This is a genomic window from Halomonas ramblicola (assembly GCF_030409215.1).
Taxonomy (GTDB): domain Bacteria; phylum Pseudomonadota; class Gammaproteobacteria; order Pseudomonadales; family Halomonadaceae; genus Halomonas; species Halomonas ramblicola.
Window position 1 is genome coordinate 110566 of record NZ_JAUFPL010000017.1, and the last position, 50369, is coordinate 160934.

General features: G+C 69.6%; 52 protein-coding genes. 16 read left to right on the forward strand and 36 right to left on the reverse strand.

Annotation, left to right across the window (positions count from 1 at the left end; all coding sequences use genetic code 11):
- The 7 genes from QWY80_RS04855 to QWY80_RS04885 all read left to right on the forward strand — a co-directional run.
- A partial coding sequence (locus tag QWY80_RS04855) for an NUDIX hydrolase (RefSeq protein ID WP_290229576.1) occupies positions 1 to 456 on the forward strand: 456 nt, incomplete at its 5' end.
- 106 nt (positions 457 to 562) lie between these two features.
- Positions 563 to 1231 carry a Bax inhibitor-1/YccA family protein gene (locus QWY80_RS04860; protein WP_290229577.1) on the forward strand — a complete coding sequence of 223 codons (669 nt, stop codon included), beginning with the start codon at positions 563 to 565 and terminating at the stop codon, positions 1229 to 1231.
- Positions 1232 to 1303: 72 nt separating this feature from the next.
- Positions 1304 to 1696 (forward strand): sulfurtransferase complex subunit TusD, encoded by a 393-nt coding sequence (gene tusD / locus QWY80_RS04865; RefSeq protein WP_290229578.1) that lies wholly within the window; start codon positions 1304 to 1306, stop codon positions 1694 to 1696.
- 19 nt (positions 1697 to 1715) lie between these two features.
- Complete coding sequence (tusC, locus tag QWY80_RS04870; protein WP_290229579.1) at positions 1716 to 2093, forward strand: sulfurtransferase complex subunit TusC; 378 nt, start codon at positions 1716 to 1718, stop codon at positions 2091 to 2093.
- 32 nt (positions 2094 to 2125) lie between these two features.
- A complete protein-coding gene (gene tusB / locus QWY80_RS04875; protein ID WP_290229580.1) occupies positions 2126 to 2416 on the forward strand; it encodes a sulfurtransferase complex subunit TusB in 291 nt (96 codons plus the stop codon).
- The gene (locus QWY80_RS04880) at positions 2416 to 2769 is read left to right on the forward strand and encodes a TusE/DsrC/DsvC family sulfur relay protein (RefSeq protein WP_290229581.1); all 354 of its coding nucleotides are present in this window, start codon (positions 2416 to 2418) and stop codon (positions 2767 to 2769) included. The genes tusB and QWY80_RS04880 overlap by 1 nt, the downstream gene beginning before the upstream one ends.
- A 7-nt stretch (positions 2770 to 2776) precedes the next feature.
- The gene (locus QWY80_RS04885) at positions 2777 to 3358 is read left to right on the forward strand and encodes an acyl carrier protein phosphodiesterase (RefSeq protein WP_290229582.1); all 582 of its coding nucleotides are present in this window, start codon (positions 2777 to 2779) and stop codon (positions 3356 to 3358) included.
- On the opposite strand, the gene QWY80_RS04890 is transcribed toward QWY80_RS04885, so the two are convergent.
- The 11 genes from QWY80_RS04890 to QWY80_RS04940 all read right to left on the reverse strand — a co-directional run bounded on the left by QWY80_RS04890 (position 3345) and on the right by QWY80_RS04940 (position 14192).
- Positions 3345 to 4553 carry a molybdopterin molybdotransferase MoeA gene (locus tag QWY80_RS04890; RefSeq protein ID WP_290229583.1) on the reverse strand — a complete coding sequence of 403 codons (1209 nt, stop codon included), beginning with the start codon at positions 4551 to 4553 and terminating at the stop codon, positions 3345 to 3347. The genes QWY80_RS04885 and QWY80_RS04890 overlap by 14 nt on opposite strands.
- 247 nt (positions 4554 to 4800) lie before the next feature.
- Positions 4801 to 5331, reverse strand: a complete 531-nt coding sequence (gene moaB, locus QWY80_RS04895; RefSeq protein ID WP_290229584.1) for a molybdenum cofactor biosynthesis protein B — start codon at positions 5329 to 5331, stop codon at positions 4801 to 4803.
- The gene (locus tag QWY80_RS04900) at positions 5328 to 5663 is read right to left on the reverse strand and encodes a DUF1244 domain-containing protein (protein ID WP_290229585.1); all 336 of its coding nucleotides are present in this window, start codon (positions 5661 to 5663) and stop codon (positions 5328 to 5330) included. The genes moaB and QWY80_RS04900 overlap by 4 nt, the downstream gene beginning before the upstream one ends.
- Before the next feature lie 265 nt (positions 5664 to 5928).
- A complete protein-coding gene (locus tag QWY80_RS04905) occupies positions 5929 to 6972 on the reverse strand; it encodes a formate dehydrogenase subunit gamma (RefSeq protein ID WP_435389285.1) in 1044 nt (347 codons plus the stop codon).
- Between the two features lie 18 nt (positions 6973 to 6990).
- On the reverse strand, positions 6991 to 7605 hold the full coding sequence (gene fdh3B / locus QWY80_RS04910; RefSeq protein WP_290229587.1) for a formate dehydrogenase FDH3 subunit beta: 615 nt from the start codon (positions 7603 to 7605) through the stop codon (positions 6991 to 6993).
- 66 nt (positions 7606 to 7671) lie between these two features.
- Positions 7672 to 10527 carry a formate dehydrogenase subunit alpha gene (locus QWY80_RS04915; RefSeq protein ID WP_290229588.1) on the reverse strand — a complete coding sequence of 952 codons (2856 nt, stop codon included), beginning with the start codon at positions 10525 to 10527 and terminating at the stop codon, positions 7672 to 7674.
- Between the two features lie 24 nt (positions 10528 to 10551).
- The gene (locus QWY80_RS04920) at positions 10552 to 10761 is read right to left on the reverse strand and encodes a twin-arginine translocation signal domain-containing protein (protein ID WP_290229589.1); all 210 of its coding nucleotides are present in this window, start codon (positions 10759 to 10761) and stop codon (positions 10552 to 10554) included.
- A 33-nt stretch (positions 10762 to 10794) separates the two neighbouring features.
- Positions 10795 to 11457 (reverse strand): TorD/DmsD family molecular chaperone, encoded by a 663-nt coding sequence (locus QWY80_RS04925; RefSeq protein WP_290229590.1) that lies wholly within the window; start codon positions 11455 to 11457, stop codon positions 10795 to 10797.
- A gap of 4 nt (positions 11458 to 11461) precedes the next feature.
- On the reverse strand, positions 11462 to 13168 hold the full coding sequence (locus tag QWY80_RS04930) for a 4Fe-4S dicluster domain-containing protein (RefSeq protein ID WP_290229591.1): 1707 nt from the start codon (positions 13166 to 13168) through the stop codon (positions 11462 to 11464).
- An 80-nt stretch (positions 13169 to 13248) separates the two neighbouring features.
- Positions 13249 to 13767, reverse strand: coding sequence for a DUF3306 domain-containing protein (locus QWY80_RS04935; protein ID WP_290229592.1), 519 nt, complete (start codon positions 13765 to 13767; stop codon positions 13249 to 13251).
- Complete coding sequence (locus QWY80_RS04940) at positions 13764 to 14192, reverse strand: DUF3305 domain-containing protein (protein WP_290229593.1); 429 nt, start codon at positions 14190 to 14192, stop codon at positions 13764 to 13766. The genes QWY80_RS04935 and QWY80_RS04940 overlap by 4 nt, the downstream gene beginning before the upstream one ends.
- Before the next feature lie 93 nt (positions 14193 to 14285).
- On the opposite strand from QWY80_RS04940, the gene QWY80_RS04945 reads away from it, so the two are divergent.
- The gene (locus QWY80_RS04945; protein ID WP_290229594.1) at positions 14286 to 15128 is read left to right on the forward strand and encodes a formate dehydrogenase accessory sulfurtransferase FdhD; all 843 of its coding nucleotides are present in this window, start codon (positions 14286 to 14288) and stop codon (positions 15126 to 15128) included.
- A 3-nt stretch (positions 15129 to 15131) separates the two neighbouring features.
- Here the strand turns inward: QWY80_RS04945 and QWY80_RS04950 are convergent, their stop codons facing one another.
- Both QWY80_RS04950 and QWY80_RS04955 read right to left on the reverse strand, forming a co-directional pair.
- The gene (locus tag QWY80_RS04950; protein WP_290229595.1) at positions 15132 to 15764 is read right to left on the reverse strand and encodes a helix-turn-helix domain-containing protein; all 633 of its coding nucleotides are present in this window, start codon (positions 15762 to 15764) and stop codon (positions 15132 to 15134) included.
- Positions 15765 to 15892: 128 nt separating this feature from the next.
- A complete protein-coding gene (locus QWY80_RS04955; protein ID WP_290229596.1) occupies positions 15893 to 16843 on the reverse strand; it encodes a histone deacetylase family protein in 951 nt (316 codons plus the stop codon).
- A 115-nt stretch (positions 16844 to 16958) separates the two neighbouring features.
- On the opposite strand from QWY80_RS04955, the gene QWY80_RS04960 reads away from it, so the two are divergent.
- A complete protein-coding gene (locus QWY80_RS04960; protein ID WP_290229597.1) occupies positions 16959 to 19703 on the forward strand; it encodes a bifunctional acetate--CoA ligase family protein/GNAT family N-acetyltransferase in 2745 nt (914 codons plus the stop codon).
- A 24-nt stretch (positions 19704 to 19727) separates the two neighbouring features.
- On the opposite strand, the gene pdxH is transcribed toward QWY80_RS04960, so the two are convergent.
- The 4 genes from pdxH to QWY80_RS04980 form a co-directional block, all read right to left on the reverse strand.
- Positions 19728 to 20369, reverse strand: coding sequence for a pyridoxamine 5'-phosphate oxidase (gene pdxH, locus QWY80_RS04965; RefSeq protein ID WP_290229598.1), 642 nt, complete (start codon positions 20367 to 20369; stop codon positions 19728 to 19730).
- Between the two features lie 97 nt (positions 20370 to 20466).
- Entirely contained in the window at positions 20467 to 20868 is a 402-nt protein-coding gene (locus QWY80_RS04970; RefSeq protein WP_290229599.1) for a DUF2069 domain-containing protein, read from the reverse strand.
- Positions 20865 to 21485, reverse strand: coding sequence for an NAD(P)H:quinone oxidoreductase (gene wrbA, locus QWY80_RS04975; RefSeq protein WP_290229600.1), 621 nt, complete (start codon positions 21483 to 21485; stop codon positions 20865 to 20867). Before wrbA ends, QWY80_RS04970 begins: the two co-directional genes overlap by 4 nt.
- 65 nt (positions 21486 to 21550) lie before the next feature.
- Positions 21551 to 21994 (reverse strand): gamma-glutamylcyclotransferase family protein, encoded by a 444-nt coding sequence (locus QWY80_RS04980; RefSeq protein WP_290229601.1) that lies wholly within the window; start codon positions 21992 to 21994, stop codon positions 21551 to 21553.
- Between the two features lie 121 nt (positions 21995 to 22115).
- Between QWY80_RS04980 and smrA the strand changes: the two genes are divergently transcribed.
- Positions 22116 to 22712 carry a DNA endonuclease SmrA gene (smrA, locus tag QWY80_RS04985; protein ID WP_290229602.1) on the forward strand — a complete coding sequence of 199 codons (597 nt, stop codon included), beginning with the start codon at positions 22116 to 22118 and terminating at the stop codon, positions 22710 to 22712.
- 90 nt (positions 22713 to 22802) lie between these two features.
- On the opposite strand, the gene QWY80_RS04990 is transcribed toward smrA, so the two are convergent.
- From QWY80_RS04990 to metH, 4 genes are all read right to left on the reverse strand, one after another.
- A complete protein-coding gene (locus QWY80_RS04990) occupies positions 22803 to 23336 on the reverse strand; it encodes a DUF934 domain-containing protein (RefSeq protein WP_290229603.1) in 534 nt (177 codons plus the stop codon).
- Positions 23329 to 24981, reverse strand: coding sequence for a nitrite/sulfite reductase (locus QWY80_RS04995; protein ID WP_290229604.1), 1653 nt, complete (start codon positions 24979 to 24981; stop codon positions 23329 to 23331). The genes QWY80_RS04990 and QWY80_RS04995 overlap by 8 nt, the downstream gene beginning before the upstream one ends.
- Before the next feature lie 124 nt (positions 24982 to 25105).
- Positions 25106 to 26434, reverse strand: a complete 1329-nt coding sequence (locus QWY80_RS05000; protein WP_290229605.1) for an MATE family efflux transporter — start codon at positions 26432 to 26434, stop codon at positions 25106 to 25108.
- Between the two features lie 50 nt (positions 26435 to 26484).
- The gene (gene metH, locus QWY80_RS05005) at positions 26485 to 30198 is read right to left on the reverse strand and encodes a methionine synthase (RefSeq protein ID WP_290229606.1); all 3714 of its coding nucleotides are present in this window, start codon (positions 30196 to 30198) and stop codon (positions 26485 to 26487) included.
- A 280-nt stretch (positions 30199 to 30478) separates the two neighbouring features.
- Here metH and nfuA point away from each other — a divergent pair, with 280 nt between their 5' ends.
- The gene (gene nfuA, locus QWY80_RS05010; protein WP_290229607.1) at positions 30479 to 31069 is read left to right on the forward strand and encodes a Fe-S biogenesis protein NfuA; all 591 of its coding nucleotides are present in this window, start codon (positions 30479 to 30481) and stop codon (positions 31067 to 31069) included.
- 18 nt (positions 31070 to 31087) lie between these two features.
- Here nfuA and QWY80_RS05015 read toward each other — a convergent pair whose 3' ends face one another.
- A complete protein-coding gene (locus QWY80_RS05015) occupies positions 31088 to 32134 on the reverse strand; it encodes a DNA-binding protein (RefSeq protein WP_290229608.1) in 1047 nt (348 codons plus the stop codon).
- Positions 32135 to 32376: 242 nt separating this feature from the next.
- On the opposite strand from QWY80_RS05015, the gene QWY80_RS05020 reads away from it, so the two are divergent.
- Positions 32377 to 33573 (forward strand): tyrosine-type recombinase/integrase, encoded by a 1197-nt coding sequence (locus tag QWY80_RS05020; RefSeq protein ID WP_290229609.1) that lies wholly within the window; start codon positions 32377 to 32379, stop codon positions 33571 to 33573.
- A 28-nt stretch (positions 33574 to 33601) separates the two neighbouring features.
- Positions 33602 to 34033, forward strand: coding sequence for a SufE family protein (locus QWY80_RS05025; RefSeq protein ID WP_290229610.1), 432 nt, complete (start codon positions 33602 to 33604; stop codon positions 34031 to 34033).
- Here QWY80_RS05025 and QWY80_RS05030 read toward each other — a convergent pair.
- The 12 genes from QWY80_RS05030 to gorA form a co-directional block, all read right to left on the reverse strand.
- Entirely contained in the window at positions 33997 to 34392 is a 396-nt protein-coding gene (locus tag QWY80_RS05030; RefSeq protein ID WP_290229611.1) for a ribbon-helix-helix domain-containing protein, read from the reverse strand. The two genes, QWY80_RS05025 and QWY80_RS05030, sit on opposite strands and share 37 nt — an antisense overlap.
- Positions 34393 to 34484: 92 nt before the next feature.
- A complete protein-coding gene (locus tag QWY80_RS05035; protein ID WP_290229612.1) occupies positions 34485 to 35069 on the reverse strand; it encodes a DJ-1/PfpI family protein in 585 nt (194 codons plus the stop codon).
- A gap of 107 nt (positions 35070 to 35176) precedes the next feature.
- Entirely contained in the window at positions 35177 to 35509 is a 333-nt protein-coding gene (gene yidD / locus QWY80_RS05040; protein ID WP_290229613.1) for a membrane protein insertion efficiency factor YidD, read from the reverse strand.
- Position 35510: 1 nt separating this feature from the next.
- A complete protein-coding gene (gene hisI, locus QWY80_RS05045) occupies positions 35511 to 35951 on the reverse strand; it encodes a phosphoribosyl-AMP cyclohydrolase (RefSeq protein WP_290229614.1) in 441 nt (146 codons plus the stop codon).
- Positions 35948 to 36421, reverse strand: a complete 474-nt coding sequence (locus QWY80_RS05050; RefSeq protein ID WP_290229615.1) for a transcriptional repressor — start codon at positions 36419 to 36421, stop codon at positions 35948 to 35950. The genes hisI and QWY80_RS05050 overlap by 4 nt, the downstream gene beginning before the upstream one ends.
- A 70-nt stretch (positions 36422 to 36491) precedes the next feature.
- On the reverse strand, positions 36492 to 37478 hold the full coding sequence (locus tag QWY80_RS05055) for an alpha-L-glutamate ligase-like protein (RefSeq protein ID WP_290229616.1): 987 nt from the start codon (positions 37476 to 37478) through the stop codon (positions 36492 to 36494).
- A 4-nt stretch (positions 37479 to 37482) separates the two neighbouring features.
- Positions 37483 to 38988 carry a UUP1 family membrane protein gene (locus tag QWY80_RS05060; protein WP_290229617.1) on the reverse strand — a complete coding sequence of 502 codons (1506 nt, stop codon included), beginning with the start codon at positions 38986 to 38988 and terminating at the stop codon, positions 37483 to 37485.
- Positions 38989 to 39026: 38 nt separating this feature from the next.
- Complete coding sequence (locus tag QWY80_RS05065; RefSeq protein WP_290229618.1) at positions 39027 to 39863, reverse strand: ATP-dependent zinc protease family protein; 837 nt, start codon at positions 39861 to 39863, stop codon at positions 39027 to 39029.
- Positions 39864 to 40115: 252 nt separating this feature from the next.
- Positions 40116 to 40532, reverse strand: a complete 417-nt coding sequence (locus QWY80_RS05070) for an ectoine synthase (protein ID WP_290229619.1) — start codon at positions 40530 to 40532, stop codon at positions 40116 to 40118.
- Positions 40533 to 40639: 107 nt separating this feature from the next.
- Positions 40640 to 41905, reverse strand: a complete 1266-nt coding sequence (gene ectB, locus QWY80_RS05075) for a diaminobutyrate--2-oxoglutarate transaminase (protein WP_290229620.1) — start codon at positions 41903 to 41905, stop codon at positions 40640 to 40642.
- A gap of 88 nt (positions 41906 to 41993) precedes the next feature.
- Positions 41994 to 42572: a diaminobutyrate acetyltransferase gene (ectA, locus tag QWY80_RS05080; protein WP_290229621.1), complete on the reverse strand. Its 579-nt coding sequence runs from the start codon at positions 42570 to 42572 to the stop codon at positions 41994 to 41996.
- Between the two features lie 281 nt (positions 42573 to 42853).
- Positions 42854 to 44233 carry a glutathione-disulfide reductase gene (gorA, locus tag QWY80_RS05085; RefSeq protein WP_290229622.1) on the reverse strand — a complete coding sequence of 460 codons (1380 nt, stop codon included), beginning with the start codon at positions 44231 to 44233 and terminating at the stop codon, positions 42854 to 42856.
- A 168-nt stretch (positions 44234 to 44401) separates the two neighbouring features.
- On the opposite strand from gorA, the gene can reads away from it, so the two are divergent.
- The 3 genes from can (at position 44402) to QWY80_RS05100 (ending at position 46305) form a co-directional block, all read left to right on the forward strand.
- Positions 44402 to 45052 carry a carbonate dehydratase gene (gene can / locus QWY80_RS05090; RefSeq protein ID WP_290229623.1) on the forward strand — a complete coding sequence of 217 codons (651 nt, stop codon included), beginning with the start codon at positions 44402 to 44404 and terminating at the stop codon, positions 45050 to 45052.
- Positions 45053 to 45152: 100 nt separating this feature from the next.
- Positions 45153 to 45263, forward strand: a complete 111-nt coding sequence (locus QWY80_RS05095; protein WP_435389273.1) for a hypothetical protein — start codon at positions 45153 to 45155, stop codon at positions 45261 to 45263.
- Positions 45264 to 45270: 7 nt separating this feature from the next.
- On the forward strand, positions 45271 to 46305 hold the full coding sequence (locus QWY80_RS05100; protein ID WP_290229624.1) for a hydrolase: 1035 nt from the start codon (positions 45271 to 45273) through the stop codon (positions 46303 to 46305).
- Here the strand turns inward: QWY80_RS05100 and msrA are convergent.
- The gene (gene msrA, locus QWY80_RS05105; protein ID WP_290229625.1) at positions 46286 to 46900 is read right to left on the reverse strand and encodes a peptide-methionine (S)-S-oxide reductase MsrA; all 615 of its coding nucleotides are present in this window, start codon (positions 46898 to 46900) and stop codon (positions 46286 to 46288) included. The two genes, QWY80_RS05100 and msrA, sit on opposite strands and share 20 nt — an antisense overlap.
- Positions 46901 to 46916: 16 nt before the next feature.
- On the reverse strand, positions 46917 to 50369 hold a 3453-nt coding region (gene tamB, locus QWY80_RS05110), incomplete at its 5' end, for an autotransporter assembly complex protein TamB (RefSeq protein WP_353960438.1).

The following is a 50369-nucleotide window of genomic DNA, read 5'->3' on the forward strand; positions in this document are numbered from 1 at the left end:
ATACCGTTGCGTCCGATGTCCTCGACCACCCAGGCTTCTATCCTGCGCCCCGTGCCCGCGGTCTCCGCTGCCCTGGTCCGCGATGGCTGTCTGCTCATGGTGCGCCGCATCCATCCGCCCAACCGCGGGCGCCTGGCCCTGCCGGGGGGCAGGGTGGAGCCCGGCGAGAGCCTGCAGGCCGCGGCGCAACGGGAGCTGTTCGAGGAGACCGGGATATCGGCCACGGCGGGGGAGGTGCTCACGGCCATCGACGTGATCGACCGGGCCCCGGACGGCCGCCTGCGCGCCCATTATGTGGTGGTGGTATTGTGCATGGTGTGGCGGGACGGGGAGGCGGTCGCCGCCGACGATGCCGGCGAGGTGAGGTGGCTGGATCTCGCCGGGCTGGAGGCGGCGGGCGACGACGTCTGCGCCAGTGCCGGCCGGGTGGCACGGGAACTGCTCGCCCCGAACTGAGGAAACAGCGTTGAGGGGCGGCGCCTCAAGGTCTTGCGCCGCGAACTCCGAGCCGGCATGCTAGGTCTACTTGCCACGATCAACCGACACAGGGAGCACAGGATCAATGGCTTACCATGATACCCAGCTGAGCCGCCAGCAGTCCCAGGCGGTCAGTACCAACAAGGTGCTGCGCAACACCTATGGCCTGCTGGCCATGACGCTGCTGTTCTCCGCGGTGACCGCAGGCGCCGCCATGGCCATGGGCATCGAGCGCATGAACATCCTGGTGTTCTTCATCGGCGCCTATGGCTTGATGTTCCTGGTGCACAAGACCGCCAATTCGGCCGTTGGACTGTTGTCCACCTTCGCCTTCACCGGCTTCATGGGCTTCACCCTGGGGCCGATCCTCAATGCCTACCTGGCGTTGCCCAACGGCGCGGCCCTGGTGATGAACGCCCTGGCCATGACCGGTTTGACCTTCATCGGCCTGTCCGCCGTGGCGCTGGTGTCGAAGAAGGACTTCAGCTTCCTGGGCAACTTCCTGATGGCCGGTGCCATCGTGCTGATCCTGGCCATGGTGGCGGGCCTGATCTTCCAGATCCCGGCCCTGATGCTGATGGTCTCCGCCGGCTTCGTGCTGTTCGCCTCGGCGGCGATCCTCTACCAGACCAGCGAGATCATCCATCGCGCCGGCGAGACCAACTACATCCTCGCCACCATCACCCTCTACGTCTCGATCTACAACCTGTTCATCAGCCTGCTGTCGCTGCTTGGCATCATGAGCAACGACTGACGCCATCGGCGAGCGGTGTTCCACGGCTGGCCCCGCCTCGGCGGGGCCAGCCTGTTTGCGGAGAGCCCAGACATGCGCTATGCCATCCTGCTGCTCGGCGCGCCCTACAGCCACCAGGCCGCCCATTCGGCGCTGCGCTTCACCCGCGCCCTGGTCGAGCGAGGCCATGAGGTGGCGGGGGTGTTCTTCTACCATGATGGCGTGCAGAATGCCGCCCGGTTGGCGGCGCCGCCCCAGGACGAGCCACACCTGGTGGACGGCTGGACGGCACTGCATGCGGAGCATGGCGTGCCGCTGCAGGTGTGCATCGCCGCCGCGCTGCGCCGGGGCCTGCTCGACGAGCGCGAGGCGAGCCGCCATGGCAAGTCGGGCCACAGCGTGGCGCCGCCCTTCGAACTGACCGGGTTGGGGCAGCTGGTGGACCTCGGGCTGCGCTGCGACCGCCTGGTGGCCTTCGGTCCCTGAACCGGCGAGGAGGAACACGATGAGCGAGCAGGACATGCCGGGCGGGGAGTTGCTGGTGATCCTGAGGCATGCGCCGCATGGCAGCAGTTGGCTGCGCGAGGGGCTGGACGCCGCCCTGGTGGCCGCCGCCTTCGAACGCCGCGTATCGCTGCTGTTCATGGGGGAGGGCGTCACCGCACTCCTGGACGGACAGCAGGCCGGGGCACTGGAGCAGAAGGGCACCGCCCCGACCCTGGCGATGCTGGAGATGTACGATATCGATGCCCTGCTGGTGGAGGACGAGGCCATGCGCCGCCTGGGGCTGGGCGAGGACGATCTCATGCTGCCGGTGCGCCGCGTAGGGGGCGAGGCCATTCCCGGGCTGCTGGCCGCCCACCAACTGGTACTCAACTTCTGATGGCCGACTCCGGGCCGACGAGGGGACATCGCATGTTGCTGCATATCCTGAACCGTTCGCCACTGGACTCCCGGGTGCCCGAACAGGCGCTGATATCCATGGGGCCCGACGACCGGTTGTTGTTGATCGAGGATGGGGTCCAGGGGGCGCTGCCGGCGCTGGCCGTGCATTTCGATGGGTTGGAGGGGCGTCTCTTCGCGCTGCGCGAGGATCTGGCGTCCCGCGGGTTGCTGTCGCGCTGCGATAAGCGCGTGCGGTTGGTGGATGTGGCTGACTTCGTGACCCTGACCGAGGAGGCCGAACGCACGGTGAGCTGGTACTGATGGCGAGTGCAGAAATATACCGTTATCTTTCTCTCGATAACACTTCGATCCCGCTGGATCCGGAAGGTTATCTCATCGACCTCGGGGACTGGACGCCCGAGGTGGCGAAGGCCCTGGCTGCAGAGGAGGGGATTCGTCTCGAGGACGAGCATTGGGAGGTGATCGAGGTGCTGCGCGACTTCTATGCTCGCTTCGAGCAGTCTCCCGCCATGCGTCCACTGGTGAAGGCGGTGGGGCAGGCACTGGGCCCCGACAAGGGGCGTTCCATCCACCTGATGCGGCTCTTCCCGAGCAGCCCGGCCAAGCTGGGCGCACGCATCGCCGGCCTGCCCAAGCCGGCCAACTGCCTGTGACGCGACGATGAACTTCCTCGCCCATGCCTGGCTGGCCCGGGGCGGCAGCGACGACTTCCTCTACGGCAACCTGGTGGCCGATGGGGTCAAGGGCCGCGATCTCTCCGCCTGGCCGGCCGCGGTGGCCGAAGGGATCCGCCACCATCGCCGCGTCGATGCCTTCGTGGATGCCCATCCCGTCAGCCTCGAGGCGCGCCGGCGCGCCCCGCAGGAGCGCCGACGCTACGCCGGCATCGCCCTGGACTTGGTATGGGACCACTTCGTGGCGCGGGAGCTGGGCCTGGCGAGCCGTGAATCCCCGCTGGTGCGGCGAAGCTACCGGCTGCTCGCCGAGCGTCCGGCCCCGGACCGCCTGGCGGCGATGGCCCCCGCCTTGGTGGCCCAGGACTGGCTGCATCGCTACGCCGACTTCGCCTTCACCTGCCGGGCGGTCCAGGGGCTCGGTCAGCGGCTCTCCGGCCCCAATCGCCTGGCCGAGCTGGTGCCCTGGCTGGAGGCGGACTATGCGGCCCTGGAGGCCGACTTCCGACGCCTCTGGCCCGAGGTCCTCACCGCCCTGGAGGTCGCGGGCCCCCTCAGTCGCCCCTGAGCCACAGGCAGGCGACCGGCTCGCCCGATTCGACGCGGGAGTGGGGCGGGATCACCGCCAGGGCATCGGCACCGATGCAGGAGGCAAGCACCCCGGAATTCTGGTCGCGAAAGGCCTTCGCCACGATCCCTTCCTCGCCGAATTCGAGTGCCACGCGCATATAGTGGCGCCGTGGGCCGGTGGAGGTGGCGAAATCGGCCCGGGCAGAGAGACGAGGCAGGGTCGCCAGGGCGGGGCAGCCGAGCAGCGCGCCCATCAGCGGACGCAGGAACAACCAGGCGCCCACGAAGCCCGACACCGGGTTGCCCGGCAGCCCCACGAAACGGGCCTCCTGCCCGTCTGCTCCGGGCAGGCGTCCCAGGGCCAGTGGCTTGCCGGGACGGATCGCCAGGCGCCACAGATCCAGCCGGCCCAGGGCCTCCACGGCGGCCCGCACGTGATCCTCCTCGCCGACGCTGACCCCGCCGGTGGTGACCACCACATCCGCCTGCCCGGCAGCCTCGGCGAGGATGGTACGGGTGGCATCGGCGGTATCGGGCACCGACTCGACCCGGACCACCTCGGCGCCGAAGCGCTCCAGCAGCCGTCGCAGCATGGGGCGATTGGAGTTGTAGAGCTGGCCCGGCCCGAGGGGCTGTCCGGGCTCGACGATCTCGTCGCCGGTGGACAGCAGCGCGACCCGCGGGCGGCGACGCACCGGAACCTCGGTGATGCCCTGGCCGGCGAGGTGGCCCAGGGCGGCGGCCTCCAGACGCTCGCCGGCCGGCAGCAGCTCGCTGCCCAACGCCACGTCGCGGCCGCGGCGCCGCACATTGTCGCCCTCGGGCAGGTCGGCCGGGATCAGGGCCCGGTCACTTTCGAGCTCCACCCGCTCCTGCATTACCACGCAGTCGGCGCCGGGTGGCAGCTCACCACCGGTGAAGATCCTGGCACAACTGCCCCGGGCGAGCGGACGAGCCGGCGCGCCGGCGGCGATGCGCTGGGCAACCGGCAGCCAGCGCCCGGCGTCGGCGTGGTGCAGGGCATAGCCGTCCATGGCGCTGTTGTCGAAGGGCGGTACGTCGAGGCGTGCCGTCACCGCCTCGGCCAGCACCCGGCCCGCCGCCCGGTCGCGGTCGATGCGTTCACCGGACAGCGGGGTGACGCCCTCCAGCAACGCCTCGAGGGCGGCCTCCTCGGGTTTCAGTTCAGCCATGGGTGCCGCGCTCCGGGATGACGAGATTGGCCTGACCTTGTAAAGAGTTACATGGCTTGTGCCGACGGGTCGTTATTTCAGCCATGGGTGCCGCGCTCCGGAATGACGAGATTGGCCTGACCTTGTAAAGAGTTACATGGCTTGTGCCGACGGGTCGTTATTTCAGCCATGGGTGCCGCGCTCCGGAATGACGAGATTGGCCTGACCTTGTAAAGAGTTACATGGCTTGTGCCGGCGGGTCGTTATTTCAGCCATGGGTGCCGCGCTCCGGGATGACGAGATTTGCGAAGTTACATGGCTGGTGCCGACTATCCAGCTGCTCGACGAGAATGCCGTCCCAGGCGGTGCGGCAGGCCCCGGTGGAACCGGGCAGGCAGAACACCACGGTGGCGTTGGCGAGCCCCCCCAGGCAGCGGCTCTGCACCGTGGAGCTGCCGATCTCCTGCCAGCTGAGATGGCGGAACAGCTCGCCGAAGCCTTCGATGGGCTTGTCGAGCAGCACCGCGACCGCCTCGGGGGTGGAGTCGCGCCCGGTGAAGCCGGTGCCGCCGGTGGTCAGCACCACCTGAACCTCGGGGTCGGCGATCCAGTGCGCGACCACGGCACGAATGCGGTAGACGTCGTCCGGCACGATGCGCTTCTCGACCAGGCGGTGCCCGCCGGCGGTCACCCGCTCGACGAGCGCCTGGCCGGAGCGATCGGTCTCCTCGGTGCGGGTGTCCGAGACGGTGAGTACCGCGATGCGCAGCGGCACGAAGGCGTCGCGATCCTCGCTCATGCCTCGTCCGCCTTCTGCTCATTCTTCTGCTTGGCCTGCTGGCGGGTCTCCAGGGCGGCCTGCTGCTCGGGCGTGGCTTCCTGCTGGTACTTCGCCTTCCACTCGGGGTAGGGCATGCCATAGACGTACTCACGCGCGCCGTCGTAGTCCAGCTCGGCGCCGCGCTCCTCGGCCGCCGCCACCAGCCACTTGGAGAGGCAGTTGCGGCAGAAATCGGCGAGGATCATCAGGTCGATATTCTGCACTTCCTTGTGCTCGTCGAGATGCCGGAGGAGGCGGCGGAAGGCGGCCGCCTCGAGCTCGGTGCGGGTGGCTTCGTCGAGGTGCTGCATGGTGGAACTCCTTGCCAGACTTGAGGGTTCGGGATACGCCCAGCATAACAAAAGACACCGCCCGCGGGCGGTGTCGAAAAGGCGGGGCCAGGGCAATCGCCGATAGCCATATGGCTCGAGGCTGTTCCGGCGACAGGCCTACGAGGGGGCGCTGTGAACCCTTCCCTGGGCGCTACCGACGCCATCCCTGGCGTAGGACCCCCTCTTCGACCTGTCCCCGGCGCCTCTCGCTTCGCGGAACGTTGAGAAGGGGCGGCTCACGGGGTCAGCCGGAGCGCGGGGCGGGGGAGTCGCCCTCCGCCTCGTCACCGATCTGTTCCTCGGCAACGGCCTGGTCCTTGACCTCCTCATACCAGAGGTTGTGGTGCTCCTTGGCCCAGGCCTCGTCCACGTAGCCGGTGGCCATGCCCTCCAGGGAGCCCTCGGTGCCCAGGGTGCCGATATAGATGTGCCCTAGCGCCACGGCGGTCAGGCCCAGAGCCCCCACGGCATGGATGACGTTGGCCCACATCATGGTGTCGCGGCCCTGGCCGTAGTTGGGGAAGTCGAGCACGAAGCCGCTCACCACCACGGTGAGGCCGGCGGTGACCAGCAGCCAGTACCACACCTTCTCGCCGGCGTTGGCGAAGCCGGCATCGACGTGCCCCTTGCCGATCAGCCCGCCGCCCTTCCTGAACCACGTCAGGTCGTGCCGCCTGGGCAGGTTACGCAAGAAGAACTTGGCCAGGATGATCACCAGCAGGATGCCGAAGATCGGGCCCAGGTAGTTGTGCACCTGCTTGGAGGCGGCGATCATCGCCCCCCAGGCGCCGTCGCCGAACAGCGGGTGGAAGACGTGCTTGCCGTAGAGGATATTGAGGCCGGACAGGGCCAGCAGGATGAACAGCGTGGCCACGCTCCAGTGCAGCGAGCGTTCGACCACCGACCAGCGCAGCAGCTTGCGGCCGCTGCGGGGCTCGTCGAGCTTCTTGCGGCCGAAGATCGCGTAGAAGACGGCGATCATCACCAGCATGGCGCCGATGGCGATCAGGCCGAAGGGGCTCACCCAGCGGTTGCGGATCTCGCGCCAGGTCTGGCCGGCGGCGTTGACCAGGTTGTAGTCGGATCCGAAGCGGCTGTCCCGGTAGTTGGGGCCGGTCTCGCCGCTGCGCACCAGGCGCCAGGTATCGGCATCCACCGCCGGCACCGCGAAGGCCGCCTCGCGGTCGGGGTCGGCCTGGGCCTCGACCCCCGGGGCGAGCGCCAGGCCGACGACCAGCATCAGCGCGAGCAGCGGTAGCCGCCACAGGAATTGCCAGGGAATGCTCATGGTCATGACAGCGTCTCCTCACCCCTGCTGGCTGGCGTCGTAGGCCAGGGAGTCGGCATCCGCCCGGGGGTTGCCCGACCAGGCGCCGTCCTCGTGGCCGCGCTGCACCACGCGCTGGCGGAAGATGTCGGCGACCGTCTGGGCATCGCCGGCGAGCAGCGCCTTGGTGGAGCACATCTCGGCACACAGCGGCAGCTTGCCCTCGGCAATGCGGTTGGCGCCGTACTTCGCATACTCCTCCTCGGGTGAGTCGGCGGGGCCGCCGGCGCAGAAGGTGCACTTGTCCATCTTGCCGCGTTCGCCGAAGGCGTTCTGCTTGGGGAACTGGGGCGCCCCGAAGGGGCAGGCGTAGAGGCAGTAGCCGCAGCCGATGCACAGGTCCTTGTCGTGCAGCACGATGCCGTCGTCGGTCTTGTAGAAGCAGTCGGTGGGGCAGACCGCCATGCAGGGGGCGTCGTCGCAGTGCATGCAGGCCACCGAGATGGAGACCTCCTCGGGTTCGCCATCGTTGAGGGTCACCACGCGACGGCGCTGGATGCCCCATTCGACCTCGTTGGCGTTCTTGCAGGCGGTGACGCAGGCGTTGCACTCGATGCAGCGTTCGGCGTCGCACATGAATTTCATCTGGGCCATGATGGTCTCCTCGTCGCGGAGCGGACTCGCGCCCGCCCCGCCTGGTCAGGCGTCAGTGTCGTGCGGTCAGGCGCGCTCGATGCGACACAGGGTGCACTTGGTTTCCTGCATCTGGGTCACGCTGTCGTAGCCGTAGGTGGTGGCGGTGTTGGCCGCCTCACCCAGCACATAGGGGGCCGCCCCTTCCGGATAGCGGTCATGCAGGTTCTCGCCCTGGAACATGCCGCCGAAGTGGAAGGGCATGAAGACCACGTCACGGCCCACGCGAGGCGTCACCAGGGCCTTGACCCGGACCCGGCCGCCCTCGGCGCCCTCGACCCAGACGGTGTCGCCGTCGGCGATGCCCAGGTCGTTGGCGTTGGCCGGGTTGATCTCGACGAACATCTCCTGCTGCAGCTCGGCCAGCCAGGACATGGAGCGGGTCTCCTCGCCGCCCCCTTCGTACTCCACCAGGCGTCCCGAGGTGAGGATCAAGGGGTAGTCGCCGGTGACGTCCTGTTCCTGGATGCTCTTGTAGAGGGTGGGCAGCCGGTAGTGGGAGGCCACGTCGTCCCAGGTCGGGTAGTCGGCCACCAGGTCGCGGCGGCTGGTGTAGAGCGGCTCGCGGTGCTTGGGGATGGGGTCCGGGAAGGTCCAGACGTTGCACCGCGCCTTGGCGTTGCCGAAGGGGGCGCACTCATGCTTGATGGCCACTCGCTGGATGCCGCCGGAGAGGTCGGTCTTCCAGTTCTTGCCCTCGGCCTCGGCCTTCTCCTCGTCGCTGAGGTCGTCCCACCAGCCCAGGTCCTGGAGCATCTGGGCGGTGAACTCCGGATAACCGTCCTCGAGCTCGGACCCCAGGCTGAAGGAGCCGTCGGCGAGGAGGTTCTCGCCGTCGCGTTCGACCCCGAAGCGGGCGCGGAAGGTCAGGCCGCCCTCGGAGACCTTCTTGCTGGTGTCGTAGAGGATGGGCGTGCCCGGATGGCCCAGCTCGGCGGTGCCCCAGCAGGGCCAGGGCAGGCCGTAGTAGTCGCCGTCGACGGGGCCGCCCTCGGCCTGGCAGGTCGTGAAGTTGAAGGTGTGCCAGTGCTGCTGGTGCTGCTTGAGACGCTCCGGGCTCTGGCCGGTGTAGCCCACCGTCCACATGCCGCGGTTGAATTCGCGGGTGATGTCCTCGACGAGGGGCTCGGTGCCGTTCATCTGGTAGTTCTTGACCAGTTCCTCGCCGAAGCCCAGCTTGCGCGCCAGCAGGTACATGATCTCGTGGTCCGGCCTGGACTCGAACATCGGTTCGATGACCCGGTCGCGCCACTGCAGGGCGCGGTTGGTGGCGGTCACGCTACCGGTGGTCTCGAACTGGGTGGCCGCCGGCAGCAGGTAGACCCCGTCGCTGCGGCCGTGCATGACGGCGGCGACGGTGGGGTAGGGGTCGACGATGACCATCATCTCGAGCCGCTGCATGGCCTTCTGCATCTCGGGGCCGCGGGTCTGGGAGTTGACCGCATGGCCCCAGTAGAACATCGCCTTGAGCTGGGTACGCTGGGAGATCGCCTCGTCGTCCTCGAGCACGCCATCGACCCAGCGCGACACCGTGATGCCGTTGGTGTACATCGGCTGGCCGTCGGCATACTCGGTCTGGTCGAAGCGGTTCCTGAGCCACTCGTAGTCGAGGTCCCAGATGCGCGCCCAGTGCCGCCAGGCGCCCTCGGCGAGGCCGTAGTAGCCGGGCAGGGAGTGGGACATCAGGCCCAGGTCGGTGGCGCCCTGGACGTTGTCGTGGCCGCGGAAGATGTTGGCGCCGCCGCCGGACTTGCCGATGTTGCCCAGCGCCAGTTCCAGGATGCAGTAGGCGCGGGTGTTGTTGTTGCCGGTGGTGTGCTGGGTGCCGCCCATGCACCACACCACGCAGCCCGGGCGGTTCTCGGCCAGGCGCCGGGCGGTGTCGCGGACCTCGGCCTCGGGCACGCCGGTGATGCGCTCCACCTCGCTGGGCGGGAAGTTGGCGACCTCGGCGCGCACCTCGTCCATGGCGTAGACGCGCTGGTCGATGTACTCCCGGTCCTCCCAGCCGTTCTCGAAGATGTGCCACAGCAGGCCCCAGATCAGCGCCACGTCGGAGCCGGGGCGCAGGCGCACGTACTTGTTGGCCTTGGCGGCGGTGCGGGTGAAACGCGGGTCGGCGACGATGATGTCGCAGTTGTTGCGCTCCTTGGCCAGCAGGATGTGCTGCATGGCCACCGGATGGGCCTCGGCGGGATTGGAGCCGATGAACAGGATCGACCTGGCGTTCTGGAGGTCGTTGAGCGAGTTGGTCATCGCCCCATAGCCCCAGGTGTTGGCGACGCCGGCGACGGTGGTGGAGTGGCAGATACGCGCCTGGTGGTCGGTGTTGTTGGTGCCGGCCAGGGCGGCGAACTTGCGCATCAGGTAGGCCTGCTCATTGCTGAACTTGGCCGAGCCGAGCCAGTAGACGCTGTCGGGGCCGTGCTGCTCGGTGAGCTCGAGCACCCGGTCGCCGATCTCCTCGATGGCCTCCTCCCAGGAGAGGCGTTGCCATTCGCCGCCCACCAGTTTCATGGGGTACTTGAGCCGGCGGCTGGAGTGGCCGTGGTAGCGCAGCGAGGCGCCCTTGGCGCAGTGGGCACCGCGGTTGAAGGGGTGGTCGAAGGCCGGCTCCTGGCGGGTCCAGATGCCCTCCTGGACCTCGGCGTAGACGCCGCAGCCCACCGAGCAGTGGGAACAGACGGTGCGTTTCACCTCGGCGGGCGAGTCGAGCACCGGTGTCTTCTCGTCGGCGGCCTGGGTGCGCTGCATCATCGGTGCCCCCATGAAGCCGGCGGCGGCCAGGCCCCCGGTGGCGGCGCCGCTGCGTTGCAGGAACTGGCGGCGTGAAATGCCCAGCCCGGCAGGGCGCGGGCTGGCTGGCTGGCGTGTCAGGCGCATGGTCGCGATCCTCCGGAGCCGGGATTAGTCTCGCAGCGTGGCGTAGTAGCGGCGGATATGGTCGGTCTCGCGGTAGCGCGGCGAGTCGCCTTGCGGCCGCTCCCCGCCGGCCGTCTCGGACTCCGCCTGGACCAGGGTGACCTGGCCGACGGCGGCGGCCGTGCCGGCCAGGGCACCACCGGCGCCCAGCGCCCGGAGCAGGCGCCGACGGTTGGGATCCTTGGGCTCTTTCATGGAGGCTCTCCTCTCGGTCACGGTGTCGTCTTGTTATTCGTGGTTCGGGGCGGGGCGTCCCGCGTCGATGACGCCGACGGGGATCCGCTGCGGGCGATCCGGGGCGAAGGCGGCGTCGAGCCGCTCCCGCTCCAGCGCCAGGTACCCGGCACCGAGCCGTCCCGTAGCAGCGTAGAAGGGGGCGTTCAGCCCCGCCAGATCGCCCAGACAACGCTCCGCCCACTTAGCCAGGTGGCGCTGGAAGAAGGTCGCCTGGTCGGGGGAATGCCCCTCGACCAGCAAGGCCATCACCTCGCAGAGGGCGCCGAGGTGGTCCTCGGGGTCGCGGCTGTCCTCGCGTCGGCCGATGCCCAGCCGGCGCAGGTCGCGGCGCAGGACGACCAGGGGTTCGTCCATCAGGGTGGCGTTGAGGTACCAGGAGGCGTAGGGCGTCACCTCGCCCTGGATCACCCCGACCAGCGTCTGGAAGTGCTCGCGTTCGGCTTGCGCCGGCGGCGTCGTGCCGGCGGCGTCTGCCAACCCATGCCAGGCCGCTGCCAGTGGGCTGTCGTCCTCCTCCACCTCGAGACCCGCCAGGAAATCGAGCAACTGCCGGTCGGGGGGCGCCAGCAGCAGGCGCCCCAGCAGGCGGTAGACGTCGGCCCGCAGGGCGGCCTCCTCCGGCGAATCGATGGGCGGGTGCGAATCGGGGACCATGGCCTTATACCTTGAGTTGGGATTCGGGGTTGCGGGCGAGTTCGTGCCAGACGTCCCTGACCCGGCAGTCCTCGCACATCTCCAGGCGGGCCATGGCCTCGCCGGCGAAGTAGGGGTGATCGGCGAGCTTGGCCTTGATGCTGGCGATGGTGCTGGCGGTGGCGAAGGGCTTGCCGCAGGCGATGCAGGCGAAGGCCTCCTCCTCCTTGAGCGTGCGTCGCTCGGTGCGCTCGGGCGCCGCCAGGAAGCCCGGGGCGAGGCGGATCACCCGTTCGGGGCAGCTGGCCTCGCAGAGGCCGCACTGCACGCAGTCCGCTTCCCGGAAGCTCAATCGCGGCTGGGTGTCGCTGCCGCCGCCCAGCGCCGGGGTGGGGCAGACCGCCACGCAGCTCATGCACAGGGTGCAGCCGTCGGTATCGACCTCGAGGGTGCCGAAGGGCGCGCCCTTCGGCAGGGCGTGGCGCTCGCCGCTGGGTCGACCGAGCGCGGCCAGGCGTTCGAGGGTGGCGTTGAGACGGTCGCGCTTGCCGGCAGGGGCGGCGACGTCCTCGGTCGTGGGCGCCTCGAGAGCGGGGTGGTGCGGCAGGGCATCGCGGGCCTCGCTGCCCTCGGCCCATTGCAGGCGCGCGGGGTCGTGACCGAGCGCCCCGAGCAGGGCACCGGCCTGGGCCAACTGGTCGTCCAGTTGATGCCGCAGGCTCGGCGGCAGCGCCGAGGTGGCCTGCAGGCGCACCTCGGCGGCGCCGGCGGCGAGCGCCGCCAGCCAGTGGTCGAGGCCCGCGGCCCCCAGCTCCTCCAGCGGCATGTCCAGCACATGCCCGGCCGCCTCGCTGGCCTCGGCCTCCAGGGTCTGGCGGTCGACGAAGCGCACCACCGGGTGATCGCCACCGGCGTGACGATAGGCCACGAGGGTCTCGGCGATATGGGCCTCGAGGGGGGCCGGGTGCGGGACGCGGTACTCCAGGGCCCCGGTGGGACAGGCCGCCGTGCAGCTGCCGGCGCCGTGACAGCGGTGGGGATCCACCTCGATCCACGCCTCGATGCGACCCTGGTGGCTGGCGATGGCGTCGGCCGGGCAGGCGTCCAGGCAGCGGGTGCAGCCCGGCTGGCCGCGCCGATGGTGGGCACAGAGATCGCCGTTGACCCTGATCGAGCGAGGCGACTGGAAGCCGCCGACCAGCTCGGGCAGGGTCTCCAGGGCCGAGGCACAGGCCTCGCTGCCCCAACTGGCGGCGAGGTAGCCCGGCGGCGGCAGCTCGAGGTCGAGGCGCGGCTCGCCGCCCAGGTCGAGCACCAGGTCGAAATGCTCGCGCTGCCGGCTGGCCATGGCCAGGCTGGCCCGTTCGCCCTCCAGGGGCAGGGTGACGGTGAAGCGGCCCAGGTAGCCCCGGATCTCGATCGCCTTGGCGTCTGTGGCGGTGAAGCAGGGCAGTGCCTGGGTCGCCGACCATAGCGTCTCGAGCCCTTCGACGTCGCTGGCCTCGCTGCGCTCGACCACCAGCAGGGTCACCGAGGCCATCCGCTCCTGGAGGCGATGGGCGGCCCGACGGATGGCGAGCTCGCCGCCGAGGATCAGCAGGTGGCCGTGACTCTCGAAGTCGACGGTCTCCGGCGCCAGGTTGACGGGCCAGGAGACCCGTTCCCGAGCCAGCCGGCGTGCCCGGCGATTGCCGGCATCGTCCAGCGGCTGCGTGGCGATGGGGGTAGGCATGGTGTCCTCAGGGTCACGGTGGGCGATCTTGTGATTATGGTTACCCCCTCAGTCTTGACGACTTTCACTAATATTACGCATTACACCTTCGTCGGGTCCCGTGGTGGCGGCGCCTCGCCGGCGTCATCGGCCGGCGCGTCGGGGGAGGCGCGGCCGTCCTCGGGTGCCGCCCGGGCATCGGTCACCGGCGTCATCGTCTCGTCCGTGGCCTCGGCGAGGGACTCGTCGAGCTTGCGCGTCCAGTGACGCAGGCGTTCCGCGGCCTCGCGAGCCAGCGGCTTGAGTCGGGTGTAGTCATGGTCATAGTCATCGAGGCCGTCGCGCACCCCGTAGCCGTCCGACTGCCAGAGGCGGCGTAGCGCACGTCGCTTCAGCGCCTGGCTGACGCCGTCGCGCAGGTACTGGCGGAAGTCGCTGCCCGGTGGCAGGGTCTCGGGATCGGGCAGACTGTCGTCCAGCGCGCCGGGCGGCAGCGGTTCGTCTGCCGGCCCTTCCGGAGACTCGGCGGTCACATCGACCGCCTCCGGCGCCTCCCGGGGCTCGGGCGACTCGGCATCCAGGCCGCGCTTGCGGCGGGACCAGCGTTCCAGGCGACTCATGCCATATCCTCCCGGGTCCGACCGGGGCCCTCGCGCCGCTGCTTGCGACCCTCGACCGGTGCCTCGCCGTGCCGGGCCAGATAGGCTTCGAGCCACATCTGGATGGTCAGCGGCATGTCGGCCTCGAGGACCTGCTGTTCGCCATCCATCCAGGCGGCGGCCACCTCCTGGCTGGCGGTGATGGCGGTCGGCTCGACCGGGCCACCGGCGAAGCCGGCGCGCACGAAGAGCCGCGGGGTGCCGGACGAGAGGTTGAAACGGTAGGCGGCGCGCTCGGTCATGCCGAGTTGCAGCCACAGCGTTTCGGGGCCCTCCGGGTGTGGGGCGAGGTCGGTGATACGCCACTCGGTGAACCGGAATCCCTTGGCCTCGCGGGGTTCCGCGCTCAGGTGAAAGCTGATCGGTCGCAGGTTGTCGGGTTGCATCGGAGGGCTCCGTGGGATGCCGCCTTGATGCGTACAGTAGTGAACGGCGATACCATGGCGGTCAAGAGACCATCGGCCAACGCGAGATCCACCATGTCGCCCTTCATCCGCAGCCGCGCTCGCCTGCCCGCCACCCTGGAGATCGAGGTCCTCGACGAGTACGGCGAGCCCCGACGCCAGGCCATCGCCGCCGAGCGCGCCCTGACGGTCTATCTCAACAAGCGCGAGATCGTCACCCTGATGACGCTGGGCGCCGATCCCGAGGCGCTGGTGGTGGGCTACCTGCGCAATCAGGGCCTGCTGGCTCGCCGCGAGGACCTGGAGGCGGTGTTCGTGGACTGGGAGGTGGAGTCGGCGGCGGTCGTCACCCGCCATCTGCCCGAGGACCTGGAGGAGCGCCTGGGACGGCGCACCGTGACCACCGGCTGTGGCCAGGGCACGGTGTTCGGGCGGCTACTGGAGGCGGTGCCGACACAGACGCTGCCGGACACGCCACTGCGCCAGTCGGTACTCTACGGCCTGCTGGAGAACCTGGGCGCCTACAACGAGACCTACAAGAGCGCCGGGGCCGTGCACGGCTGTGCGCTCTGCCACCAGGCCGAGGTGCTGGACTTCGTCGAGGACGTGGGGCGCCACAACGCCGTGGATACCCTGGCGGGCCACCAGTGGCTCGGCGAGGCGCGCAGTGCGCGGGCCGATATCTTCTACACCACCGGACGGCTGACCTCGGAGATGGTACTCAAGGTGGCCCAGATGGGCATCGGCATCCTGGTGTCGCGCTCCGGGGTGACCCAGAAGGGCGTGGAGCTGGCCGAACGCTTCGGCGTGCTATTGATCGCCCGGGCCAAGGGACGCCACTTCCAGGCCATCCACGCCGCCCGCCGGCTGGAGCTGGACGCCATGCCGCCGCGCCGGCCCGGCGACCGGCGCGGCTGACGCTCAGGCGTTCTCGGCGGTGGTGCAGACCGACAGCACCACCGCATCCTCGTGGCTCACCGAGACCAGGGCATGGCCCATGTCGCTGTCGAAGTAGATGCTGTCGCCGCTCTCCAGGCGCAGTGGCTCGTAGAACTCGGTGTAGAGCAGGATCTCGCCGTCGAGCACCATCAGGAACTCCTCGCCGTCGTGGCGCACCCACTCGCTGAACTCCTCGAAGCTCCGTGCCCGCACGATGGTCTTGAAGGGAATCATGCGCTTCTGGGCCAGTTCGCAGCTGAGCAGCTCGTGCTCGTAGGTGGGGGTGGGGTGCTGCTGGCCCTGGCCGCGGCGGGTCAGGTCGCGACGCCCCATGGTGCGGGCCTTCTGCCGCGGCGGCGAGAGCAGCTGGGGCAGGTCGATGTCCAGTCCGCCGATCAGCTTCTGCACCGCGGTGAAGGTGGGCGAGATCTGGTCGTTCTCGATCTTCGACAGGGTGGAGCGGGCCAGGCCGGTACGCTGGCTGACGTCCTCCAGGGTCCACTGGTTGGCGAGCCGGATCTCGCGCAGGCGGTCGCCGAGGCGCAGCGGCTCGACGAAGGGCTTACGCCCCGAGGCGATGCGCAGGGCGGCATCCTGGTCGGTGGTGGCGGTCATGGTGTGCGTTCACTATAGGAAACCTGTTTCCTGCAAGCCTACCATAGGCCACGCCCCGATACCCGACGAAAAGGGCCCTGTGACCGGGTGATCGGCATCGCGACTGGCCAGGGATCCGGGGCGTTTCGTTACCCCGGGAAACCTCGGTCATCGAACGGTAGTCCCAGCAATGCCTTGACGTGGGCGTCGACGCTGCGCCCCAGGGAGGCCAGGTGATAGCCCCCCTCGAGCACCGAGACCAGGCGGTTGTCGGCGTAGAGGGCGGCGATCTCCAGCGCCAGGCGGGTGACCCAGTGGTAGTCCGCCTCCTCCAGGCAGAGCTCCGCCAGGGGATCGTCGCGGTGGGCGTCGAAGCCCGCCGAGAGCAGCACCAGTTCCGGCTTGAAGCGGTGCAGGGCGGGGAGCCAGTCGTCCTCGATGGCCCGGCGGAAGGCGGGGCCGTCGGTACCGGCCGGCAGCGGGGTGTTGATGATGTTCTGCCACTCGCTGCGCAGGTAGCGCCAGGGGTAGAAGGGGTACTGGAAGCTGCTGCACACCAGCACGTCCGGGTCGTCCCTGAAGATGTCGACGGTACCGTTGCCCTGGTGGACGTCGAAGTCGAGGATGGCGATGCGCCGCGCGCCGTAGCGCTCCCGGGCATGGGCGGCGCCCACCGCCACGTTGTTGTAGAAGCAGAAGCCCATGGCGTCGGTCGCCTCGGCGTGGTGGCCGGGGGGGCGCACCGCGCAGAAGACGTTGTCGGCCTGGCCGCGGAATACCTGGTCGACGCCACGGATCACCGCCCCGGCGGCGACCCGCGCGGCCGTGAGGCTGTCCGGGTTCATCAGGGTATCGGCGTCCAGGCCGACGAGGCCGGACTCGGGCAGGCACTTCTCGAGGGCCTGCAGGTGGCGGCGGGGGTGGACCCGGGCGAGTTCCTCCTCGGTGGCCGGGCGCGCCTCCGACTGCATGGTCTGCTGGAGGACGCCGGTGCGCGACAGGCGGGCATGGATCGCCTCCAGGCGCAACGGGCTCTCCGGGTGGTCCGGCCCCATGTGATGGAGCCGGCAGTCGGGATGGGTGATATAACCGGTGATCATCGAGGCCTCCAGGCTGCTGGCATCACCATACGTCGACGAGGCCCTTGCCAGACAGTGACAATAGGTCGTACACAGTAGAGCAGCCAAGCCACGCGACGATTCCGGGAGAGCCGCCTTGAGCACCCGTTTCCTGCGCCATTTCTTCGAGCCCCGCAGCATCGCCGTCGTCGGTGCCTCGGAAAGGCCCCAGTCCCTGGGCGGGCTGGTGATCCGCAACCTGCTGGAGGCCGGCTTCCCGGGCAGCGTCTGGGCGGTCAACCCCAAGGGCTACGCCAGGGTCCACGGTCAGCCGGCCTTCGCCCGGGTCGGCCAGCTGCCCGAGGTACCCGACCTGGCGGTGATCTGCTCGCCGGTGGAGACGGTGCCGGGACGCATTGCCCGGCTGGGGCGCTTCGGGGTGCGCGCGGCGCTGGTGCTCTCCGGGGGCTCGCAGTTGGACGAGGCCCGCGACGGCAAGGCGTCGATCCGGGCCCGCATGCTCGAGGCCGCCCGGGAGTCGGGCATCCGGGTGCTGGGGCCGGAGTGCATGGGCCTGATCGTGCCGGGACGCCGGCTCAACGCCTCCTATGCCAACCGGCCGATCAAGGCCGGCAGGGTGGCCTACCTGGGCCAGTCCGGCATGCTCGGCTCGGCGATGATCGACTGGGCGGCGGGGCGCGGGGTGGGCTTCTCGCATCTGATCACCCTGGGCGACAGCGTCGACGTCATGCTTCCCGACCTGCTGGACTACATCAGCCAGTACTCGCCCACCCAGGCCGTGCTGCTGCACCTGGAGAAGGTGCTGGATGCCCAGCACCTGATGACGGCGTTGCGCGACGCCTCGCGCAATCGCCTGGTGCTGGCCATCAAGAGCGGTCGCACCCCCCAGTCGGACCTCACCGGCCTGCCGCCGACCCCGGGCATCGCCAACCGCGACCGGGTCTTCGACGCCGCCTTCTCGCGGGCCGGGGTGGTGCGGGTCCACGACTCCGACGAGCTGTTCGACGCCTTGATGACGCTGTCGCGCATGAAACCGCTGCGCGGCGACCGCCTGGCCATCGTCTCCAACGGCCTGGGGCCGGCGATGCTGGCCATCGACAAGCTGATCCATGCCGGCGGGCGCCTGGCCGACTTCGGCGAGACGACCCGCGAGGCGCTGCGCGGCGGGTTCGACATGAGCAAGCCGGGGGAGAACCCCGTGGACCTGGGCGGCAACGCCACGCCCGAGCGGTTGGTGGACGCCCTGGAGATCGTCGCCGGCGATCCGGGCGTCGATGCCGTGCTGGTGGTGCATGCACCGACGCGCCTGGCGCCCTCCAGGGTGACCGCCGAGGCGCTCATCGCCAACCGCAAGCGCTTCCGGCGCAACCTGCTGACCAGCTGGATGGGGCTGGAGGAGGCGCTGTCGGCGCGTCACGAGTGCAACCTGGCGGGCATCCCCACCTACGTCTCCCCGGAGAAGGCGGTCAAGGCCTTCATGCACATGGTGGATTACCAGCGGGTCCAGGCCCTGCTCCAGGAGACGCCCCCGAGCCTGCCGTTCACCACCACGGCGGAGATCCGCGGGCGCTGCCGCAAGCTGATCGCCGAGGCCCGGGCCCGGGGACGCGAGACCCTGTCGCACTCCGAGACCGCCCAGGTGCTCGAGGCCTACGGCATCCCCGTGGCGCCGGGCCGCTACCTGCGGACCCCGGAGGAGGGCGGCGACGCGGCCCGGGCGTTCGACGGCGCCATGGCGCTCAAGGTGGTGCACGAGGGCAACTGCCGGCCCTTCCGTTATCGCAAGCATCCCCACAGGCTCTCGGCCGGGTTGCTCCAGGACCTCGAGACGCCCGACCAGGTGGCCGAGGGCGTCCGCCTGCTCGGCGACAAGGTGGCGGAGAAGTATCCCGCCTTCGAGGTGCGCGAGTACTGCCTGCAGCCCATGCAGCGCGGCAAGCACTCCCTGCAGGTGTGCGCCGGGATCACCCGGGATCCGGTGTTCGGCCCGGTGATCGTGTTCGGCATCGGCGGCTACAAGGTGAACATCCTCGCCGACCGCCAGGTGGCCCTGCCGCCGCTCAACATGCGCCTGGCCGAGGCCATGGTGGAACGCACCCATGTGGCGCGGCTGGTCCATGAACACTCCAGCGATCCGGGGCGCGACCTGGAGCGGCTCTGTCAGTTGCTGGTCAAGCTCTCGCAGATGGCCAGCGACCTGCTGGAGCTGCGCGGCCTGGAGATCAACCCGCTGCTGCTCAATCGCGACGACATGCTGGCGGTGGACTTCGCCATGGACCTGGGGCCGCCGGCGCGCTTCGCGATCATGCCCTACCCCGAGGAGCTGCGCGAGTGGGTGACCCTGAACAACGGCTGGGAGGTGGAGGTGCGGCCGATTCGCGCCGAGGATGCCCCGCTGATCACCAACTTCCACCGGCAGCTTTCGGAAGAGAGCATCCGCTTCCGCTACTTCCACAACAAGGCCGACCTGACCCAGCGCGACCTGTCGATGCTGTCGCACATCAACTACGACCGGCAGATGGCCTTCATCGCCGAGCACCTGCGAGACGACGGCGGCAAGGAGATGCTCGGGGTGGTGCGGGTGTGGAACGACCCCGACAACATCCGCACCGAGTTCTCGATCATCATCCGCGACGACCTCCAGGGCCTGGGCATCGGCAGCCTGCTGATGACCAAGATGATCGACTACTGCCGCAGCATCGGCACCCTGGAGATGATCGGCAAGATCATGGTCGACAACCAGCCGATGCGTGCGCTGATGAAGCACCTCGGCTTCAAGCAGCGCTACAACATGGAGGAGCAGGTGGTGGACGCGGTGCTGCGCCTCAACGAGCCGCAGAGCGAGTGGCAGCGACACCGCCTGGAGAGCCAGCCCGACTGACGGGGCCGGCCTCGGGGCGTCGGTTCAGGGCGCCATGCGGAAGTGGTGCCAGCTGTCGTCGCGGCGCTCGTAGCGGATGCGGTCGTGGAGGCGACTCGGCTGGCCCTGCCAGAACTCGATCATCTCCGGGATCACGCGGTAGCCGCCCCAGTGCACCGGGCGCGGGATCTCCTGCCCCTCGTAGGCCTGCTCGAAACGGTTCTGGCGCTCCTCGATCCAGGTGCGATCGGGGATCACCACGCTCTGGGTGGCGATCCAGGCGCCCAGCTGGCTGGCCCGTGGGCGGCTGGCGAAGTAGGCGTCCGATTCCTCCTCGCTGACCTGTTCCACGCTGCCCTCGATGCGCACCTGGCGGGACAGCGAGGGCCACCAGAAGACCAGGGCGGCATGCGGTACGTTGGTCAGCTCGCTGCCCTTGTGGCTGTGGTAGTTGGTATAGAAGACCAGTCCGTGCTCGTCGATGCCCTTGAGCAGCACCACCCGGGCGTGGGGCAGGCCCTGGCTATCCACGGTAGCCAGGGTCATGGTGTTGCCGTCTTCGCCCTCGCTCTCCAGCGCCAGGGCGAACCACTCGTCGAACAGTTCCATGGGATCGGTGGTGGCCTGGGACTCGTCGAGTCGGCCGCCTTCGTAGTCGCGTCGGATGTCGGCGATGTTGCGTGTCATCGTGGGCTCTCCTGGGAGTCTCGTGCATGGTCGCCGTTGCGGGCGAAGAGCTCAACACCCGAATGGGCGTCGGGATGAATTTAGCGGGGCAGGCGGTTCAGTCGTGCGCCGCGGTCTGCAACTGGCGGCTGCGGAAGCGCGCATAGCCGGTGCAGCCGGTGAACAGCGCCAGCGCCACCAGGGCCTCGATCACCCCGCGCAGGCCCTGGCCCGGCAGCGTCGCCACCATCACCCCCTGGGCGAAATAGAGCAGGCTGACGAAGGCCAGCCAGGCGTGGCCGCGCGGACGCCGGGCGAGCAGCGAGGGCAGGAAGAGCACCAGCGGCAGCACGAAGGCGACCAGGGGTACCAGGGGGCCGGTGTCCCCCTCGATCTGCAGTCCCCGATAGATCATCAGCGCCACCAGCAGGCCGTAGCTGGCCAGCACCAGGCGGCGCATGCGGGCGGTCAGGGGGGCGAGTCCCTTGCGGGCCTCCAGGTCTTCGAGCCAGCGCCTCATGCCGGGTCCTCCATGGCGTCCAGTGCCAGGGTCAGCCGCGCCACGCGCCGCCCCTGGGCGTAGGCCAGGCGGCGTTCGTGGTCGTCCAGCGGTTGGTCGCTGCGCTTGCCGGCCAGGTGGCTGGTGCCGTAGGGGGTGCCGCCGCGGGTGGTCTCCATCAGCTCGATCTCGCTGTAGGGGACCCCGGCGTAGACCATGCCGTGGTGCAGCAGGGGCACCAGCATGGTCAGCAGGGTGGCCTCCTGGCCGCCGTGCAGGCTCGAGGTCGAGGTGAAGGCGGTCGCCGGCCGGTCGATCAGGGCGCCGCCGAGCCACAGCTCGCTGGTGGTGTCCAGGAAGTGCTTGAGCGGGGCGGCCATGTTGCCGAAGCGGGTGGGGCTGCCGATGGCCAGGCCCGCGCAGTGACGCAGGTCGTCGAGGCTGGCGTAGATCGCGCCCTCGGCGGGGATCTCGGGATCGACCGCCTCGCAGGTGGGCGAGACGGGGGGGACGGTACGCAGGCGTGCCTGGATGCCGCGCACCGACTCGACGCCGGCGGCGAGCCGTTCGGCCAGGGCGCGGGTGGCGCCGTAGCGGGAGTAGTAGAGGATCAGCACATAGGGCAGGGCGGCGCTCATCGGGGCTCCTGGCTGGGGGGCGGGCGTGGGAATCGGTGCCCATTGTAGAAGGCGGCGTCGTCGCCTCACAACCGCGACTCGGCCGGCGCCGCCTCGGGCAGGCGCCGATAGACCCAGGCCTCGCTGCCGTCGGCGAGGCGCAGGCGCACCCGTTCGTAGCGGATGCCCAGGCGTTCGTAGCGATCGAGGCGCACCAATTCCTCGGCGTCGACGCGGATCACCTCGCCCTCGACCCGCTCGCCGGGCGCCTCTTCCAGGTCGAGACCGCTGCGCTGGTAGCCCTCGAGGACGGCCGGCCGGGACTCGCCGGCGCGCCCGGTGACCAGCCAGCGCACCACATCGAAGCGCAGGGTGCCGTAGACGAACACCTCATGGGGGCCGGGGGCGATGTCGGGCAGGTGGTCGGGGCGTTCGTAGGTGAAGGGGCTGAGCATCGTCAGCCACAGCCAGCCGGCCAGCGTCAGGGGGGCGCCGAGCAGGGTGGTCAGCAGCAGGTGGCGGCGTCGCATCTCGTCTCCCTCGCGTCCCCGTGGCCGTCCCCATGCTGCCATGCCGAGACGACGCTGTCCGGTGAAGCCGCCACCCCGGCTCTGCTAGGATGGAGGCTCCCACCATGAACGGGAGGTTGCCATGAGCCAGTCGGCACGCGATGACCTGGACTTCCGGACCCTGATGGGTGGCGAGGTGCGTCCGCTCTCCCGGGCCCGTAACCGCGCCGATCCCGGTCGTACCCGCCATGGCCCCAGCGAGGCCCAGCTGGCCCGCCGCGAGAGCGCCAGCGCCGAGGTGGAGGGACACGGCTTCCTCTCCGACGACTTCGTCGACCTGGTGCCGCCCTTCGATCCCCTGGTATTCCGGCGCGACGGCATCCAGCAGGGCGTGGTGGATCGCCTGCGTCACGGCGGCTACGACGCCCAGGCGCGGCTACACCTGCTGCGTCGTCCGCTGGAGGAGTGCCGCCGGGCGCTGCCGCCCTTCATCCGGGAGGCCTACGCCCACGACCTGCGCTCGTTGCTGATCGTCCACGGCCGCGGCCAGGCCATCGACAGCCCGCCCAACGTGCTGCGTTCCTACCTGGCCAAGTGGCTGCCGCGGTTCGAGGAGGTCCAGGCCTTCGTCTCGGCCCAGCCCTCCGACGGCGGCCTGGGGGCCACCTGGGTGATGCTGCGCAAGAGCGAGCGGGCACGGGCGGCCAACCGCGAGCGCCAGCAGAAGCGGCGGGGATAAGAAGTTGCTGGGCTGAAACGTCAAGATGGTGCGGGTGAGGAGCGCCGGAACAGCCCCGAGCATCAAGGCCGGGGCTATTCCAAATGCCTCTCAAGCGAAGGCAGGCTCTCTTTGGAATCCGGCGCGTTCGCGCTCGCGGCGCCGGAACAGCGGCTCCGGCTGGTCCACGCCCGGCTGGTAGGCGCGACTGAAGATATTGAGGTTGCGCAGGGCATCCTCCAGCCACTGGTCCTCGCGCAGCGACAGGCCGTCGAAGCCGCAGCGGGTCATGAAGAACAGCTGGTCGACCAGGACGTCGCCGATGGCGCGGATCTCGCCACGGTAGGCGTAGCGCTCGCGCAGCAGGCGGGCCAGGCTGTAGCCGCGGCCGTCGGTGAACTTGGGGAAGTCGATGGCGATCAGCGGCGCCTCCAGCAGCGCCTCGGCCAACTCCGGCGTCAGCTCGGTGTCGGCGGGCAGCCAGGGGGCGCGGTCGGCGCCGCGCTCCCCGTCGAGCCAGGCGGCCAGGGGCAGGATCGCCTTGCCCGCGGTCGGCGCCTCGTCCTCGCGGATCAGCTGCCAGTCGTCGGTGGCCGGGTGGCCGGCGTGGATATAGGGGCGCGCTTGGGTGGCTTGCTCAGGCATAGACCCGCTCCTTGAAGGGTTTGAGGCCGATACGGCGATAGGTGTCCAGGAAGGTCTCGCCGTCACTGCGCTCGCCGACGTAGACCTGCAGCAGGGTGTCGATCACGTCCGGCACCTTCTCGCGGCTGAACGAGGGGCCGAGGATCTTGCCCAGCGAGGCCTCGTCGCCCTGGGCGCCGCCCAGCGAGATCTGGTACCACTCCTCGCCCTTCTTGTCGACGCCGAGGATGCCGATGTGACCCACATGGTGGTGCCCGCAGGCGTTCATGCAGCCGGAGATGTTGAGCTCCAGCGGGCCCAGGTCGTAGAGGAAGTCCAGGTCGTCGAAGCGCTCCTGGATCGACTGCGCCACGGGGATCGACTTGGCGTTGGCCAGGGCGCAGTAGTCGCCACCCGGGCAGCAGATCAGGTCGGCCAGGGTGCCCACCGTGGGGTTGGCCATGCCCAGCTCGTCGAGGGCATGCCAGAGCGCCTCGAGACGGTCCATGGGCACGTCGGAGAGCACCAGGTTCTGTTCGTGGGTGACGCGCAGCTCGCCGAAGCTGTACTCGTCGGCCAGGTCGGCCACCTGGTGCATCTGCTCCCAGGTGACGTCGCCCGGGGAGTGGCCGCGGCGCTTGAGCGACAGGGTCACCGCCTTGTAGCCGGGCACCTTGTGGCCGTGGACGTTGTTGGTCATGAAGCGGGCGAAGGCGCGGTTCTCGGCGCGCAGCGCCTCGACCTCGGCGATGGCCGCCTCGTCGACCGGGCGGCGCTCGGGATCGACGAAGTGCTCCGCCACGTGCTCGACGGTCTCGTGGGTGAGGGTCTGGGCGCCGTCCTTGAGATGGGCCCACTCGGCGTCGACGCGACGCCGGAACTCCTCGATGCCCAGCGCCTTGACCAGGATCTTGATGCGCGCCTTGAACTTGTTGTCGCGGCGCCCGAACTGGTTGTAGACCCGCACCAAGGCCTCGAGGTAGGTGAGCAGGTGCTGCCAGGGCAGGTCGTCGCGCACCACCTCGCCGATCATCGGGGTGCGGCCCAGGCCGCCGCCGGCCAGCACCCGGACGCGCACCTCGCCCTGGTCGTCGCGCCACAGTCGCAGGCCCACGTCGTGGACCTGGATGGCGGCGCGGTCCTCGGCGGCGCCGGTCACCGCGATCTTGAACTTGCGCGGCAGGTAGGCGAACTCGGGGTGGAAGGTCGACCACTGGCGGATCAGCTCGCACCAGGGCCGCGGATCCACGTCCTCGTCCTCGGCCACGCCGGAGAACTGGTCGGTGGTGGTGTTGCGGATGTCGTTGCCGCTGGTCTGGATGGCGTGCATCTGCACGCTGGCCAGTTCGGCGAGCATGTCCGGCACGGTCTCCAGCTTCGGCCAGTTCAGCTGCAGATTGGTCCGCGTGGTGAAGTGGCCATAGCCGCGGTCATAGTCGCGGGCCAGGTCGCCCAGCTTGCGCAGCTGGTAGGAGGCCAGCATGCCGTAGGGGATGGCGATCCGCAGCATGGGGGCGTAGCGCTGAACATAGAGGCCATTCTGCACCCGCAGCGGCAGGAACTCCTCCTCGCTCAGGCGCCCGGCCAGATAGCGCTCCATCTGGTCGCGGAACTGGGCGACGCGTTCGTTGACGAGTGTCTGGTCGTGGGAGTCGTAGCGATACATTCAGCCAATCCTGCTGCAGTGAAAGTGGCAGTGCCCGTGATGAGCACCATACGCGTCTCGGTTTATGCTTGGAAAGAATAAATATTTATAGTTTTTATGCGAAAAGTAATTAACGATCGAGGCCCTAGACCTCCAGCCGCTGCCAGCGCCGGCGCTGCCAGATGGCCGCGAACCAGGCGGAGTTGAGGCAGCGGTAGGCGAGCTGCACCCACCAGATGCCGACCAGCCCGTAGCCCAGCCAGACCCCGATGCCCCAGGCCAGCGGCAGGAACACCAGCCACTGCAGGCCGAGGGTCGCGGTCATCACGGTGCGGTTGGCACCGGCACCGAGCAGGGCCTGGGCGAGCACCAGGGCGGCCGCGTCCAGCACGATCATGAGCGCGGTCAGCCGCAGCGGCAACCGGCCCAGCTCGATCAGCGCCGGGTCGTGGAGGAACAGGGCCAGCACGGCGTCCGGCAGCAGCGCCATGGGCAGGGCGAGGGCGGCCAGGCACAGCCAGGCCACGCGGACCACCTCCCAGCCCCAGCGATGAGCGTCGCGGTGGGCCTCGCGCCCCAGTGCCTCGCCCACCAGGCTCATGGCCGCCATGCCCAGGCCCACCCCGGGCAGGATCAGCAGCAGCGAGAGGTTCACCAGCACATGGCCCACGGCCACGCTGGCGGTGTCGATGCGGCCGAGGATCCAGAACAGCACCGCATAGCCGGCGGCGAACCACAGCTGCTGGAAGGAGTGGGGCGTGGCCAGGCGCAGGGTGGTGACGAAGGTGAAGCGTCGCGGCAAGCCGGCGAGGAAGCCGCTGGCGGTGGCGTGGCGCAGGCTCATCGCGGCCCAGATCGCCAGGCCCACGAACAGCGACAGGGTAGTGCCGGCGCCGGCCCCGGCGGCGCCCATGGCGGGCAGGCCCAGGTAGCCGAAGATCAGCGCCAGGCTGGCCGCCACGTTGACGACGTGCATCACCAGGATGATGCGCAGGTAGAGACCGGTCTGCTGGATGCCGTTCCAGTAGCCGCGGAAGCAGAAGATCATCGCCACGGCGGTGAGCGACACCACCCGCCAGCGGAAGTACTCCACGGCCACGGCGTTGACCGTCGGGTCCTGGTTGATCAGGCCCATCAGGCCCGGCGCCTGCCACAGGCAGAGCGCGGTGACCGGCAGGGCGGCGAGGGCAGCGAGCACCAGGCCGGCATTGAGCGGCACGGCGCGGCATCCCCAGGCCGCTTCGCCGTGGCGCCGGGCGGTCTGGGCCTGGACCCCCGAGGAGAGACCGAACACCAGGGCGGTGATCAGGAACATGGCGTAGCCGCCGATGCCGACGCCGGCCAGCGGCACCTCGCCGAGCGAGCCCACCATGGCGGCATCGATCAGGTTGATCAGGCTCTGGGAGAGCATCCCGGCGATGATCGGCAGGGCGAGGCGCAGGATGGTCTGGCGTCGAGAGGCGTCTGGCAGCATGGGCGTCCGCAGCGGCGAAGGGGGCGGCGGGCCGGGCAGGCCCGCCGGGATCAGGCCGGGTCGTAGGAGAGCACCGGCGCGAGCCAGCGCTCCACCTCCGCCAGCGACATGCCCTTGCGTTCGGCGAGCGCCTCCACCTGGTCGCGGCTGATCTTGCCCGTGGCGAAGTACTTCGACTGGGGATGCGAGAAGTACCAGCCGGCGACGGCCGCGGCCGGCCACATGGCGAAGTTCTCGGTCAGCGTGAGGCCGGCGTTGGCCTCGGCCTCGAGCAGCCGGAACAGGGCGGGCTTCTCGGTGTGGTCGGGGCAGGCGGGATAGCCGGGGGCCGGGCGGATGCCCTGGTACTTCTCGGCGATCAGCGATTCGTTGTCCAGCGCCTCATGGGGCACATAGCCCCAAAACTCCTTGCGCACCCGCTCGTGCAGGCGCTCGGCGAAGGCCTCGGCCAGGCGGTCGGTCAGCGACTGCACCAGGATGGCGTTGTAGTCGTCGCCGGCGGCCTTGTAGCGCGCGGCCAGTTCCTCGACGCCGTGGCCGGTGGTCACCGCGAAGCCGCCGATCCAGTCGGGCTTGCCGCTCTCGCGGGGCGCGATGAAGTCGGCCAGGCTGTAGCAGAGCCCCTCACGGTTCTTGGTGGTCTGCTGGCGGATGTGGTGCAGCCGCTCGATCACCGCGTCGCGCGACTCGTCGGCATAGACCTCGATGACGTCGTCGTCGACGCTGTTGGCGGGCCACAGGCCGATCACCCCGCGGGCCTGCACCAGCCGCTCGTCGACCAGCTTGCGCAGCATCGCCTGGGCGTCGGCGAAGAGGCTGCGCGCCGCCTCGCCGACCTTGGCGTCGTCGAGGATCTTCGGGTACTTGCCGGCCAGCTGCCAGCTCATGAAGAAGGGCGTCCAGTCGATGCGCTCGACCAGCTCCTCCAGGTCGTAGCCATCGAACACCTGCAGGCCCGTCACGGCGGGGCGCGGCGGCGTGTAACCGGCCCAGTCGAGACTGCACTTGCGCTCGCGGGCCTGGGCGTAACTGAGGTCCGCGGCCTTGGGGCGGCGCTTGGCGTTGCGCTCGCGGACCTTCTCGTACTCGGCGCGGATCTCCGCCACATAGGCCTCCTTGAGCCCCGGGGAGAGCAGCTTGCCGGCCACCCCCACGGCGCGGGAGGCGTCGGTCACGTAGATCACCGGACGCTCGTACTGGGGTTCGACCTTGACCGCCGTGTGAGCCTTGGAGGTGGTGGCGCCGCCGATCAGCAGCGGCAGGTCGAAGCCCTGGCGCTGCATCTCCTTGGCCACGTGGACCATCTCGTCAAGCGACGGGGTGATCAGCCCCGAGAGGCCGATGATATCGGCCTTCTCGTCGCGCGCCGTCTGCAGGATCTTCTCCGCGGGCACCATCACGCCCAGGTCGATCACCTCGTAGTTGTTGCACTGCAGGACGACGCCGACGATGTTCTTGCCGATGTCGTGGACGTCGCCCTTGACCGTGGCCATGACGATCTTGCCCTTGGCCTGCTGATCTTCTGTAGAGAGTTCGCTCTTCTCCGCCTCGATGTAGGGAATCAGGTAGGCCACCGCCTGCTTCATGACCCGGGCCGACTTGACCACCTGGGGCAGGAACATCTTGCCGGCGCCGAACAGGTCGCCGACCACATTCATGCCGTCCATCAGCGGCCCCTCGATGACCTCGATGGGCCGGCTGGCCCGCTGCCGGGCCAGCTCGGTGTCCTCCTCGATGTAGGCGGTGATGCCCTTGACCAGGGCGTGCTCGATGCGCTTCTCCACCTCCCAGCTGCGCCATTCCAGGTCCTCCTTCCTGGCACCGCCCGAGCCGTCGCCCTTGTACGTCTCGGCCAGGTCCACCAGGCGCTCGGTGCTGTCGCTGCGGCGGTTGAGCACCACGTCCTCGACGGCCTCGCGCAGCTCCTCGGGCAGGTCGTCGTAGACCGCCAGCTGGCCGGCGTTGACGATGCCCATGGTCAGGCCGGCACGGATGGCGTAGTAGAGGAACACCGAGTGGATCGCCTCGCGTACCGGGTTGTTGCCGCGGAAGGAGAACGACACGTTGGAGACGCCGCCGGAGACCAGGGCGTGGGGCAGGTGCTCGCGGATCCAGCGGGTGGCCTCGATGAAGTCGACGGCGTAGTTGTCGTGCTCCTCGATGCCGGTGGCGATGGCGAAGATGTTGGGGTCGAAGATGATATCTTCCGGCGGGAAGCCGAGCTCGTCGACGAGGATCCGGTAGGCACGCTCGCAGATTTCGGTCTTGCGGGCGAAGGTGTCGGCCTGGCCGGCCTCGTCGAAGGCCATCACCACCACCGCGGCACCATGCCGCCGGCAGACGGTGGCCTGCTCGCGGAAGGCGTCCTCGCCCTCCTTCATCGAGATGGAGTTGACCACCGCCTTGCCCTGGACGCACTTGAGCCCGGCCTCGATGATCTCCCACTTGGAGGAGTCGATCATGATCGGCACTCGGGCGATGTCCGGCTCGCCGGCGATCAGGTTGAGGAAGCGCACCATGGCCTCCTCGGACTCCAGCATCCCCTCGTCCATGTTGATGTCGATGAGCTGGGCGCCGTTCTCGACCTGCTCCAGGGCCACCTCCAGGGCGGTGGTGAAGTCCTCCTCGACGATCAGCCGCTTGAAGCGTGCCGAGCCGGTGACGTTGGTGCGCTCGCCGACGTTGACGAACAGCGAGTCGGCCTCGATGTTGAAGGGCTCCAGGCCCGACAGCCGGCAGGCGCGGGGGCGCTCGGGCACCCGGCGCGGGGGCAGGTCCTGGATCGCGCGGTGGATCGCCGCGATATGCTCGGGCGTCGAGCCACAGCAGCCGCCGATGATGTTGACCAGGCCGCTCTCGGCGAACTCGGCGACGATGGCGGCCATCTCCTCCGGCGTCTGGTCGTACTCGCCGAACTCGTTGGGCAGGCCGGCGTTGGGGTGGGCCGAGACGAAGGTGTCGGCCTTGGTCGCGAGTTCCTCGACGTAGGGGCGCAACTCCTCGGCCCCCAGGGCGCAGTTGAGCCCGATGGAGAGTGGTCGGGCGTGGCGCACCGAGTTCCAGAACGCCTCGGTGGTCTGGCCGGAGAGGGTGCGGCCGGAGGCGTCGGTGATGGTGCCGGAGATCATCACCGGCAGCCGTTCACCGCGGGCCTCGAAGAGTTCCTCCAGGGCGTAGATGGCGGCCTTGGCGTTGAGGGTGTCGAAGATGGTCTCGATCAGGATCAGGTCGCTGCCGCCCTCGATCAGCGCCCCGGCGGCCTCGTAGTAGTTGTCGCGCAGCGCGTCGAAGGTGACGTTGCGCTTGGCCGGGTCGTTGACGTCCGGCGACAACGAGGCGGTGCGCGAGGTGGGGCCGAGTACCCCGGCCACGTAGCGCGGCACCCCGGTCTCGGCGGCCACGGCGTCGCATACCGCCCGGGCCAGGCGCGCCGACTCGCGGTTGAGCTCGGGCACCAGGGCCTCCATGCCGTAGTCGGCCTGGGACAGGCGGGTGCTGTTGAAGGTGTTGGTCTCGACGATGTCGGCGCCGGCCTCCAGGTAGTCGCGGTGGATGCGGGTCACCAGGTCGGGGCAGGTCAGCGCCAGCAGGTCGTTGTTGCCCTTGAGGTCGGAGTGCCAGTCGGCGAAGCGTTCGCCGCGGAACTCCTCCTCGGAGAGGTCGGCGTTCTGGAGCATGGTGCCCATGCCCCCGTCGAGCATCAGGATGCGCTCGTCGAGGCGTGCGATCAGGGTGGCGGTCTGGGCGGTGGGAACGGCGGCCATGGGTCGGGTCTGTCTCCAGCGAAGTCACGTCCGGGGATCACGGCCGCCGGGGCGCCTGGAGGCGTCTTCTCGTGCGGGGCGGCCAGCGTGGCCGTACATGGTAACAAAAGCGCCGGCACAGGGGCAGGCGGCAGGCCATCGCCGATGGCGGTACTCCTCCTCGGAACCACAAAGACCCAGCAAATCGGTCGGGATTGTCTCGCCGTGGCGTCTGGCTTACCATTGAGGTATCACATTACCGGCACGCGGCGCGCCGCGCCCCGAACCAGCGAGACCCCTCATGAGCGAACCGATCCAGATCACCGACAGCGCCCAGGACTATCTTGCCGAGCTGCTCGAGAAGCAGAACGTCGAGGGCATTGCCGTGCGCATCTTCATCACCCAGCCCGGTACGCCCTATGCCGAGACCTGCCTGGCCTATTGCCGGCCCGGCGAGGAGGAGCCCAGCGACCAGTTGCTGGAGCTGCCCAAGCTCAAGGCCTACATCGACAAGCACAGCGAGCCCTTCCTCGAGGAGGCGGTGGTCGACTTCAACGCCGACCGCATGGGTGGCCAGCTGACCATCAAGGCGCCCAACGCCAAGATGCCCAAGGTCAATGCCGACAGCCCGCTGGAGGATCGCGTCAACTACATCCTCTACAGCGAGATCAACCCCGGCCTCGCCGCCCACGGTGGCGAGATCAAGCTGGTCGAGCTCACCGAGGAGAAGGTGGCGGTACTGGCCTTCGGCGGCGGCTGCCAGGGCTGTGCCGCGGTGGACCTGACCCTCAAGGAGGGCGTGGAGCGCACCCTGGTCGAGCGCATCCCCGAGCTGGCCGGCATCCGCGACGTCACCGACCATACCGACACCACCAACGCCTACTACCGCTAGCCCGGATTTCCCGAGCCCCTATCGGTCCCTCGAAGGCTCCGCCATGGCGGGGCCTTCGTCGTTTTCGGGGGCCGGGGCTCCGGAGCCTGCCTCCTCCCCGCGGTGGGGTGGGGTCTGCCATAGCCGGCGGTTGAGCTGCCCCTCGAGCTCGCGCAGGCGGCGGGCCTGCTCCTCCAGCAGGCGCTTCTGCTCGTCGATCCGCGCCTGCAGCAGCGCCTGCTCATGCTGGCGGGTATCGGCCAGCGACTCGGCCTGGCGCCGCGCCCAGTCGGTCTCGCGATGGCGCTTCTCCTCCTCGGCGAGCCGGCCGCGCGCCTCCTGCAGCTGCTCCTCCAGGCGCGCCAGGCGCTTCTCCAGCTGCGCCTCGCGGTTGGCCGCCGCCTTGTCGGCGGCCTGGCGCTCCTGGCGGGCCTCGTCCAGCAGCCCCATCAGCCGGGCCTCGGCGCTCTCGTGGCGCTGCTCCTCGCGGGTCAGGCGCTCGCGGTGCTGCGCTTCCTGGGCCTCCAGGGCCTGCTGGTGCTCCCGGGCCAGGCGCTCCGACTCCTCGCGCTGTCGCGCCTGCAGTGCCTCGAGCTCGTCGAGGCGGGTGGTCAGCCGTCGCGCCTGCTCGGCGTGGGCCTCGAGCTCCGCCTCGCGGCGGGCCAGCTCGGCGCTGCGCGCCTCGAGGCGCTGCTCGGTAGCGGCCAGATGGGCGGCCAGGGCCGATTCGCGCTGCTCGGCGTCCTCGGCCTGGCGTCGTGACTCGGCCCGGGCCTCGCCAGCCTCCGCGACGCGACGATCCGCCTCCTCGCGGTAGTGGGCCAGCGCCTCATTGGCGCCTTCCTGGGCCTTCTGCCACAGCGCTTCGGCGAGTTCCTGCAGCGCCGCCGGCATGCCACGCGGCGGCGGTACGTCACGGTTCTCCTCGCGGCGCTGCCGCCATTCGCGCAGGTGGTCGCTGATGGTAGTGAAGCTGCCGGTGCCCAGCACCTCACGCACCTTCTGCACGCTGGGCGACTCGTCCCGCGCCAGCAGATCGTCGATCGCCCTCTGCACGTCCTCGTAGGTCACGCCGCTGCGTGCCATCCGCCTCTCCTTGCCTGGGTTCGGGGGAGGCCGCCGGCGACGCTTCTCGAGCGCTCCCGGTGACCTGGTCGGCGCAGGATAGCCCGAAGCGGGCCGGAAGGGAAGCTTTTTACGTTTTACGTATTATGTAATATACATTACTCGAAGGGATAAAAAATCAAGATTACGCGGCTTATCTTGCTTTTCTGGCGGATGGCGGGGATACTGGGCGCCTAGCGCCGAGAAGCAAGAGAGGAGGAGAGATGGACAGCGACGCCAGGCATGCCCCCCTCGGTCAGATGCTACGGGCCACCGTGCCCGAGGGCCGGGGGCTGCCGCCGGATGCGGCGGGCCGCGGGACAGGGGTTCACATCGCCGCGGCCAGCGATGCCGAGGCGGTGGGGCAATGGCTCGACGAGTATCGGGCCAGCGCACAGACCCGGCGCGCCTATCGCCGCGAGGCCGAGCGCCTGCTGCTGTGGCTCGAGCCCCAGGGCCTGGCGCTCGGCGAGCTACGCCGCGACCATCTGGATGCCTTCGAGGCCTTCCTCGCCGACCCGCGGCCACGGGAGCGTTGGGTGGGGCCGACGCGACCGCGCGGCGCGCCGGACTGGCGGCCGTTTCGCGGCCCGCTGTCGGCCTCCAGCCGCCGGCAGAGCCTGGTGATCCTGCAGGGCATGTTCGCCTGGCTCGCCGAGGCGGGCTGGGTGGTCCACAACCCCTTCCGGCTGATGCGCGACAAGCGCCGCCGCCTCGACAACCGCCAGGGACGCATCGAGCGCTACCTGGAGAAACCCCTGTGGGACTGGCTATGGGGCTGGCTCGATCGACCGCCGGAGGAGGGCGCCTCGCGCCGAACGCATTACCAATGGGCGCGGCGGCGCTTCGTGTTCGGTTTCGCCTACCTGCTGGCCCCGCGCCTCGCCGAGATGAGCGCGGCGCGCATGGGTGACTTCCACCGCCGCGAAGGGCGCTGGTGGTGGCGGGTGGTGGGGAAGGGCGACAAGGCGGCGGAGATCCCGGTGCCGTCGGACATGGTGGCGCTGCTCAGGGAGTGGCGCCTCGCCCTGGGGTTGGCCGCCGAACCGCTGCCCGATGACGCCTCGCCGCTGCTGCGTGCCCTGGACGGCAGGCGCGGCCTGGGCGACAACCGCCTCTACCGCTTGATCCGCGACGTCTTCCGGGCCGCGGCGGATGACCTGGAGGCGAGCCAGGGGGAGGGCGCGCGGCTCGCCGCCAGGCGGTTGCGCCGGGCCACGCCCCACTGGCTGCGCCACACCGCGCTGACCCACCAGGCCCAGGCCGGCGTCGAGCTGCGCTACCTGGCCGCCAGCGCTCGCCATACGCGGCTGGACACCACGGCCCGCTACCTGCACGCCGAGGCCGAGGCCTGGCACCGCCAGCAGTCGCGGCATCGACTGGCGATGGGGGCGGACGACACCCCCGTCGAGCCGGTATAATGGGTGTTATCGAGCTAGAGGAGTTCCCATGATCACAGAAGCCACCGCCGAGCAGGCCCAGCAGGCGCTGCTGGACGAGTTCGAGATGTTCGACAACTGGATGGATCGCTACCAGTACATCATCGACATGGGCAAGGCGCTGCCGGCGTTCCCCGACGAATGGAAGACCGAGGAGCGCAAGATCCAGGGCTGCCAGTCCAACGTCTGGATGCACCACCGCCACGACGGCGAAAGCATCCACTTCGACGCCATCTCCGATGCGGCCATCGTCTCCGGGCTGATCGCCGTGCTGATGCGTATCTACAGTGACCGCCCCGCGGACGAGATCCGCGACACCGACCCGCACTTCCTCAAGGACCTGGGGCTCGACAAGCACCTGTCACCCACGCGCAGCAACGGGCTGCACGCCATGCTCCAGCGCATCTACGCGGTGGCGGAGCAGGAGTCGGCCACGGCCTGATCCGCTCGCCGGGGGCCGTGATGCCGTTCCCGGGCCAGGATGGCCTCGGCATCCAGGTCGGCGATGGGGGCGTCGCGATTCACGGGGATCTCGCCCGCCAGCTGCAGGGTGAGATAGCGTCCGCAACAGACCCGCAGGAAGGAGGCGAAGTTGTCGCGATCGTGCCCCGCCTCGTGACACTCCCGCGACAGGCGACCGACCAGCTGGGCGAGCGTCAGCCCGTCGCGCCGGCCAATCTCCTCCAGCACCGCCCAGTAGAAACCCTCCAGTCGCACGCTGGTGCAGGCGCCGTCGAGGCGCATGGAGCGGGTCTGGGGCGCCCAGAGCTCGGGGTCGGCGCCGGTGAATAGCTTGCACATGGTCCCGGTTTCCTTTGCGGCATGGTCAGGCGCACCGCGCGAGGTGCCAGGCGACAGCATGCCGCCTGGCAGGGGGATCGGCAAGTCGGACCTCAGGCGTGGTCGATGCGCGTGCCCAGCACCTCCAGGTACTGGGCGATCCAGGCCGGATGGGCCGGCCAGGCGGGGGCGGTCACCAGGTTGCCGTCGGTGACCGCCTGGTCCACGGCGATGTCGGCATAGCGGCCGCCGGCCAGCTCCACCTCGGGGCGGCAGGCGGGGTAGGCCGAACAGCTGCGCCCCTCAAGCACCCGCGCCGCGGCCAGCAGCTGGGCGCCGTGGCAGATGGCGGCCACCGGCTTGCCGGCTTCGAAGAAGTGACGCACGATCTCGATGACCCGCGGATCCAGCCGTAGATACTCCGGGGCCCGACCGCCGGGCACCACCAGGCCGTCGTAGGCGGTCGGATCGACGTCGGCGAAGCTGGCGTTCAGGGCGAAGCGGTGCCCCGGCTTCTCGGTATAGGTCTGGTCGCCCTCGAAGTCGTGGATGGCCGTGGCGATGGCGTCGCCGGCGCCCTTGTCGGGACAGACCGCCTCCACGCGATGGCCCACCGCCTGGAGGGCCTGGAACGGCACCATGGCCTCGTAGTCCTCGACGAAGTCGCCGCAGAGCATCAGGAGTCGCTTGCCGGACATGACGTCTCTCCTCTTGCCGGATTGTGCTGGGGTGTCCGCTATCAGTCTGGCACGGAGTCGCCGCGCCAGGGTAACAGCCCGCTACCACATGCCGGTCGAGGGGCATATCAGGGGGCGTCGTCCGGACGCGGGCGGAAGCGCTCGTCGAGCTCGGGATCCTCGCGACACAGCCGCTCGCTGGGGCCGCCCGGCACTGGGTCGAGGCCGCTGCCGCCGCCGGGGCGGCAGCGCAGGATACGCTTGAGCCCCAGCCAGCCGCCCTTGGCGGGCCCGTGCACCTGGATCGCCTCCCGGGTGTAGTGGGAGCAGCTGGGCCAGTAGCGGCAGCGCGGCCCGAGCAGCGGGCTCAGCGTGAACTGATAGGTCCGCACCAGGCCCAGCAGCAGCAGGCCGAGGGCGCCCCCCAGGACGCGGCGCAGGCGGCGGGCGAGGGCGGCCATGTCAGGACCCGCCGTAGAGGGCGTCCGGATCGATCAGCGGAGCGCTGCTGATGCGCGCGGCCTCGGCCTCCAGGGCCACGTAGAAGCAGCTGCGGCGGCCGGTATGGCAGGCCGGTCCGGTCTGGTCGACCCGCAGCAGCAGGGTGTCGCCGTCACAGTCCAGGGCGGCGGCCCGCAGGTGCTGCTGCTGGCCGGAGCTCTCGCCCTTGCGCCACAGCTTGCCCCGGGAGCGGGACCAGTAGCAGACCCGACCGGTACGCAGGGTCTCCTCCAGCGCCTCGCGGTTCATCCAGGCCATCATCAGCACCTCCCCGCTGTCGTGCTGCTGGGCGATGGCGGGGATCAGGCCGTCGTCGTTAAAGCGCACGGCGGCGAGGACCTCGTCGAGGGGGTGGCGGCTGTCGCGGGCGGCCCGCTCCAGGGCCTTGAAGGTGTCGGTCATGGGGACGTTTCCGGAACTGGGGCGTCGAGGCGTTCGGCGTGGCAGCTCTCGCAGCGACCGAGCAGCTCGATGGTCTGGCGCTCGACGCGGAAGCCGAGGTCGCGGGCGCGACCGGCAAGCTGGGCGTCGACGTCGTCGAGGTGCAGTTCCTCGACGCGGCCGCACAGGCGGCAGATCAGCAGTTGGAAGCCATGGGCGTGCTCGGGGCAGGGGCAGGCCACGTAGGCGTTGAGCGACTCGATGCGATGCACCAGGCCCTGTTCGATCAGGAACTCCAGGGCACGATAGATGGTGGGTGGCCGCGCGGCGGCATGCTCGGCGGCCAGGCGGTCGAGCAGGTCATAGGCCTTGAGGCCGCCGGGCGCCTCGGCGATCATCTCGAGCACGCGGCGCCGGATGGGCGTGAAGCGCACGCCGCGCAGCTGGCACTGCCGCTCCGCCTGGTGCAACAGATTGCGGGAATCGGGCATGGGGACCACGAGCTGGCGAATTCGCCTCCATTCTACGCGCCCCGGCTAAGGCGAGCCAGCGGGGCGGGGCTCAGCCGGCCGTGGCCGCCGCGACCTCCTCGGTGCTCTCCAGCTCGCTGTGGCGCGCGAAATGCCGGCGAGCGAAGGCCACCCGCTCCGCTGGCGACACCCCCTCGGGCTGCTTCTCCACCAGGTCGAGGCGCCGCCGTAGCCCCTCGCCGTTGGCCATCTGGATCGCCAGGCCCGGGCGCGCATTGAGCTCCAGCAGCATGGGCCCACGGTCGCGATCCAGCACCATGTCGGTACCCAGGTAACCGAGGCCAGTCATCTCGTAGCAGCCGGCGGCCAGCCCCAGCAGGGTCGGCCAGTCGGGGATCTGCAGGCTGGCCAGCTCGTGGCCGGTATCCGGGTGATCATGGCGGGTGCGGTCGAACTGCACGCCGCGCACGGCGGTACCGCTGGCGATGTCCAGGCCGACGCCCACGGCGCCCTGGTGGAGGTTGGCCTTGCCGTCCGAGGCCGCGGTGGAGAGACGCATCATCGCCATCACCGGGTAGCCGCGGAAGACGATGACGCGGATATCCGGCACCCCCTCGTAGGTATACTCCGAGAGCCGCTCGTCGAAGTTGATCAGCGCCTCGATCAGGGCCACGTCGGGGGCACCGCCCAGGGAGTAGAGTCCCGAGAGGATGTTGGAGGCGTGGCGCTCGATGTCGGTGAGGCTGAGTCGTGCACCGCTGGGCTTGACGAAGCCGCCGTCCTCGACGTGGTCGACCACCAGGATGCCCTTGCCGCCGCTGCCCTTGGCGGGCTTGATGGCGAAGCCGGTGTGCCCGGCGAGCATCTCGCCGATGTGCTTGACGCCGAACTGGGTGCTCACGGTGCCGATCAGTGCCGGGGTGGTGATGCCGTACTGCTCGGCGAGCAGCTTGGTCTTGAGCTTGTCGTCCACCAGCGGGTAGAGCCGCCGGCTGTTGTAGCGGCCGATATAGCGGATATTGCGCCGGTTCATGCCGATGATGCCCTTGGCGAGCAGCTTGCCTGGCGTGGTCCACATGGCCTCAGTCCTCGGTGACCGGCTTGAAGCGGCGCAGCTCCAGCAGCCGGTAGCCGGTATAGTTGCCGATCAGCAGAATCAGCGCCATCAGGATCAACTGGATGCCCAGGAAGTTGAAGGTGACGTGGCGCACCAGAGGGTTGTTCATGGCCAGGTAGGCCAGCACCGCCGTGACCAGGCTGCCGCCGCCCTGGATCAGCACCTCCTTGGGGCCTTCCTCCTCCCACAGGATCGACATCCGCTCGATGGTCCAGGAGAGGATGATCATCGGGAAGAAGGTGATGGTCAGGCCGGCGTTGAGGCCGAAGCGGTAGGAGAGTACCGAGAACACCGAGATGATGCCGATCACCGTGATGATCACCGCCGTGACTCGCGCCACCAGTAGCAGGTTGAGGTAGGAGAGGTAGTTGCGGATCACCAGGCCCACCGCCACCACCAGCAGGAAGCCGACCAGGCCGGTGAGCAGGGTGGTCTGAATGAAGGCCAGGGCGATCAGCACCGGCATGAAGGTGCCCGAGGTCTTGATCCCCACCAGGATGCGCAGCACGACCACCACCAGCGCCCCGATCGGGATCAGCAGGATGGTCTGGAACAACGCCTGATCCTCCAGCGGCAGGCTGTGGATCGAGAAGTTGAGCAGCGTATCCTCGTTGAGCTGGTTGCGCACGGCGGCGGCAGCCGGCTGGTTGCGGCTCAGCATGGAGAAGGTGACCTGCGAATTGGTACCGCCCTGGACCTCGAGCACGGCCTGGCCGGAGGACTCCCACAGCAGGAGGTTGTCCGGACGCCCCTGTTCGCCGGTGGTGGGATCGAACAGTGCCCAGTGCTGCTCATCGAAGACCTGGATCCAACTGGTCAGCGACTGGCGACGCCGGCCGTCCTCCAGTACCAGGCCGCTGACCTCGCGGGCCGGAACCCCGGCCTGGTTGAGCAGGCGCACCAGCAGGGGGCTGCGCTCGAACTGGGTCAGCAGCAGGCGGGCGTTCTCGCCCTGGCGCTCGTCGCCGAAGTCGTGGATCAGTTCCCGGGCGAAGGTGAAGGCGTCGGCGCTGCGCGACCAGGCGCGCTCGATCACCTGGGCGGCGGCAGTGTCATAGGGCCGCTCCCAGACGATGTCGCGGCGCAGTGGCGGCGCCTCGATGCGCGGCGGGCGGCTGTCGGGGGCGACCAGCAGTTGGGCGGTGTAGAAGAGCTGCTGGCTGCCGGTGGCCTCGCGGGTCGACCACTGGGCGCGCCGGCCGCCGTTCTCCTCCTGGAAGGAGAGGCCATAGCCCGGCGAGGCGGTATGCTCGGTGAGCAGCCGGAAGCCTTCCTGGGTGGAGGGCAGGGCCATGTTAACCTTGACCGGGTCGCCCTCGGCCGTGAAGTTGACCAGGGCCTCCACCTCCCACACCTGGCGCTGTTCGCCCGGCGTCCAGGGCACCTCGAGCTGGTAATGGCGGTGCAGGCTCATGGCCACGCCGACCAGCAGCAGCAGGCCGACGAGCAGATAGAAGGGCAGTCGTGACATGGGTCTTCCTTGCGGGAGTGGTCGGCCGGGTGGTGGCGTCAGCGCTCGTCGTCGAGTTCGTCGTCGTTCTCGTCGAGCTCGGCTTCGTCCGCCGGCCGCCCGCCGGGATATTCGGGACGCTCGTGCAGGTAGCTTTCCGCCACGTCGATCACGGCAATATCCATCAGGAAGCGCCTGCCCAGCAAGGCCGGATAGTCGAGGTGGGTGCGATCGCTGAGGGTGAATTCCACCGGCTCGCGCAGTGGCCCCAGGGTCATCATCAGGGTCACCACCGGCCGCGATTGCTCGCCGTTGGCCTGGACGATACGCACGCGCCGCTCGATGGGCGCCTCGATCCACTCGTCGCGCACCGTATCGATCACCACGTCGTCGTCGGTGAGGCCCAGTTTGAAGCGCACCCAGTCCTCGCCGTCGCGCTCGAAGCGGGTGATCTCCCGGGCCGACAGCGACGAGGTGTTGGCCCCGGAATCGATGCGTGCCTTGAGGTAGGTACCCACGTCGGGCAGGCCGACCCATTCGCTGCTGCCCAGCACCGCCTTGTTGGCCAGGCCCAGCTCGTCGGCGGCACATTCTCGGGTCACGACGACGGGGTCGGCCTCGTCGCCCTGGAGGCGCTCGACGTCGGCGCGCAGGTGGCGCAGCAGGCTGCCGACCTCGCGCACGTCGGCGATCAGGGCGTCCTGACGGCGCAACTGGTCGGCCTGGCGGCGTGTCCGGGCCTCGCAGCTCGCCGACAGCGATGTCTCCAGGGCATCCATGCGCCGGGAGAACTCGTCGGGACCGAGGGTGGGCGGCGGTGGCTCGACGGGCGTGACGCAGCCCGCGAGCAGCAGGGCGGCAGACAGGGCACCGGCGGGCAGCAGAGATCGGGACATGGGGTGGAACATTCCTTTGAGCGGTGCCGAGATGATAAGGATTCGCCCGCAGGCTTGTCCAACGCGCACGCCAGCCGCTGAGGCGTAGCGGGCCTTGCCCCATGCTTCATTTAACATAATATACATTATGCGAAACATCGCCATGCCCTCCACTCTGGGCATCGCCATCGTCCGGGTCCGCTTTGCCCATGACGACACCCCCGGCTCACGGGAACCGGGGGTGTCGGGAGATCGCCGTCGACGGACCGCCGATCAGATCGGCTTCTCGTCGTCGGCTTCCTCGTGGGCCGGCGCATAGGAGCCATCCTCGCGATGGATCTCCTTGCCGGTCAGCCCCGGGGTGAACACGCAGGCCAGGTGCATGGTCTTGAACGCCCGCAGCAGGTGCTCGTCGTGCTGGTCGAGGATGTAGATGTCGCCCGGCTTGATCGGCCAGATCTTGCCGTCGGCCAGGGTCTCCACCTCGCCATCGCCCTCGATGCAGTAGACCGCCTCGAAGTGATGCTTGTAGTGGATATGGGTCTCGGTGCCCTCATAGATCCGTGTGATATGGAAGGAGCAGTTGCCGCCGTCATCGGCCAGCGACAACCGGGTGCTGTCCCAGTTGCCGTTCTCGGCCTTGACCAGACGGTCGGTCTCGCGGGCGACTTCGAGGTTGCGAACGATCATGGAGGCTCTCCAGTAGTGTCTATGGCGGGTCGGCCACGGCCCCGCCGTGGCCGACCGATGAGCGGGCCGCCGGACCGGCGCAACCGACCCGGTGTCCCATCAGCATATCAGCTGAGGGCCTGCTTGGCGCTGGCCTCCAGGATGTCGAGCCCCTCGAGGAGGTCCTCATCGGTGATGGTCAGCGGGCACAGGCACTTGACCACCTCACCATCCTGACCGCTGGTCTCGATGACCAGGCCGTTCTCGAAGGCCTTGGCGGTGATCCTGTCGGCGATGTCGCCGGAGCCCACGTCGATGCCGCGCATCAGGCCGCGACCCCGCTCGGATGCCTCGATGCCCTGCTCGGTGAGCCAGGTGGCGAGCTTCTGGAAGCGATCGGCGACCACGCGTCCCTTGCGCTGGACATCGCGCTCGAAACTGTCATCGCTCCAGTACTTGCGCAGGGTGGCCGCGGCGGTGGTGAAGGCCAGGTTGAAGCCGCGGAAGGTGCCGTTGTACTGGCCGGGCTTCCACTTGTCGAGCTCGGGGCGCATCAGCACGTGGGCAAAGGGCAGCCCGAAGCCGGACAGCGACTTGGAGTTGGTGACGATGTCCGGAGTGACGCCGGCATGCTCGAAGCTGAAGAACTTGCCGGTACGGCCGCAACCGGCCTGGATGTCATCGACGATCAGCAGGATGTCGTTGTCCCGGCAGATGCCCTCCAGGCGCTTGAGCCACTCCAGGCCGGAGACGTTGATGCCGCCCTCGCCCTGCACCGTCTCGACGATGACCGCGGCCGGCACGTCGAGGCCACCGGACTTGTCGCCGAGCAGCTTCTCGAAGTAGTCCAGGGTATCGATGCCCTCGCCCATGTAGCCGTCGAAGGGCAGGAAGGACGCGCCCTGGGTCGGGATGCCGCCGGTGGCCTCGCGGAACTTGCGATTGCCGGTGGTGGCCAGCGCCCCCATGGTCACGCCGTGGAAGCCGTTGGTGAAGGTCACGATGTTATGACGGCCCGTGGCCACCCGGGCCAGGCGGATCGCCGCCTCGACGGCGTTGGTACCGGTCGGCCCCGGGAAGTGGACCTTGTACTCCAGGCCCCGCGGCTTGAGGATCAGCTCCTCCAGGGTCTCGAGGTAATCACGCTTGGCCGCGGTCCAGAAGTCCAGGCCGTGGACGATGCCGTCGGAGGCCAGGTAGTCGACCAGCGCCTGCTTGATGTGCGGGTTGTTGTGGCCGTAGTTGAGGGTGCCGGCGCCGGCCAGGAAGTCGATGTACTCGCGGCCTTCCTCGTCGGTCAGGCGAGCGTTCTGCGCCTTGGTGAAGACCACCGGAAAGGAGCGGGAATAGGTCCGGACGTCGGACTCCATGCGTTCGAGGGTCTGGGTCTGCATCGTGCGACCTCCTGTCGGTATGAAGAAGATGAATGGAGTCATCGGGCCGCGCAGATCGCCGGGGCGATCTGTGCGGCAGGAATGGGGCTCAGATGCGGTCGGTCTGGAAGGGACCGATCCTGACCAGGTTCTCGGGGTCGTGCTCGCCGCCGAGCTGGTCGGTGGAGAAGTATTCGCGGCTGTTGAGGGGTGCCTGCCAGCGGTCCGCCAGGCGGCGGAACAGCCCCCAGGAGGCCTGGTTGTCGGGGGTGATGGTGGTCTCGAGGTGGTGGACCTCGACGAGCTCGGGACGGGACATCACGGCCTCGACCAGGCGGCGCGCCAGGCCGGTGCCGCGGGCCTTCTCGCCCACCGCGACCTGCCACAGGAAGTAGGTGTCGGGGGCGTGGCTCTTCACATAGCCCGAGACGAAGCCGACGATCTCGCCCTCCTCGTTGGTGGCCACCGCACAGGTATCGCGGAACTGGGTGGCCAGCAGCAGGTAGGCGTAGGCGGAGTTGACGTCCAGGGGCGGACAGGACTTGACCAGTTCGTAGACGCCCCAGCCGTCATCGGGATTCGGCTTGCGGATGAACAGCGGGGTGGCGTCCGGGCCGACCACGTCGTCGGCCACGGTGGGCCGGGCCAGGTCGGCGGAGGGAGTGAAGGGCTCGGTTGTTGTCATCATGGGCGTTTCGCTTCGGCGATGTCGAACGGGATTATACCAGCGACGACCGGCATTTCAAAGTTGCCATTATTTTGCGGGCCATTATCCATAACAGAAAATTATGCAATACCGAACACGGCCAGTGGGATCTTCTGGCGCCTGTCGTCGTCCGATCGCCAGCGCCACCGCCGGGCCCACCCTGCCCTGTTCAGTCTAGCCCAGCGCGGGACGGTCGGCGGCCGTTCATGCCCACGACGCAAGCGGGCCGCCCGGAGGCGGCCCGCTTGCGACGGCGTCGAGACTCAGCGCCGCGTCGGCGTGCGCATGGTGACGAACTCCTCGGCCCCGGTGGGATGGATGCCCACGGTGGCGTCGAAATCGGCCTTGGTGAGACCGGCCTTGACGGCCACGGCGATACCCTGGATCACCTCGCCGGCCTCCTCGCCCACCATGTGGGCCCCCACCACCACGTCGCTGGCATCGTCGACGATGAGCTTCATCAGGCAGCGCTCGCGGCTCCCCGAGAGGGTGTGCTTGAGGGGCCGGAAATCGGCGGTATAGACGCGGATATCGCCGTATCGCTCGCGTGCCTGCTCCTCGGTGAGCCCTACGGTGCCGATGTTGGGGTGGCAGAAGACGGTGGTGGCGATCTTGTCGTACGCCAGCGGCGCCTTCGGCGGCGTCTCCCCGAAATGGCAGCGCACCAGGTGCATCGCCTCGGCCAGGGCCACCGGGGTCAGCTCGGGTCCGCCGGTGACGTCACCGATGGCGAGGATCGAGGGCACCGAGGTCGCGAAGCGCTCGTCGACCTTCGGGTGGCCGCCGTCGGTGAGCTGGACATCCAGTTCGTCGAGCCCCAGGCCGGCCAGGTGGGGGCGCCGCCCGGTGGCGGCGAGCACGGCGTCCACCTCCAGGGTCTCGCCGCTGGTCAGGGTCACGGCGAGCCCGCCCGCGACCCGCTCGATGCACTCGATGTTGGTGTCGAAGCGCAGGTCCACGCCCTTCTCGCGCATCTGGTCGCGGGCAAACTCGCGCACCTCCCGGTCGAAGCCGCGCAGGAACAGCTCGCCGCGGTAGACCAGGTGGGTATCGCTGCCCAGGCCGTTGAAGATGCTGGCGAACTCCACGGCGATGTAGCCGCCGCCCAGCACCAGGAAGCGCTCCGGGAAGCGTTCCAGATCGAAGACCTCGTTGGAGGTCACCGCCAGTTCGCTGCCGGGGAAGTCCGGTATCCAGGGCCAGCCGCCCACGGCCACCAGGATCTTCTCGACGCTGTGCACCTCGCCGGCCACCTCCACGTGGTGCGGGTCCAGCACCCGTGCCCGGCCGTTGATCAGGCGCACGTCGGCGCCGTCCAGCAGGCGGGCGTAGATGTCGTTGAGGCGCTTGATCTCCCCCACCTTGTTGTCGCGCAGGGTCGGCCAGTCGAAGCGCGGGGGCTCGGGCAGCTGCCAGCCGAAGCCCTCGGCGTCCTCGAAGGCGTCGTGGAAGTGGGCAGCATAGGAGTAGAGCTTCTTGGGCACGCAGCCCACGTTGACGCAGGTACCACCGAGGTAGCGGTCCTCGGCCACGGCGACCCGGGCGCCGGCGGCCGCCGCGGTGCGGGCGGCGCGCACGCCACCCGAGCCGGCGCCGATGACGAAGAGATCCCAGTCACGCGGGGTGCGATCTTGGTCGGACACGATGTTCGCTCCTGGTCGGGGGCCGCTGGGGCCCGTGGGACGGTGCGGCGATGATACCAGGCACATCCCCGCGCCGGGAGGCCAGGTTGACCCCCGGAGGGCGCGGCGGTAAAAGGAGGGCCGGCCCCAGGGCCGCCTCCCATCACCAGCCACCTACGGGACCGCCAGATGAAGACGGAAATCGAATCCCTGCTCGAGAACAACCGCGCCTGGGCCGAACGGATCTGCCGTGAGGACCCCGACTTCTTCGAACGGCTCTCGCGGCAGCAGAATCCCGACTACCTGTGGATCGGCTGCTCCGACAGCCGGGTTCCCGCCAACCAGATCATCGCGTTGCCACCCGGCGAGGTGTTCGTGCACCGCAACGTCGCCAACCTGGTCCACCACAACGACCTCAACGCCCTCTCGGTACTGCAGTACGCCGTGGACGTGCTCCAGGTGCGCCACATCATGGTGGTCGGCCACTACGGCTGCGGCGGGGTGCGTGCCGCCGTGGCCGGCGGCGACAACGGCATGGTCGACATCTGGCTGCATTCGGTGCGCGAACTCTACCATCGCCACCGGCAGGAGCTCGCCGACCTCCCGCTCGAGGACCAGGTCGACCGGATGTGCGAGATCAACGTCAAGGCCCAGGTCCGCCACCTCAGCCACACCAAGATCCTCCAGCACGCCTGGCAGCGCGGCCAGCGGGTGTGGGTCCACGGCTGGGTCTACGGCCTGGCGGACGGTCGCGTCAAGGACCTCGAGTGCACCATCGCCGGACTCGATGAGGTGGCCGACCTCTATCGCATCGAGGGATTGGCACCGCCGGGTGGCTGACGGCTCGAGGAGGAGGTGGGCACCACCCTGATCAATTGCCAGATGCTGCCCAACGCGAGGGCGCCCTGCCCTACGCCTGCCCCGGGAACTGGAGGCCGGTATGGTGGTCACCATGGAGCCGGGGTTGTATATGATCCCGATGCTCCGCATCGAGGACGATGTCCTGATCGGCCCCGACGGCCCCGTCAACCTGACGCCGGAAGAGACGTGATCGTCCCATGAGTGGCCAGTTGCATCTCGCCGATTTCCAGCCACCGCCGGGCCTGGCCAACCGCCATGTCCAGACGCTGCTGCCGCGCCTGCTGCCCAGGCGGCGACTGTCCTGTCATCGCGAGATCCTCGAGCTGCCCGACGGTGACTTCGTCGAGCTGGCCTGGGCGAAGCCGGCCCCCGCCGCGGCCGATGCGCCCATCTTCGTGCTCTTCCACGGCCTCGAGGGGTCCGTCGATTCCCCCTATGCCCGGGCCCTGCTGGCCATGGCCGCCGGTCTCGGCTGGCGGGCGGTGCTGATGCACTTCCGCGGCTGCGGACGCCAGCCCAACCGCCTGCCGCGGGCCTACCACAGCGGCGATACCGCCGACGCCTACTGGCTGATCGGCCAACTCGCCCACCGCTATCCGCGGGCACTCAAGGTCGCCGCCGGCGTCTCGCTGGGCGCCAACATGCTGCTCAAGCTGGTGGCCGAACAGGGCGGCGACGGGCTCGACCTGGCCGGCGCCATCGCCATCGCCGCCCCCCTCGACCTGGCGGCCAGCGCCGACAGCATCCATCACGGCTTCGCGCGACTCTACGAGCGGCAGCTGCTGGCCTCGCTGAAGGCCAGGGTGGCGCCGCGTCTGGCCACCTTGCCCCTGGCCCTGGACCGAGCGGACCTGGCGCGGGTCGCCAGCCTGCGCGACTACGACGAGGCGGTCACCGCACCGCTGCACGGCTTCGACGGGGCCGACGACTACTACCGACGCGCCTCCGCGGGGCCGCGGCTTGGCGACCTGGAGTTGCCCACCCTGCTCCTGCATGCCGCCGACGATCCCTTCATGCCGCCCGATCTCTTCGAGCGCGTGCCGGCGCCGAGTGATGCGGTGCGGGTGGAGGTCACCCGCCACGGTGGGCACGTGGGCTTCGTCGAGGGCCGCCGGGGTCGGCTGGGTTCCTGGCTGTCGCGCCGCGTCGCCCGCCAGCTGCAGGACTGGTTGCACCCCGCCGGCGAGGCTGCCTGGCGGGACCGGCGGCGCGTCAGCCGATCGGGCAGCTGACGCCGGTGCCGCGCAGGCCGCAGTAGCCGCCGGGGTTCTTGTGCAGGTACTGCTGGTGATACTCCTCGGCGTAGTAGAAGGCCTCCAGGGGCGCGACCTCGGTGGTGATGGTGCCGCCGCCGGCCCGCGACAGGGCCTGCTGGTAGGCCTCGCGGGTACGCCGCGCCATCGCCAGCTGGTCGTCGTCGGTGGCGAGGATGATCGAGCGGTACTGGGGGCCGATGTCGTTGCCCTGGCGGTCACCCTGGGTGGGATCGTGGGCCTCCCAGAAGGCCTGCAACAGCCGCTCCGGGTCGATCGCCTGCGGATCGTAGACGACCCGCACCACCTCCGCATGGCCGGTCAAGCCGGTGCAGCACTCCTCGTAGGTGGGGTTGGGCGTGACGCCGCCGGCGTAGCCCACCGCGGTGACATGTACTCCGGGCAACTGCCAGAACAGGCGCTCGGCGCCCCAGAAGCAGCCCAGGCCCAGCACGATCTCGTCCAGGCCTTCCGGGAAGGGCGGCAGCATCGCGCGGCCGTTGACCGCGTGCACGCCGCTGATGGTCAGGGGGGTATCGCGCCCCGGCAGGGCGCGTGACGGATCCAGGCGCATGGCAGGCCTCCTGCGGTTATCGATCCTCGATGATACGCGGGTTACCGGAACGGCTGAAGGTGTAGACCAGGTCCACCGCCTGGGCGGCGCCTGAGACCGCCTCCAGGTAGAGGCTGCGCCACAGGTTGTAGCGCAGGGTCAGCTCGGCGATGGGCGAAAACACGCCGACGCCGTAGCTCACCTCCAGGTCCTCGGTGAGCTGGCCGCTCACCACCACCTGGCTGTCCTCGCCGCTGCCGGCGGTCTCCAGGGCCAGGTCGGAGACGCCGAAGGCCTCGCCGATGGCCCCCACCGCCCCGCCGGTGCGGCCCAGGGTCAGGCCGATCAGTGCCGAAGTCAGGGCGCCGTCGGCGTCGCTGTCATTGGGGGCGCGGCCGCGCAGCAGGTAGGAGAGCGCCAGGGCCTCCTCCATGGCGGGTTCGGAGAAGACCCGCAGCCGGGGTTCGGCGGCGCTGCCGGTGACCCGGAGGCCGGCGATCACCTCATCCTGGGTGGCGGCGGGGTTGCGTATCGCCTCGAAGTTCAGCAGCGGCTGGTCCGGTGGACCGCTGAACAACAGCTGCCCCTCGCGGATCAGCAGGTCCTGGCCGTAGGCGCGGAAGCGTCCGTCCACCAGGCTGACGTCACCGAACAGCTGCACCGGGCCGCCGCCCTGGCGCACTTCCAGGCCGCCCGACAGGCCGGACTCCAGGCCATAGGCGGTGAGCTGCATGTCGGGTCCCAGGCGCAGGTCGATCCTCACGTCCAAGGCCATGCCCGCCTCGGCCAGCGCCTGGGCGGTGTCCTCGCCGGCGCCCTCTTCCCGGGCATCGGCGCGCTGTGCCTCGCGGCGGGCACGCTCCTCGTCGCGGCGGGTGATGATGACCTCGTCGGGACTCGGAGCGACCGCCGAGGGCGGGAGCTCGCCGATCTCGAGCCGGGCCCAGGGCACCTGGACGTCGCCCCGCACCCGCAGCCGCTCGGGACTGATGCGGATCGCCAGCTCCGGCGCCACCCGCAGCCGGCCGAACTCGGGCATCACCACCAGCAACGGCCGCTCGCGACCCTCGAGGTCCACCGCGATGCGCCAGTCGTCGGTGCTCGGCCAGGCGGCATCGCCGGTAATGTCCAGGCGTCCCTCCTCGGCCGCGATGAAGCCATCGATGATGCCCCGGTCGCCGTCGAGGCTCACGCTCACCTCGCCGTCGCGGACCTCGACGGGAACCTCGGCCCCGCGTACCCGCAGCCCCCCCAGCGTCAGCCGGCCATCGAGGGCCGGCACCGCCATGTCGCCGCCGATGTCGACGTCGCCGTCCAACCGCCCTTCCAGGGTCTCCATGCCGGTAACCAGGGTGCGGTAGCGATCGAGCCGGAAGCCGTCGAGGGTGAGGTTGCCGTCCAGGCGGCCGGCCCCGGCGGGATCGTCGATGCGCAGTGCCAGGGCCAGGTCGCCGGCCTCGGCCAGGGCGAGGCGCAGCGCCACATCGGCGGCGCCCGGGTCGGCGACGACCTCGGCGGTCAAGCGCGACGCGGGCAACGACCAGGGCTGGCCATAGGCGTCCTGCCCGGCCAGTTCCAGCTGGCTCTCCAAGTCCAGCTCGGCTCGCCAGTCGGCGCCACCCTGTCGCCAGGAGGCGAGCAACGCCAGCTGGGTGTCGCCGGCCAGCGACCACGCCTCGGGGACCCAGGGCTCGAGCAGCGACATGGGCAGGTCGCGCACGGTCAGCCGGGCCTCGCCGCTCTCGGCGGAAGCCTGGAGCTCGTCCTCCAGGCACAGGGTTCCCCCCTGCTGGCGGCGCAGGCAGAACGGCGCCAGGCGCAGACGGGCGGCGGGCAGGTTGGCGCTGAAGTCCAGCGCCTCGGCCAGGCGCAGGTCGCCGTACTCGGTGTCGACCTCCAGCGGCGTCAACCGCCCGCGATAGGTCTCGCGGGCGGCATCCAGGCCACCCTCCAGGGCCAGGGCGGCACGGCTCAGCGGCATGGCCTCGGGGGCCTGCGCCTCGAGGGTCAGGCGATGGTCGGAGAGGCGCCCGTCCAGCACCAGGGCGACGCTGTCCAGGCGCTGGCCGCCGCCGACCAGTCCCTCCAGGTCGAGGCGCGCGTCGAGGTTCGGGTCCTCCAGGCCGCTGACCTCGCCGGCCAGGCGCAGCCGGGCCAGGCGATTGTCGGCGAACGCCAGGCGATCCCCGGCGAGGCTCAGATCGAGGCGCGGCGCCTGCAGGCTGCCGTCGGCCGCGAAGCGCCCCGAGAGGTTGCCGTCCAGGGCCTCGTGCAGGCTCTCCAGGGCCGGCATGTCGAGGCGCCCTTCCAGGTCGATGGTCGGCTCGCTGACCGTCCCCGCCAGCTCGAGGCGGTTCTCGCCCTGGCGGAAATCCAGTGCGTCGATGTTCCAGCGCATGTCGCTGTCGCCGGTCAGGCGGGCCCGCAACGACAGCGGCAGGTCCTGCAGTTCGCCGTCGATGGCCAGCCGGGGGACCGCCAGCGACCAACCCCCCGTCTCCTGGGTGAAGTGCGCCTCGAGATCGCCTTCCAGTCGTCCCCGGATGCCCTCCACGAAACGGCCGGGATCGAACCGGTCGAGGCGTGCCGCGGCCTCGACCTCCAGGGCCTCCGCCCAGTCCACGCGCCCCCGAGTGACGACGGAAGCATCGCCGAGGGTCACCGCCAGTGGGTTCCAGGCGAAATGCCGCAGGTCGCCGCCGCCAGTCAGCGCCACGCGACCATAGGGCAGCTCGGGCCCCTCCGCCATCAACGAGGCGGCGACCCGATAGTCCGCCAGGCTGCCCTCCAGGCGCAGCGCCAGGTCCTCCACCAGCCAGGGCCCTGCAGCGACCTCTTCGCCCTCGTCGCCTTGCGTCGGCGGGCTGCCCGGCAGCGGCCACTGCACCAGGTCGCTGGCCAGGGAGGCGCTGAACGGCAGGTCGGGCTCGAGGGCGTCCAGGCGGGCATCGAGGCCCGCCGTGACCGGGCCCTCCAGATCCAGGCGCACCACCAGGTCGGCCAGACTGCCGTCGAGGGCCAGGTCGAGACGCTGACCGGCCAGTTCGGGGAAGCGATCGGGCAGCCACAGCGCCATCTCCAGGCGCATCCGCAGGGGATAGTCGTCGCGCAGTGCCACCTCGGCCTCGAGACGCGCGTCGGCATCGCGATTCGACACCTCCAGGGGGCGCACCTCGACCCGATGCCCGGCGGCGAACAGGGCCAGCGCCAGGCGTTCGACGCCGTAGTCGAAGGCGCCCTCCACGGCGCTGTCCTCGACCAGCAGCTCCGGCACCTCGACGCGCAGCGGCAGGGCGATCTCGGGCAGCTCCCGGCGGGGGCGCTCGGCGAGCGGTACGGCGGCCAGGCCCCGGGCCTCGGCGGCGACCTCCTCGGGTAGTGGCGAGCGCGCGGCGATGGCCGCATCGATCGCCTCCGCGGCGAGCCGTGGCCCCTCGACGTCCGACTCGCCCAGGGCGAGTCGGGTCCCCGGCGACAGCGGTAACCGCAG

Bases quoted from the DNA above. Each gene is read 5' to 3' on its own strand.
- QWY80_RS04860 (WP_290229577.1), top strand. From the start codon at position 563: ATGGCTTACCATGATACCCAGCTGAGCCGCCAGCAGTCCCAGGCGGTC.
- QWY80_RS04905 (WP_435389285.1), bottom strand. From the start codon at position 6,972: ATGAGCATTCCCTGGCAATTCCTGTGGCGGCTACCGCTGCTCGCGCTG.
- tusC (WP_290229579.1), top strand. From the start codon at position 1,716: ATGAGCGAGCAGGACATGCCGGGCGGGGAGTTGCTGGTGATCCTGAGG.
- QWY80_RS05065 (WP_290229618.1), bottom strand. From the start codon at position 39,863: ATGTCCCGATCTCTGCTGCCCGCCGGTGCCCTGTCTGCCGCCCTGCTG.
- fdh3B (WP_290229587.1), bottom strand. From the start codon at position 7,605: ATGGCCCAGATGAAATTCATGTGCGACGCCGAACGCTGCATCGAGTGC.
- yidD (WP_290229613.1), bottom strand. From the start codon at position 35,509: ATGGCCGCCCTCGCCCGCCGCCTGCGCCGCGTCCTGGGGGGCGCCCTC.
- moaB (WP_290229584.1), bottom strand. From the start codon at position 5,331: ATGAGCGAGGATCGCGACGCCTTCGTGCCGCTGCGCATCGCGGTACTC.
- QWY80_RS05100 (WP_290229624.1), top strand. From the start codon at position 45,271: ATGAGTGGCCAGTTGCATCTCGCCGATTTCCAGCCACCGCCGGGCCTG.
- QWY80_RS04970 (WP_290229599.1), bottom strand. From the start codon at position 20,868: ATGAGGCGCTGGCTCGAAGACCTGGAGGCCCGCAAGGGACTCGCCCCC.
- QWY80_RS04980 (WP_290229601.1), bottom strand. From the start codon at position 21,994: ATGCGACGCCGCCACCTGCTGCTGACCACCCTGCTCGGCGCCCCCCTG.
- msrA (WP_290229625.1), bottom strand. From the start codon at position 46,900: ATGCGCCTGGATCCGTCACGCGCCCTGCCGGGGCGCGATACCCCCCTG.
- ectB (WP_290229620.1), bottom strand. From the start codon at position 41,905: ATGCAGACCCAGACCCTCGAACGCATGGAGTCCGACGTCCGGACCTAT.
- QWY80_RS04950 (WP_290229595.1), bottom strand. From the start codon at position 15,764: ATGACCGCCACCACCGACCAGGATGCCGCCCTGCGCATCGCCTCGGGG.
- QWY80_RS04915 (WP_290229588.1), bottom strand. From the start codon at position 10,527: ATGCGCCTGACACGCCAGCCAGCCAGCCCGCGCCCTGCCGGGCTGGGC.
- QWY80_RS05020 (WP_290229609.1), top strand. From the start codon at position 32,377: ATGGACAGCGACGCCAGGCATGCCCCCCTCGGTCAGATGCTACGGGCC.
- QWY80_RS05035 (WP_290229612.1), bottom strand. From the start codon at position 35,069: ATGTCCGGCAAGCGACTCCTGATGCTCTGCGGCGACTTCGTCGAGGAC.
- QWY80_RS04995 (WP_290229604.1), bottom strand. From the start codon at position 24,981: ATGTATCGCTACGACTCCCACGACCAGACACTCGTCAACGAACGCGTC.
- QWY80_RS05025 (WP_290229610.1), top strand. From the start codon at position 33,602: ATGATCACAGAAGCCACCGCCGAGCAGGCCCAGCAGGCGCTGCTGGAC.
- wrbA (WP_290229600.1), bottom strand. From the start codon at position 21,485: ATGAGCGCCGCCCTGCCCTATGTGCTGATCCTCTACTACTCCCGCTAC.
- QWY80_RS05000 (WP_290229605.1), bottom strand. From the start codon at position 26,434: ATGCTGCCAGACGCCTCTCGACGCCAGACCATCCTGCGCCTCGCCCTG.
- QWY80_RS04935 (WP_290229592.1), bottom strand. From the start codon at position 13,767: ATGAGTCGCCTGGAACGCTGGTCCCGCCGCAAGCGCGGCCTGGATGCC.
- QWY80_RS05095 (WP_435389273.1), top strand. From the start codon at position 45,153: ATGGTGGTCACCATGGAGCCGGGGTTGTATATGATCCCGATGCTCCGC.
- QWY80_RS04955 (WP_290229596.1), bottom strand. From the start codon at position 16,843: ATGATCACCGGTTATATCACCCATCCCGACTGCCGGCTCCATCACATG.
- QWY80_RS05060 (WP_290229617.1), bottom strand. From the start codon at position 38,988: ATGTCACGACTGCCCTTCTATCTGCTCGTCGGCCTGCTGCTGCTGGTC.
- nfuA (WP_290229607.1), top strand. From the start codon at position 30,479: ATGAGCGAACCGATCCAGATCACCGACAGCGCCCAGGACTATCTTGCC.
- QWY80_RS05030 (WP_290229611.1), bottom strand. From the start codon at position 34,392: ATGTGCAAGCTATTCACCGGCGCCGACCCCGAGCTCTGGGCGCCCCAG.
- QWY80_RS04940 (WP_290229593.1), bottom strand. From the start codon at position 14,192: ATGCAACCCGACAACCTGCGACCGATCAGCTTTCACCTGAGCGCGGAA.
- metH (WP_290229606.1), bottom strand. From the start codon at position 30,198: ATGGCCGCCGTTCCCACCGCCCAGACCGCCACCCTGATCGCACGCCTC.
- pdxH (WP_290229598.1), bottom strand. From the start codon at position 20,369: ATGACACGCAACATCGCCGACATCCGACGCGACTACGAAGGCGGCCGA.
- QWY80_RS04925 (WP_290229590.1), bottom strand. From the start codon at position 11,457: ATGGTCCCCGATTCGCACCCGCCCATCGATTCGCCGGAGGAGGCCGCC.
- tusD (WP_290229578.1), top strand. From the start codon at position 1,304: ATGCGCTATGCCATCCTGCTGCTCGGCGCGCCCTACAGCCACCAGGCC.
- ectA (WP_290229621.1), bottom strand. From the start codon at position 42,572: ATGATGACAACAACCGAGCCCTTCACTCCCTCCGCCGACCTGGCCCGG.
- QWY80_RS05055 (WP_290229616.1), bottom strand. From the start codon at position 37,478: ATGTGGACCACGCCAGGCAAGCTGCTCGCCAAGGGCATCATCGGCATG.
- QWY80_RS04945 (WP_290229594.1), top strand. From the start codon at position 14,286: ATGTCGCCCTTCATCCGCAGCCGCGCTCGCCTGCCCGCCACCCTGGAG.
- can (WP_290229623.1), top strand. From the start codon at position 44,402: ATGAAGACGGAAATCGAATCCCTGCTCGAGAACAACCGCGCCTGGGCC.
- tusB (WP_290229580.1), top strand. From the start codon at position 2,126: ATGTTGCTGCATATCCTGAACCGTTCGCCACTGGACTCCCGGGTGCCC.
- QWY80_RS05070 (WP_290229619.1), bottom strand. From the start codon at position 40,532: ATGATCGTTCGCAACCTCGAAGTCGCCCGCGAGACCGACCGTCTGGTC.
- QWY80_RS04885 (WP_290229582.1), top strand. From the start codon at position 2,777: ATGAACTTCCTCGCCCATGCCTGGCTGGCCCGGGGCGGCAGCGACGAC.
- QWY80_RS04990 (WP_290229603.1), bottom strand. From the start codon at position 23,336: ATGCCTGAGCAAGCCACCCAAGCGCGCCCCTATATCCACGCCGGCCAC.
- hisI (WP_290229614.1), bottom strand. From the start codon at position 35,951: ATGACCGACACCTTCAAGGCCCTGGAGCGGGCCGCCCGCGACAGCCGC.
- smrA (WP_290229602.1), top strand. From the start codon at position 22,116: ATGAGCCAGTCGGCACGCGATGACCTGGACTTCCGGACCCTGATGGGT.
- QWY80_RS04900 (WP_290229585.1), bottom strand. From the start codon at position 5,663: ATGCAGCACCTCGACGAAGCCACCCGCACCGAGCTCGAGGCGGCCGCC.
- QWY80_RS05050 (WP_290229615.1), bottom strand. From the start codon at position 36,421: ATGCCCGATTCCCGCAATCTGTTGCACCAGGCGGAGCGGCAGTGCCAG.
- QWY80_RS05015 (WP_290229608.1), bottom strand. From the start codon at position 32,134: ATGGCACGCAGCGGCGTGACCTACGAGGACGTGCAGAGGGCGATCGAC.
- QWY80_RS04930 (WP_290229591.1), bottom strand. From the start codon at position 13,168: ATGCCTACCCCCATCGCCACGCAGCCGCTGGACGATGCCGGCAATCGC.
- QWY80_RS04920 (WP_290229589.1), bottom strand. From the start codon at position 10,761: ATGAAAGAGCCCAAGGATCCCAACCGTCGGCGCCTGCTCCGGGCGCTG.
- QWY80_RS04890 (WP_290229583.1), bottom strand. From the start codon at position 4,553: ATGGCTGAACTGAAACCCGAGGAGGCCGCCCTCGAGGCGTTGCTGGAG.
- QWY80_RS04880 (WP_290229581.1), top strand. From the start codon at position 2,416: ATGGCGAGTGCAGAAATATACCGTTATCTTTCTCTCGATAACACTTCG.